The sequence below is a fragment of the Pseudomonas sp. FYR_5 genome (genome assembly GCF_043106315.1).
In the GTDB taxonomy this organism is placed as follows: domain Bacteria; phylum Pseudomonadota; class Gammaproteobacteria; order Pseudomonadales; family Pseudomonadaceae; genus Aquipseudomonas; species Aquipseudomonas putida_Y.
Map to the genome: position 1 here is coordinate 1 of NZ_JBICMK010000050.1, position 53,520 is coordinate 53,520.

At 62.7% G+C, this 53,520-nt stretch carries 47 protein-coding genes; 25 read left to right on the plus strand and 22 right to left on the minus strand.

The genetic code is table 11. The annotated features are described in order from the left end of the window. Nucleotides 1-130: 130 nt before the first annotated feature. Nucleotides 131-1,063 carry an OmpA family protein gene (locus ACF8RA_RS07290; RefSeq protein WP_176683650.1) on the minus strand — a complete coding sequence of 311 codons (933 nt, stop codon included), beginning with the start codon at nt 1,061-1,063 and terminating at the stop codon, nt 131-133. A gap of 130 nt (nt 1,064-1,193) precedes the next feature. On the opposite strand from ACF8RA_RS07290, the gene pyrC reads away from it, so the two are divergent. Together pyrC and rnt are read left to right on the plus strand one after the other, a co-directional pair. Continuing rightward, nucleotides 1,194-2,240: a dihydroorotase gene (pyrC, locus tag ACF8RA_RS07295; RefSeq protein ID WP_176683651.1), complete on the plus strand. Its 1,047-nt coding sequence runs from the start codon at nt 1,194-1,196 to the stop codon at nt 2,238-2,240. Nucleotides 2,241-2,299: 59 nt separating this feature from the next. Continuing rightward, on the plus strand, nt 2,300-2,911 hold the full coding sequence (gene rnt / locus ACF8RA_RS07300; protein WP_010952252.1) for a ribonuclease T: 612 nt from the start codon (nt 2,300-2,302) through the stop codon (nt 2,909-2,911). Nucleotides 2,912-3,070: 159 nt separating this feature from the next. On the opposite strand, the gene ACF8RA_RS07305 is transcribed toward rnt, so the two are convergent. Beyond that, nucleotides 3,071-3,673: a peroxiredoxin gene (locus ACF8RA_RS07305; RefSeq protein WP_003254945.1), complete on the minus strand. Its 603-nt coding sequence runs from the start codon at nt 3,671-3,673 to the stop codon at nt 3,071-3,073. Between the two features lie 224 nt (nt 3,674-3,897). On the opposite strand from ACF8RA_RS07305, the gene ACF8RA_RS07310 reads away from it, so the two are divergent. After that, entirely contained in the window at nt 3,898-4,116 is a 219-nt protein-coding gene (locus tag ACF8RA_RS07310) for a bacterioferritin-associated ferredoxin (protein ID WP_003254947.1), read from the plus strand. Between the two features lie 199 nt (nt 4,117-4,315). Beyond that, on the plus strand, nt 4,316-4,789 hold the full coding sequence (gene bfr, locus ACF8RA_RS07315) for a bacterioferritin (protein WP_003254948.1): 474 nt from the start codon (nt 4,316-4,318) through the stop codon (nt 4,787-4,789). A gap of 57 nt (nt 4,790-4,846) precedes the next feature. Here the strand turns inward: bfr and grxD are convergent, their stop codons facing one another. Together grxD and ACF8RA_RS07325 are read right to left on the minus strand one after the other, a co-directional pair. Beyond that, the gene (gene grxD, locus ACF8RA_RS07320) at nt 4,847-5,182 is read right to left on the minus strand and encodes a Grx4 family monothiol glutaredoxin (RefSeq protein ID WP_021781969.1); all 336 of its coding nucleotides are present in this window, start codon (nt 5,180-5,182) and stop codon (nt 4,847-4,849) included. A 91-nt stretch (nt 5,183-5,273) separates the two neighbouring features. Continuing rightward, the gene (locus tag ACF8RA_RS07325; protein ID WP_392488541.1) at nt 5,274-7,382 is read right to left on the minus strand and encodes a molybdopterin-dependent oxidoreductase; all 2,109 of its coding nucleotides are present in this window, start codon (nt 7,380-7,382) and stop codon (nt 5,274-5,276) included. 373 nt (nt 7,383-7,755) lie between these two features. Between ACF8RA_RS07325 and argF the strand changes: the two genes are divergently transcribed. Beyond that, on the plus strand, nt 7,756-8,676 hold the full coding sequence (gene argF, locus ACF8RA_RS07330; RefSeq protein ID WP_176683653.1) for an ornithine carbamoyltransferase: 921 nt from the start codon (nt 7,756-7,758) through the stop codon (nt 8,674-8,676). After that, nucleotides 8,673-9,782, plus strand: a complete 1,110-nt coding sequence (locus ACF8RA_RS07335) for an ABC transporter ATP-binding protein (RefSeq protein WP_209967717.1) — start codon at nt 8,673-8,675, stop codon at nt 9,780-9,782. Before argF ends, ACF8RA_RS07335 begins: the two co-directional genes overlap by 4 nt. Before the next feature lie 37 nt (nt 9,783-9,819). On the opposite strand, the gene ybaK is transcribed toward ACF8RA_RS07335, so the two are convergent. Further along, nucleotides 9,820-10,290: a Cys-tRNA(Pro) deacylase gene (ybaK, locus tag ACF8RA_RS07340; RefSeq protein ID WP_176683655.1), complete on the minus strand. Its 471-nt coding sequence runs from the start codon at nt 10,288-10,290 to the stop codon at nt 9,820-9,822. Nucleotides 10,291-10,592: 302 nt separating this feature from the next. On the opposite strand from ybaK, the gene ACF8RA_RS07345 reads away from it, so the two are divergent. From ACF8RA_RS07345 to glpD, 4 genes are all read left to right on the plus strand, one after another. Beyond that, nucleotides 10,593-11,444, plus strand: a complete 852-nt coding sequence (locus ACF8RA_RS07345; protein WP_176683656.1) for an MIP/aquaporin family protein — start codon at nt 10,593-10,595, stop codon at nt 11,442-11,444. 51 nt (nt 11,445-11,495) lie between these two features. Next, nucleotides 11,496-12,995, plus strand: coding sequence for a glycerol kinase GlpK (gene glpK, locus ACF8RA_RS07350; RefSeq protein WP_060495345.1), 1,500 nt, complete (start codon nt 11,496-11,498; stop codon nt 12,993-12,995). Nucleotides 12,996-13,096: 101 nt separating this feature from the next. Continuing rightward, complete coding sequence (gene glpR / locus ACF8RA_RS07355; RefSeq protein WP_176683657.1) at nt 13,097-13,852, plus strand: DNA-binding transcriptional repressor GlpR; 756 nt, start codon at nt 13,097-13,099, stop codon at nt 13,850-13,852. A 303-nt stretch (nt 13,853-14,155) separates the two neighbouring features. Then, on the plus strand, nt 14,156-15,694 hold the full coding sequence (glpD, locus tag ACF8RA_RS07360) for a glycerol-3-phosphate dehydrogenase (RefSeq protein ID WP_176683658.1): 1,539 nt from the start codon (nt 14,156-14,158) through the stop codon (nt 15,692-15,694). 27 nt (nt 15,695-15,721) lie between these two features. Here the strand turns inward: glpD and ACF8RA_RS07365 are convergent, their stop codons facing one another. Continuing rightward, the gene (locus tag ACF8RA_RS07365; protein WP_392518988.1) at nt 15,722-20,044 is read right to left on the minus strand and encodes an NEL-type E3 ubiquitin ligase domain-containing protein; all 4,323 of its coding nucleotides are present in this window, start codon (nt 20,042-20,044) and stop codon (nt 15,722-15,724) included. 343 nt (nt 20,045-20,387) lie between these two features. On the opposite strand from ACF8RA_RS07365, the gene ACF8RA_RS07370 reads away from it, so the two are divergent. The 6 genes from ACF8RA_RS07370 (at nt 20,388) to ACF8RA_RS07395 (ending at nt 26,897) form a co-directional block, all read left to right on the plus strand. Then, nucleotides 20,388-21,305 (plus strand): glutamate/aspartate ABC transporter substrate-binding protein, encoded by a 918-nt coding sequence (locus tag ACF8RA_RS07370; RefSeq protein WP_176683660.1) that lies wholly within the window; start codon nt 20,388-20,390, stop codon nt 21,303-21,305. A 145-nt stretch (nt 21,306-21,450) separates the two neighbouring features. Further along, nucleotides 21,451-22,197: an amino acid ABC transporter permease gene (locus ACF8RA_RS07375; RefSeq protein WP_392488543.1), complete on the plus strand. Its 747-nt coding sequence runs from the start codon at nt 21,451-21,453 to the stop codon at nt 22,195-22,197. Beyond that, nucleotides 22,198-22,869 carry an amino acid ABC transporter permease gene (locus ACF8RA_RS07380; protein ID WP_176683662.1) on the plus strand — a complete coding sequence of 224 codons (672 nt, stop codon included), beginning with the start codon at nt 22,198-22,200 and terminating at the stop codon, nt 22,867-22,869. It begins immediately after the preceding gene. Further along, on the plus strand, nt 22,866-23,600 hold the full coding sequence (locus ACF8RA_RS07385) for an amino acid ABC transporter ATP-binding protein (RefSeq protein WP_012273899.1): 735 nt from the start codon (nt 22,866-22,868) through the stop codon (nt 23,598-23,600). The genes ACF8RA_RS07380 and ACF8RA_RS07385 overlap by 4 nt, the downstream gene beginning before the upstream one ends. Nucleotides 23,601-23,667: 67 nt before the next feature. Next, nucleotides 23,668-25,572 (plus strand): ATP-binding protein, encoded by a 1,905-nt coding sequence (locus ACF8RA_RS07390; protein ID WP_339443738.1) that lies wholly within the window; start codon nt 23,668-23,670, stop codon nt 25,570-25,572. Next, nucleotides 25,569-26,897 carry a sigma-54-dependent transcriptional regulator gene (locus tag ACF8RA_RS07395; protein WP_392518989.1) on the plus strand — a complete coding sequence of 443 codons (1,329 nt, stop codon included), beginning with the start codon at nt 25,569-25,571 and terminating at the stop codon, nt 26,895-26,897. Before ACF8RA_RS07390 ends, ACF8RA_RS07395 begins: the two co-directional genes overlap by 4 nt. A gap of 80 nt (nt 26,898-26,977) precedes the next feature. Here ACF8RA_RS07395 and ACF8RA_RS07400 read toward each other — a convergent pair whose 3' ends face one another. After that, nucleotides 26,978-27,973: an alpha/beta fold hydrolase gene (locus ACF8RA_RS07400; RefSeq protein WP_176683664.1), complete on the minus strand. Its 996-nt coding sequence runs from the start codon at nt 27,971-27,973 to the stop codon at nt 26,978-26,980. 195 nt (nt 27,974-28,168) lie between these two features. On the opposite strand from ACF8RA_RS07400, the gene metR reads away from it, so the two are divergent. Further along, on the plus strand, nt 28,169-29,086 hold the full coding sequence (metR, locus tag ACF8RA_RS07405) for a transcriptional regulator MetR (protein WP_003254981.1): 918 nt from the start codon (nt 28,169-28,171) through the stop codon (nt 29,084-29,086). Here metR and ACF8RA_RS07410 read toward each other — a convergent pair. Further along, nucleotides 29,070-29,483, minus strand: coding sequence for an NUDIX domain-containing protein (locus ACF8RA_RS07410; RefSeq protein WP_176683665.1), 414 nt, complete (start codon nt 29,481-29,483; stop codon nt 29,070-29,072). The genes metR and ACF8RA_RS07410 overlap by 17 nt on opposite strands. A gap of 389 nt (nt 29,484-29,872) precedes the next feature. On the opposite strand from ACF8RA_RS07410, the gene ACF8RA_RS07415 reads away from it, so the two are divergent. Further along, complete coding sequence (locus tag ACF8RA_RS07415) at nt 29,873-31,492, plus strand: FMN-binding glutamate synthase family protein (protein ID WP_176683666.1); 1,620 nt, start codon at nt 29,873-29,875, stop codon at nt 31,490-31,492. A gap of 36 nt (nt 31,493-31,528) precedes the next feature. Here the strand turns inward: ACF8RA_RS07415 and ACF8RA_RS07420 are convergent, their stop codons facing one another. Continuing rightward, nucleotides 31,529-32,947, minus strand: a complete 1,419-nt coding sequence (locus ACF8RA_RS07420; protein ID WP_176683667.1) for an amino acid permease — start codon at nt 32,945-32,947, stop codon at nt 31,529-31,531. A 391-nt stretch (nt 32,948-33,338) separates the two neighbouring features. On the opposite strand from ACF8RA_RS07420, the gene ACF8RA_RS07425 reads away from it, so the two are divergent. The 3 genes from ACF8RA_RS07425 to ACF8RA_RS07435 all read left to right on the plus strand — a co-directional run bounded on the left by ACF8RA_RS07425 (nt 33,339) and on the right by ACF8RA_RS07435 (nt 37,877). Next, nucleotides 33,339-36,488 (plus strand): transglycosylase domain-containing protein, encoded by a 3,150-nt coding sequence (locus ACF8RA_RS07425; protein WP_392518990.1) that lies wholly within the window; start codon nt 33,339-33,341, stop codon nt 36,486-36,488. Nucleotides 36,489-36,577: 89 nt separating this feature from the next. Continuing rightward, entirely contained in the window at nt 36,578-37,123 is a 546-nt protein-coding gene (locus tag ACF8RA_RS07430; RefSeq protein WP_176683669.1) for a PadR family transcriptional regulator, read from the plus strand. After that, complete coding sequence (locus ACF8RA_RS07435) at nt 37,116-37,877, plus strand: siderophore-interacting protein (protein ID WP_209967736.1); 762 nt, start codon at nt 37,116-37,118, stop codon at nt 37,875-37,877. The genes ACF8RA_RS07430 and ACF8RA_RS07435 overlap by 8 nt, the downstream gene beginning before the upstream one ends. A gap of 365 nt (nt 37,878-38,242) precedes the next feature. Here the strand turns inward: ACF8RA_RS07435 and ACF8RA_RS07440 are convergent, their stop codons facing one another. From ACF8RA_RS07440 to ACF8RA_RS07495, 12 genes are read right to left on the minus strand one after another with little or no spacing between them, the layout of a single operon-like run. Next, nucleotides 38,243-38,905: a general secretion pathway protein GspN gene (locus tag ACF8RA_RS07440; RefSeq protein ID WP_176683671.1), complete on the minus strand. Its 663-nt coding sequence runs from the start codon at nt 38,903-38,905 to the stop codon at nt 38,243-38,245. Beyond that, the gene (gspM, locus tag ACF8RA_RS07445) at nt 38,902-39,288 is read right to left on the minus strand and encodes a type II secretion system protein GspM (protein ID WP_392460668.1); all 387 of its coding nucleotides are present in this window, start codon (nt 39,286-39,288) and stop codon (nt 38,902-38,904) included. Before gspM ends, ACF8RA_RS07440 begins: the two co-directional genes overlap by 4 nt. After that, nucleotides 39,285-40,361 (minus strand): type II secretion system protein GspL, encoded by a 1,077-nt coding sequence (locus ACF8RA_RS07450; protein ID WP_392518991.1) that lies wholly within the window; start codon nt 40,359-40,361, stop codon nt 39,285-39,287. Before ACF8RA_RS07450 ends, gspM begins: the two co-directional genes overlap by 4 nt. After that, complete coding sequence (locus ACF8RA_RS07455) at nt 40,358-40,948, minus strand: type II secretion system protein J (protein ID WP_176683674.1); 591 nt, start codon at nt 40,946-40,948, stop codon at nt 40,358-40,360. Before ACF8RA_RS07455 ends, ACF8RA_RS07450 begins: the two co-directional genes overlap by 4 nt. Continuing rightward, complete coding sequence (locus tag ACF8RA_RS07460) at nt 40,945-41,313, minus strand: type II secretion system protein GspI (RefSeq protein WP_209967746.1); 369 nt, start codon at nt 41,311-41,313, stop codon at nt 40,945-40,947. The genes ACF8RA_RS07455 and ACF8RA_RS07460 overlap by 4 nt, the downstream gene beginning before the upstream one ends. After that, nucleotides 41,310-41,747 (minus strand): type II secretion system minor pseudopilin GspH, encoded by a 438-nt coding sequence (gene gspH / locus ACF8RA_RS07465; RefSeq protein ID WP_209967748.1) that lies wholly within the window; start codon nt 41,745-41,747, stop codon nt 41,310-41,312. Before gspH ends, ACF8RA_RS07460 begins: the two co-directional genes overlap by 4 nt. A gap of 3 nt (nt 41,748-41,750) precedes the next feature. Continuing rightward, nucleotides 41,751-42,185, minus strand: a complete 435-nt coding sequence (gene gspG, locus ACF8RA_RS07470) for a type II secretion system major pseudopilin GspG (protein WP_176683677.1) — start codon at nt 42,183-42,185, stop codon at nt 41,751-41,753. 17 nt (nt 42,186-42,202) lie between these two features. After that, nucleotides 42,203-43,405: a type II secretion system inner membrane protein GspF gene (gene gspF / locus ACF8RA_RS07475; RefSeq protein WP_209967751.1), complete on the minus strand. Its 1,203-nt coding sequence runs from the start codon at nt 43,403-43,405 to the stop codon at nt 42,203-42,205. Between the two features lie 3 nt (nt 43,406-43,408). Further along, nucleotides 43,409-44,857: a GspE/PulE family protein gene (locus ACF8RA_RS07480; RefSeq protein ID WP_176683824.1), complete on the minus strand. Its 1,449-nt coding sequence runs from the start codon at nt 44,855-44,857 to the stop codon at nt 43,409-43,411. After that, nucleotides 44,857-46,593, minus strand: coding sequence for a type II secretion system secretin GspD (gene gspD, locus ACF8RA_RS07485; RefSeq protein ID WP_392518993.1), 1,737 nt, complete (start codon nt 46,591-46,593; stop codon nt 44,857-44,859). The genes ACF8RA_RS07480 and gspD overlap by 1 nt, the downstream gene beginning before the upstream one ends. A gap of 21 nt (nt 46,594-46,614) precedes the next feature. After that, on the minus strand, nt 46,615-47,037 hold the full coding sequence (locus tag ACF8RA_RS07490) for a pilus assembly protein PilZ (protein ID WP_392460671.1): 423 nt from the start codon (nt 47,035-47,037) through the stop codon (nt 46,615-46,617). Then, nucleotides 47,037-48,677, minus strand: coding sequence for a lipoprotein UxpA (locus ACF8RA_RS07495; protein ID WP_176683825.1), 1,641 nt, complete (start codon nt 48,675-48,677; stop codon nt 47,037-47,039). The genes ACF8RA_RS07490 and ACF8RA_RS07495 overlap by 1 nt, the downstream gene beginning before the upstream one ends. Before the next feature lie 223 nt (nt 48,678-48,900). Here ACF8RA_RS07495 and ACF8RA_RS07500 point away from each other — a divergent pair, with 223 nt between their 5' ends. After that, nucleotides 48,901-50,976: a PhoX family phosphatase gene (locus ACF8RA_RS07500; protein WP_176683680.1), complete on the plus strand. Its 2,076-nt coding sequence runs from the start codon at nt 48,901-48,903 to the stop codon at nt 50,974-50,976. A 129-nt stretch (nt 50,977-51,105) separates the two neighbouring features. On the opposite strand, the gene gspK is transcribed toward ACF8RA_RS07500, so the two are convergent. Next, on the minus strand, nt 51,106-52,071 hold the full coding sequence (gspK, locus tag ACF8RA_RS07505) for a type II secretion system minor pseudopilin GspK (protein WP_176683681.1): 966 nt from the start codon (nt 52,069-52,071) through the stop codon (nt 51,106-51,108). A gap of 145 nt (nt 52,072-52,216) precedes the next feature. Here gspK and tatA point away from each other — a divergent pair, with 145 nt between their 5' ends. The 3 genes from tatA to tatC are packed head-to-tail and all read left to right on the plus strand — an operon-like array spanning nt 52,217 to nt 53,498. After that, on the plus strand, nt 52,217-52,450 hold the full coding sequence (gene tatA, locus ACF8RA_RS07510) for a twin-arginine translocase TatA/TatE family subunit (protein WP_176683682.1): 234 nt from the start codon (nt 52,217-52,219) through the stop codon (nt 52,448-52,450). Next, nucleotides 52,450-52,740 carry a Sec-independent protein translocase protein TatB gene (gene tatB, locus ACF8RA_RS07515; RefSeq protein ID WP_176683683.1) on the plus strand — a complete coding sequence of 97 codons (291 nt, stop codon included), beginning with the start codon at nt 52,450-52,452 and terminating at the stop codon, nt 52,738-52,740. The genes tatA and tatB overlap by 1 nt, the downstream gene beginning before the upstream one ends. Next, nucleotides 52,737-53,498, plus strand: a complete 762-nt coding sequence (tatC, locus tag ACF8RA_RS07520) for a twin-arginine translocase subunit TatC (protein ID WP_176683684.1) — start codon at nt 52,737-52,739, stop codon at nt 53,496-53,498. Before tatB ends, tatC begins: the two co-directional genes overlap by 4 nt. Nucleotides 53,499-53,520 lie beyond the last annotated feature (22 nt).

Here is a 53,520-nt window from a genome sequence, read left to right on the forward strand (position 1 = left end):
CGCTCGATCTCACAGGCGCAGAATGTGTCGAGGCGGACACCTGGCGGCGCTCGATCTCACAGGCGCTGAAAATGTTGTGACGACCCCCTGGCGGCCTTGATGCGAGCCCATGACACACACCGACCAGATCTCAGGGCGCCTTCGCCCCTGATACCGGTGCAACAGCCGGCGCCGCTTGCTCAACCGGCTTTTCCACCGGCTTCTCAACCACCGCCACCCGATCCAGCTCGATATTCACCCGCCGATTACGCGCCCGGTTCGACGCACTGTTGTTTTTCGCCAGCGGATAACGCTCACCATGGAAGCGCACAGTAATCTGCTCTTGTGGCACACCGTGAGCCTTGAAGTAATCGGCCACGGCCAATGCGCGACGGCGCGACAGGTCGCGGTTGGTCAGGCGGTTGCCACTGTTGTCGGAGTGGCCGTTGAGCTCGATATGGTTAACCGTGGGGTCGGCCTTCAGGTAGTCGAGAATCACCTCCAGCCGCGCCTTGGCTGCTGCATCCAGCTCGAAACCGCCCCCAGGGAAGCCCACTTGAGTCTGGCGCACCTGATCGTAGTTCATCGGCAACAGCTTGCCCGCACAGACCTGATAGTCATTGTAGGCCTTGGCGAAGCTGACCGGCAGCACACGCACCTCCATCGGCCTGCCCGCCTCACCGGTGTAGTTGCGCACGACTGTGCTACGCCCGTCGAGCAAACCGTTGATCAGCCGGCTGGCCTGCCCTTGGGAGGAGCTGAACAGCACACCGCTGCGGGCCATACGCACATGGCCCAGGTTGATATCGCCACGCCCAGGTTGCCATGGCGCTGCCGCGGCCAGCAGGCTGGCGGTGCCGGCACCCAGTACATTGCTGTCCGAACGCAGCTGGAACACCGGCTGCTCGCCTGCCCGGCGCACGAACGTACCGCTGCCGAAACCTTCGATCGGCTGGCTCAGACGGCACTCGAACTGGTCACCCTCGACCTTCCAGGCAATGTTCTCCATGCGCGTCTGGAAAGTCAGTGCGCCGGCCGGCAGGCTGGCGAACAGGGTCAACAGGGCTAGGTAACGCTGGCGCACGGGCGGCTCCACAATTTCTGACGGCTTACCAGCAGGCTATCGGACGCCGCGCGGAAAACTTGATAGCCGTGCTCGCCCCGGGGTTTTCCGGTAGGATTGGGGCTTGAGTTCGACCCGCCTGGAATCCCCAATGTCCGATCGCCTGACCCTCCTGCGCCCCGACGACTGGCACATCCATCTGCGCGATGGTGCCGTCCTGCCCCACACCGTTGGCGACGTGGCGCGTACCTTCGCCCGTGCCATCATCATGCCCAACCTGGTTCCGCCGGTGCGCAATGCCGCCGAGGCCGGCGCCTACCGTGAGCGCATTCTGGCTGCCCGCCCGGCCGGCAGCCGCTTCGAGCCGCTGATGGTGCTGTACCTCACCGACAACATCAGCCCCGAGGACGTCCGCGCGGCCAAGGCCAGCGGTTTCGTGTACGCCGCCAAGTTGTACCCGGCCGGTGCCACCACCAACTCCGATTCCGGCGTGACCAGCATCGACAACATCTTCCCGGCCCTGGAGGCACTGGCGGAAGTGGGCATGCCGCTGCTGGTGCATGGCGAAGTGACCCGCAGCGAGATCGACGTGTTCGACCGCGAGAAGCGCTTCATCGACGAGCACATGCGCCGTGTGGTCGAGCGCTTCCCGACGCTGAAAGTGGTGTTCGAACACATCACCACCAGCGACGCCGCGCAGTTCGTCACCGAGGCCCCGGCCAACGTGGGTGCGACCATCACCGCCCAGCACCTGCTGTACAACCGCAACCACATGCTGGTTGGCGGCATTCGCCCGCACTTCTACTGCCTGCCGATCCTCAAGCGCAACACGCACCAGGTGGCCTTGCTGGACGCCGCCACCAGCGGCAACCCGAAGTTCTTCCTCGGCACCGACTCGGCACCTCATGCCCGTCACGCCAAGGAAGCAGCCTGCGGTTGCGCGGGTTGCTACACCGCCTATGCGGCCATCGAGATGTACGCCGAAGCGTTCGAACAACGTAACGCGCTGGACAAGCTGGAAGGCTTCGCCAGCCTGCACGGCCCGGCCTTCTATGGCCTGCCGGCGAACACCGACACCATTACCCTGGTCCGCGAAGAATGGACCGCTCCGGAAAGCCTGCCATTTGGCGAGCAAACCGTAGTCCCGCTGCGCGCTGGCGAAAAACTGCGCTGGCGCCTGCTGGAGGCAAACGCGTGAGCGAAGACCTTTACGAAGACGACCTGGAAACCCAAGGCAGCAGCGGTCCTCGCCACCCGATGGCCGAACGCTTCCGCGGCTATCTGCCGGTCGTGGTGGATGTTGAAACCGGCGGTTTCAACAGCGCCACCGATGCATTGCTGGAGATTGCCGCTGTCACCATCGGCATGGACGAGAAAGGCTTCCTGTTCCCCGAACATACCTACTTCCACCGAGTGGAGCCGTTCGAGGGCGCCAACATCGAGCCGGCCGCGCTTGAGTTCACCGGGATCAAGCTGGACCACCCGCTGCGCATGGCGGTCAGCGAGGAAAGCGCGATGACCGACATCTTCCGCGGCGTGCGCAAGGCACTCAAGGCCAACGGCTGCAAGCGGGCGATTCTGGTCGGCCACAACAGCAGCTTCGACCTGGGCTTCCTCAATGCGGCAGTGGCGCGTAATGACCTGAAGCGCAACCCGTTCCACCCGTTCTCCAGCTTCGACACCGCCACCCTGGCGGGCCTGGCGTATGGCCAGACCGTGCTGGCGCGGGCCTGTCAGAGCGCCGACATCGACTTCGACGGGCGTGAGGCGCACTCGGCACGTTACGACACCGAGAAAACCGCTGAGCTGTTCTGTGGCATCGTCAACCGCTGGAAAGAAATGGGCGGCTGGCGCGATTTCAACGATTGATCTGCCAAAGGCATTCGCGGGCACGCCCGCCCCCACAGGTTCACCTTTGCCTTCAGGCATGCAGAGAATCGGTGGGAGCGGGCGCGCCCGCGAAGAGGCCGGCACAGGAAGGCATAAAAAAACCGGCCACGAAGGCCGGTTTTTTCATGCGCGCAGCAATTACAGCTTGCCAGCGTTCTCGCTCAGGTAGGCAGCAACGCCTTCAGGCGAAGCGTTCATGCCCTTGTCGCCTTTTTTCCAGTTGGCAGGGCAGACTTCGCCGTGCTCTTCGTGGAACTGCAGGGCGTCGACCAGACGCAGCAGCTCGTCCATGTTACGGCCCAGTGGCAGGTCGTTGACGATCTGCGAACGGACAACACCGTTGGTATCGATCAGGAAGGCGCCACGGAAGGCCACGCCACCTTCGGACTCGACGTCGTAGGCTTTGCAGATTTCGTGGGTCATGTCGGCAGCCAGGGTGTACTTCACCTGACCGATGCCGCCGTTGTTGACCGGGGTGTTACGCCAGGCGTTGTGGGTGAAGTGCGAGTCGATCGACACGCCGATCACTTCCACGTTGCGCGCCTGGAAGTCAGGGATGCGGTTGTCCAGGGCGATCAGCTCGGACGGGCAGACGAAGGTGAAGTCCAGCGGGTAGAAGAACACCAGGCCGTACTTGCCCTTGATGGCCGAGGCCAGGTTGAAGCTATCGACGATCTCGCCATTGCCCAGCACGGCCGGAACGGTGAAATCGGGGGCTTTCTTACCAACGAGTACGCTCATTGTAATCTCCTGATGAGGGTGAAAAACCGTTTGCCGGGCCAGACGGGCTTGCCCGACATCCAACAAAGGCCGACCATCATACACGGCTTCTCATGACAGGCCGACTCCGTCGACAAAGCGACCACCGGTCGCTCAAGCACAGCCCTCTCAGAAAGATCTTTGACAAGCATTCTCATTACCATTAAGCTCCAACCCATCGACCCAACCAGCGATGGTCAGCCCTTATGTATGTGTGTCTTTGTGTCGGCGTTACCGACGGACAGATCCGCGATGCGATCTATGAAGGATGCTGCAGTTACAAGGAAGTGCGAGCCGCCACCAATGTCGCCAGCCAGTGTGGGAAATGCGCCTGCGTGGCCAAGCAGGTGGTCCGCGAGACCCTGACCGAGCTTCAGGTCAGCCAGGCAGCCCTGCCCTACCCCGTCGAATTTACCGCTGCCTGAACCCAGAATTTCAAGAACCGGACCTGGTGTCCGGTTTTTTTATGCCTGAAATTCAATAAGTTAGCGGTGCAACGCGGTTCACAAACATTCTTATTCCTATTAATTTTCACTTAGTATTCAAGAACTTAGGTTTGACACACCTAAGTATCGGGCTCAAACTTCAGTGGATTGACACACTTCTACAGGGCAGGAACCCGACATGAAAGGCGACGTAAGCGTCATCCAGCATCTCAACAAGATCCTCGGAAACGAGCTGGTCGCGATCAACCAGTACTTCCTGCACGCACGCATGTACGAAGATTGGGGGCTGAACAAACTCGGCAAGCACGAGTACAAAGAATCCATCGATGAAATGAAGCACGCTGACAAACTGATCAAGCGTATTTTGTTCCTCGAAGGTATTCCTAACGTTCAGGACCTGGGCAAACTGTTGATCGGCGAGCACACCAAGGAAATGCTTGAGTGCGATCTGAAGATCGAACAGCAAGGCCTGGTCGACCTGAAGGCAGCCATCGCCCATTGTGAAACCGCTGGCGACTTCGGCTCCCGTGACGTGCTCGAAGATATCCTCGAGTCCGAGGAAGAACACATCGACTGGCTGGAAACCCAACTGGGTCTGATCGACAAGATCGGTATCGAGAACTACCTGCAGTCGCAGATGGGCGAAGAATAAATATTCGCCCCATGAAAAAACCCGCGATCAGCGGGTTTTTTCATGCTTGCCGGAAGATCAGGCTTCAGAAGCCTTGGCCTTGGCAGCCGCTTCCTTGATCAGGGTTTGCAGCTCACCGTTCTCGAACATTTCCAGCATGATGTCGCTGCCGCCAACCAGCTCACCGGCTACCCACAATTGCGGGAAGGTCGGCCAGTTGGCGTATTTTGGCAGGTTGGCGCGAATTTCCGGGTTCTGCAGGATGTCGACGTAGGCGAACTTTTCGCCACAACCCATCACGGCCTGCGATGCACGCGCAGAGAAGCCGCATTGCGGGGCATTCGGCGAGCCTTTCATGTAAAGCAGAATGGTGTTGTTGGCAATCTGCTCTTTGATCGTTTCGATGATATCCATGTAGCACCTCGGCTGAACTATCCGACACAGTCGTCGGCACGGTGTCGCATTGTAACGGAAAGCCGAGCGCAGTGCTCGGCCTTGCCGTTCCTCAAGCGGCCTCGACCTGCACAGGTACGCCATTGAGCGCAGCGTTTCCGGATACCTGGTCCCGAAAGCGCTCATCGGTCAGGTCATTGGCACTCACGCCAGGTTGCGCCTGCGCGATTTGCATGCGCACACCCTGACGACCATGACCAAAGCCATGGGGCAAGCTGACCACACCGGGCATCATGTCCTCGCAGGCCTGCACCTCGACCTCCAGTGAGCCAGTACGTGAACGGATGCGCACGCGCTGGCCATCCTGCAGTTGCCGCTGCTGCAAGTCTTGCGGGTGCATCAACAACTGATGCCGTGGCTTGCCTTTCACCAGGCGATGGAAGTTGTGCATCCACGAGTTGTTGCTGCGCACATGGCGGCGCCCGATCAGCAGCAGTTCGCCCGGCGCCGGGGGCGTCATTTGCGCCAGGCGGTGCAGGTCGTCGAGCAAAACCTGCGGGGCTGCTTCGACAGCCTTGCTGGCAGTCGCCAGCCGCCCAGCGAGGTTGCTGCGTAACGCCCCCAGGTCAAGCCCGTGCGGGTGATCGTCCAGTGTTGCCAGGGAAAGCTGCCAACGCGTTGCTTCACCGTAGCGCCCTTTGCGCAGGGCTTGATCAATCATCTGCGCAGGCGACCAGGTCGGCTTCAACTCCAACTCGGCACGCTTGGCAAACGCCTGCGCCAGACCGACGAAAATCTCCCAGTCATGCAGTGCCCCCTCCGGCTTGGCCAGGATCGCCCGGTTGAAGCGCGTGACGTTGCGCACCGCCAGCAGGTTGAAGGTGCTGTCGTAATGATCGTTTTCCAGCGCGGTGGTAGAGGGCAGGATCAGGTCGGCATGGCGGGTGGTTTCGTTGATGTAGAGATCGATACTGAGCATGAACTCCAACCCCTCCAGCGCCGCATCCAGCTGGCGACCGTTAGGTGTGGACAACACAGGGTTGCCGGCGACTGTCACCAGGGCGCGCACCTGCCCTTCGCCCGGTGTTTGCATTTCCTCCGCCAGGGCCGCCACAGGCAGCTCGCCGCCGTACTCGGGCAAGCCCGAGACACGGCTCTGCCAGGCATTGAAATGGCCACCCGAGGTGGTTGCCACCAAGTCGACGGCAGGTTCCGTGCACAACGCGCCGCCACTGCGATCGAGGTTGCCGGTCACCAGGTTCACAAGTTGCACCAGCCAATGGCAGAGAGTGCCAAATGCTTGGGTCGAGACGCCCATGCGGCCGTAGCACACGGCCTGCCCGGCAGCGGCGAAGTCGCGTGCCAGCTGGCGGATGTCCGCTGCAGCAATACCACATTGGGCGCTCATGGCCTCGGCACTGAACGGCGCAATGGCCTCGCGCACCTGCTGCAGGCCGCTGACCGGCAAGTGTGAGCCCCGAGCCAGGCCTTCTTCGAACAATGTGTTGAGCAAGCCGCACAACAGGGCTGCATCCCCACCAGGGCGAATGAACAAGTGGCGGTCAGCCATTGCCGCCGTTTCGCTACGCCGAGGGTCAACCACCACCAGGCGCCCACCACGCGCCCGCAGGGCCTTCAGGCGCTTCTCCACGTCCGGAACGGTCATGATGCTGCCATTGGAGGCCAGCGGGTTGCCGCCAAGAATCAGCATGAACCCGGTGTGGTCGATGTCCGGAATCGGCAGCAGCAGCCCATGCCCATACATCAAGTGGCTGACCAGGTGTTGGGGCAACTGGTCCACTGAAGTGGCAGAGAAACGGTTACGGGTCTTGAGCAGGCCCAGAAAGTAGTTGCTGTGGGTCATCAAGCCGTAATTGTGCACACTCGGATTACCTTGGTAGACCGCCACGGCATTGCGCCCATGGGCCTGCTGGACCGCCCACAGTTTTTCGGCAGCCAGTGCGAAGGCCTCATCCCAGCCAATGGCGTGCCAATGCTCGCCTACTCGCTTGTGTGGCTGACGCAGGCGATCCGGGTCGTTCTGAATGTCCTGCAACGCCACGGCCTTGGGACAGACATGGCCACGGCTGAACGGGTCAAGTGGGTCGCCCTTGATCGAGCTGATCAGGGCCCGCCCGTCCTGCTCATGGCTGACTTCGATGTTGAGCCCGCAGATCGCTTCGCACAGGTGACAGGCACGGTGATGCAGGGTCTTGGTCATGGCCGCCTCTGCCTTGTTGTTGTCGAACAGTGACTATGCGCCCGCCCCCTGCCTGCGGCCAGTGCGCTTCGCCGTGTGAATCCACCGACATCAGGCGCACGATTTACGACAGCCATTTGCCAAATTGCCGGCAAGCCGTGTACAACCTTGTGTAGCAAATAAAGAACAGCACGGGCCAACGGGCAAAGACACCCTTTGCAACACCCTTTGCGATCAGGCCGCTTTTCCCCCCTTGGCTTCAGGCGACATTTACTTATAGTATTGCGCCTTTCCCTATTTCGTCCGCCCCGTGCGGCTTACGCCGCAGGTCACTCCCGTTGTCAAAAAAACCATACGGTCGACCTGCATACCGTTGCAGATAAGGTAGTCAATCATGAACGCTAGGCACTTTCTCTCCCTGCTGGACTTCACCTCCGACGAATTGCTCGGGGTGATCCGCCGCGGCATCGAGCTGAAGGACCTGCGTAAGCGAGGCGTGCTGTTCGAACCGCTGAAGAACCGTGTACTGGGCATGATCTTCGAGAAGTCCTCGACCCGTACCCGTGTGTCCTTCGAGGCCGGCATGATCCAGCTCGGCGGCCAGGCCATCTTCCTGTCGCCTCGCGACACACAGCTGGGCCGCGGCGAGCCGATTGGTGACAGCGCCATCGTGCTGTCGAGCATGGTTGATGTGGTGATGATCCGTACCCACGCCCACAGCACCCTGACCGAGTTCGCCGCCAAGTCGCGCGTGCCAGTGATCAACGGCCTGTCCGACGAATCGCACCCGTGCCAACTGCTGGCCGACATGCAGACCTTTGTTGAACACCGCGGCTCGATTCAAGGCAAGACCGTGACCTGGATCGGCGATGGCTTCAACATGTGCAACTCCTACATCGAAGCCGCCAGGCAGTTCGATTTCAAGTTGCGCATCGCTTGCCCCGAAGGCTATGAGCCGGATCAACGTTTCATGGCACTGGGCGGTGACCGCGTGCAGATCATCCGTGATGCCAGGGAAGCCGTGCGTGATGCACACCTGGTGGTCACCGATGTCTGGACTTCCATGGGTCAGGAGGAGGAAACTGCACGGCGCCTGGCGCATTTCGCGCCTTACCAGGTCACCCGCGAACTGCTCGACCTGGCGGCACCCGATGTCCTCTTCATGCACTGCCTGCCCGCCCACCGTGGCGAGGAAATCAGCCAGGACCTGCTCGACGACCCACGTTCGGTCGCCTGGGACGAGGCTGAAAACCGCCTGCATGCACAGAAGGCGCTTCTCGAATTCCTTGTAGAACCGGCTTACCACCACGCATGAGTCAACCCCTACTGCTCAACCTGCGCAACCTCGCCTGTGGCTATGGCGACCAGCGCATCGTCCAGAACCTCAACCTGCACCTGAACGCAGGCGACATCGGTTGCCTGCTGGGTTCATCCGGTTGTGGCAAGACCACCACCCTGCGCGCCATCGCCGGTTTCGAGCCGGTGCACGAAGGCGAGATCCACTTGGCCGGCGAGGTCATTTCCCGGGCCGGCTTCACCCTGGCCCCGGAAAAGCGCCGCATCGGCATGGTATTTCAGGACTACGCGCTGTTCCCGCACCTGACCGTTGCGCAGAACATTGCCTTTGGTATCGCCAAACACCCACGCCAGGCCGCCGTCATCGAAGAGATGCTGGAACTGGTCAAACTCGGCGGGCTGGGTGGGCGTTACCCCCATGAGCTGTCTGGCGGCCAGCAGCAACGTGTCGCCCTGGCCCGGGCGCTGGCACCCGAGCCGCAACTGCTGCTGCTTGACGAGCCGTTCTCCAACCTCGACGTGGAACTGCGCCGGCGCCTGAGCCATGAGGTTCGCGACATTCTCAAAAGCCGCGGTACCAGCGCCATTCTGGTCACCCATGACCAGGAAGAGGCCTTTGCCGTCAGCGACCAGGTTGGCGTCTTCAAGGAAGGTCGTCTGGAACAGTGGGACACGCCCTACAACCTTTACCACGAACCGCAGACGCCATTCGTGGCGAGTTTCATCGGCCAGGGATACTTCATCCGTGGGCAAATGAGCAGCCACGAGGCGGTCAATACCGAAGTGGGTGAACTGCGTGGTAACCGCGCCTACATCATGGCGCCGGGCAGCTCGGTGGATGTACTGCTGCGCCCGGATGATATCGTGCATGCGCCAGGCAGCGCGCTACTGGCGAACATCATTGGCAAGAGCTTCCTCGGCGCATCGACGCTCTATCGCTTGCAGTTGCCCACCGGTAGCCAGCTGGAAGCGATCTTCCCTAGCCACAACGACCACGAGGTCGGTGAGAACGTGGAGATTGCAGTGAAGGCCGATCACCTCGTGCTATTCCCTGTACCGGGTAGCGTTGCGGCACAGTTGCCACGCCAGGAGAATGGCGTGCGTCGTTACAGTTCGGCGACTTGACTTCAGCGCCATGGGGCCGCTTGGCGGCCCCATGCTCTCAGCCTCGACCGATCCCGGCAAACGTGCCCTGCGTATGCTCCGCCAGCACCGCCGCTGCCAACTCCACTTCCAGGCCACGCCTACCGGCGCTGACATGGATAGTTGCAAAACTCTGCGCCGAGTCATCGATAAAGGTTCGCAGGCGCTTCTTCTGCCCCAGCGGGCTGATGCCACCCACCAGGTAACCGGTCGCCCGCTGCGCCGCCGCCGGGTCGGCCATCTCGCACTTCTTCACCCCGGCAGCATGGGCCAGCGCCTTCAGGTCCAAGGTACCCACCACAGGCACAACCGCTACCAGCAATTCCCCTTTCTCGCTGCTTGCCAGCAACGTCTTGAACACCTGCTGCGGGTCGAGCCCGAGCTTTTCCGCCGCCTCCAGGCCATACGACGCCGATTTCGGGTCATGTTCATAGCTGTGCACGCGATGCTCGGCACGGTGCTTCTTCAACAGGTCTAGGGCGGGGGTCATGCAAGGGCTCCAGTCAGGGATGACTCGGCGGCTACTTTAGGACAATTCCTACATCCCAGCCAGCGGACAGCAATAGCGCACCTCTAGTACGAGGATCCGCAGCTGATTCTAGCGGCCATATCGTGACTGACCGTTCACTTTCGACCTTTGACATCAGCGTTTCTTGTCTATATTTTTTCGTTTCTGAATAAGCGATGCACATTTAAGGTGCATTTCCTACATCACCCGGGGTCAATGGGGATAGACACCGGGTTTTGCTGTCGAGCGCCACGCGCCTCACAACAAAAAAAACGAGGTCATACATGACGACTGCTCTGCGCCAACCCACACTGTCCAGCCAATGCCTGGCCGAATTTCTCGGCACCGCCCTGCTCATCTTCTTCGGTACCGGCTGCGTCGCCGCCCTCAAGGTCGCGGGCGCCAGCTTCGGGCTTTGGGAAATCAGCATCATATGGGGCGTGGGCGTCAGCATGGCCATCTACCTCACCGCCGGTATTTCCGGTGCGCACCTGAACCCAGCCGTGAGTATCGCCCTCACACTGTTCGCAGGGTTCGACAAGCGCAAGCTGCCCTTCTACATGCTGGCCCAGGTATGCGGCGCATTCTGTGGCGCCGCACTGGTCTACACGCTGTACAGCAACCTGTTCTTCGATTTCGAACAAGCCCACGCCATGCTGCGCGGTAGCGAAGGCAGCCTGGAGCTGGCCTCGGTGTTCTCCACCTACCCGCACCCGTCGCTGTCCACCAGCCAGGCATTTCTGGTCGAAGTGGTGATAACTGCCATCCTGATGGCCGTGATCATGGCCTTGACCGACGACAACAACGGCCTGCCGCGCGGCGCCATGGCCCCGCTGCTGATCGGCCTGCTGATTGCGGTGATTGGCAGCGCCATGGGCCCATTGACGGGGTTTGCGATGAACCCGGCCCGCGATTTCGGGCCAAAACTCATGACATTCCTGGCCGGCTGGGGCGAAATCGCCTTCACTGGCGGGCGGGATATTCCTTATTTCCTGGTTCCGGTATTTGCACCGATCCTGGGCGCCTGTCTGGGTGCAGCTGGCTATCGCGGCCTTATTGCACGCAACCTGCCATTAGCGCCCGCCGCGATCCCTGAGACAAATGACATTCGCCAGGGCGATACTCAAGCCAATTGATGCTGCCACCACGCACAGCCCTGACCCTCTATTCTTGCAAGGCCTACGACCATGACAGACACCCAGGATAAGAACTACATCATCGCCCTGGACCAGGGCACCACCAGTTCGCGGGCGATCATTTTCGACCGTGACGCCAATGTTGTGGGTACCTCCCAGCGCGAGTTCGCACAGCATTACCCGCAGGCGGGCTGGGTCGAGCATGACCCGATGGAGATTTTCGCCACACAAAGCGCGACCATGGTCGAGGCTCTGGCCCAGGCAGGTATCAGCCACGCCCAGGTCGCCGCGCTGGGTATTACCAACCAGCGCGAAACCACTGTGGTGTGGGACAAGGAAACCGGGCGCCCGGTGTACAACGCCATTGTCTGGCAGTGCCGCCGCAGCACCGAGATCTGTGCCCAGCTCAAGCGTGACGGCCATGAAGACTACATTCGTGAAACCACCGGCCTGGTCACCGACCCGTATTTCTCCGGCACCAAGCTGAAGTGGATCCTCGACAATGTCGACGGCGCCCGTGAACGCGCCGAGCGTGGCGAACTGCTGTTCGGCACCATCGACACCTGGCTGATCTGGAAATTTACCGGCGGCAAGGTGCATGTCACCGACTACACCAACGCCTCGCGCACGCTGATGTTCAACATCCACAGCCTGCAGTGGGACGACAAGCTGCTGGAAATCCTGGGCATCCCGCGGCAAATGCTGCCTGAGGTGCGCCCCTCTTCTGAAGTGTATGGCCACACCAAGAGCGGCATAGCCATCGCCGGTATCGCCGGCGACCAGCAATCGGCACTGTTCGGCCAGATGTGCGTGGAGCCGGGCCAGGCCAAGAATACCTACGGCACTGGCTGCTTCCTGTTGATGAACACGGGTGACCAGGCGGTGAAGTCGTCCCACGGCCTGCTCACTACCATTGCCTGCGGCCCGCGTGGTGAGGTGGCCTATGCACTGGAAGGCGCGGTATTCAATGGTGGCTCTACCGTGCAATGGCTGCGTGACGAACTGAAGATCGTCAACGATGCCCTGGATACCGAGTACTTCGCCAGCAAGGTCAAGGACAGCAACGGCGTGTATCTGGTGCCAGCCTTTACCGGCCTGGGTGCCCCGTACTGGGACCCGTATGCCCGTGGTGCGCTGTTCGGCCTGACACGTGGCGTGAAGGTGGACCACATCATCCGCGCCGCACTGGAGTCCATCGCCTATCAGACCCGCGATGTCCTCGACGCCATGCAGCAGGACTGCGGCCAGCGCTTGTCCGAGCTGCGCGTGGACGGCGGTGCAGTGGCCAACAATTTCCTCATGCAGTTCCAGGCCGACATCCTCGGCACCTGCGTGGAGCGGCCACAGATGCGCGAAACCACGGCACTGGGCGCCGCCTATCTGGCAGGCCTGGCCTGTGGCTTCTGGAGCGGCCTGGACGAGCTGCGCGACAAGGCGATCATCGAGCGCGAGTTCAGCCCGCAGCTGGATGAAACGCAGAAAGAAAAGCTGTATGCCGGCTGGAAGAAGGCAGTCGAGCGTACCCGTGACTGGGAAGATCACGAGGCATAATACCTGTTGGGGCCGCCATGCGGCCCCAAACGTCCACTGGCCGTCATCCCTTTCCTACGGCATCATTGCAGAATTTGTCCGGCAGCCCCAAAGGACCGCCCATGAATCTGCCCCCCCGCCAACAACAAATCCTCGAACTGGTGCGCGAACGCGGCTATGTCAGTATCGAGGAAATGGCGCAGCTATTCGTTGTCACTCCCCAGACCATCCGGCGCGACATCAACCAGCTTGCCGAGCTCAACCTGCTGCGCCGTTACCACGGCGGTGCGGCTTACGATTCGAGCATCGAAAATACCGCCTACGCCATGCGTGCCGACCAGATGCGCGACGAAAAACAGCGCATTGCCGACGCCGTGGCCCGGCAGATTCCCGACCATGCCTCGCTGTTCATCAACATCGGCACCACCACCGAGTCGATTGCACGGGCGCTGCTCAACCACAGCCACCTGAAAGTCATCACCAACAACTTGCATGTGGCTGCGATCCTGGCCGCCAAGGACGATTTCGAAGTGCTGGTGGCGGGTGGCACGGTGCGCCGAGATGGTGGTGTAGTCGGCCAGGCCAGTGTCGATTTCATCAACCAGTTCAAAGTCGACTTCGCTCTGGTGGGCATCAGCGGTATCGACGAGGATGGCAGCCTGCTCGATTTCGACTATCAGGAAGTGCGCGTGTCGCAAGCCATCATTGCCAATGCCCGACAAGTGATTCTCGCGGCTGACTCCAGCAAGTTCGGGCGCAATGCCATGGTACGTCTGGGCTCAATCGACCTGGTCGACTGCCTGGTGACCGACCAGGCTCCTACCCCACCCCTTACCCAATTGTTGAACCAGAACAAGATCAGGCTTGAGGTGGTTTAAGGCTTGTGGGCGCATGCCGCCAGGTTCGTGGCGGCTGTGAAACCATGCGCCGCCCGCGCGGCGCATCGCCAGCGAAGCTAACGCCTGCACCTGTTTCGGGCCAGTTATTCCTGAGGTAGAGGCGCGTCCTAACCAAAACCCAAGCCGTACCCTCCTGAATTTTCATAAATGTTCACTTTATTGTCATTTGATCAGTTTTTTCTATAGAGACTGGCTAGCGACTGGCTTTCTATTGCGCTAGTATTTTCGCAAACGAACATTAATGTTCATATTCGATATGAACAGCACCAGGAGGCCTTGCCCGTGTCCCAGCCAGTTTCGTCCCAGCCCCCAACAGCCGACTGCTATGACCTTGCCGTGATCGGCGGCGGCATCAATGGCGTGGGCATTGCTGCCGACGCCGCTGGACGCGGCTTGAAGGTCTTCCTTTGCGAAAAGGACGACCTGGCCCAACACACGTCATCAGCCAGCAGCAAACTGATTCACGGTGGCCTGCGCTACCTGGAGCACTACGAATTTCGCCTCGTCCGCGAGGCCCTGGCTGAACGTGAAGTGCTGCTGGCCAAGGCGCCGCACATCGTCAAACCTATGCGCTTCGTGCTTCCGCACCGCCCCCACCTGCGCCCTGCCTGGATGATCCGCGCCGGCTTGTTCCTCTACGACCACCTGGGCAAGCGCAAGCGCCTGGGCGCCTCGCGTAGCTTGCGCTTCGGCCCGGGCTACCCCCTGAAACCGGCAATCACCCGGGGCTTCGAATACGCCGACTGCGCTGTCGATGACGCCCGCCTGGTGGTGCTCAACGCCATGGCTGCCCGTGAGCTAGGCGCACATATCCACACCCGCACACGCTGCTTGCGCGCCGAACGTGTAGAAGGCTTGTGGCAGGTAGAACTGCAGCACGCCGATGGCAGCCTCCAGACAATCCATGCCCGCGCACTGGTCAACGCCGCTGGCCCCTGGGTGGCCAGCTTCATCAAGGACGACCTCAAGCTCGATGCGCCTTACGGCATCCGCCTGATCCAGGGCAGCCACATAATCGTGCCGCGCCTGTATGAAGGCGAACATGCCTACATTCTGCAGAACGAAGACCAGCGCATCGTTTTCTGCATCCCGTACCTGGACCGCTTTACCCTGATCGGCACCACTGACCGGGAATACAGCGGCGACCCGGCCATGGTCGCCATTACCGAGCAGGAAACACATTACCTGTTGAAGGTGGTCAACGAGCACTTCAACCATCAACTGAGCCCAGCCGACATCCTGCATACCTACTCCGGCGTTCGGCCATTGTGCAACGATGAGTCGGACAACCCTTCGGCGGTGACCCGGGACTACACACTCGCGCTTTCGGCAGAGGAAGGCCAGGCACCGCTACTGTCTGTGTTCGGCGGCAAGCTCACCACCTACCGCAAGCTGGCCGAATCGGCCATGGTTGAACTCAAGCCCTTCTTCACCCAGATGCGCGGCGCCTGGACTGCCAGTGCGCCACTGCCGGGCGCAGAGGGCATGACAACGGTACAGGCGCTGATCGATGCCGTGCTGGCACGTTGCGGCTGGTTGCCTGTTGACCTGGCCAAACGCTGGGTGCTCACCTACGGCAGCCGCGTGTGGCGGCTGCTCGATGGCGTTCACGGCCCCGAGGACCTCGGGCAGGCTATCGGGGCCGGGCTGTTCACCCGCGAGGTGGACTACCTGCTGGAGGAGGAATGGGCAGAGCAAACCGCTGACATTATCTGGCGTCGCACCAAGCTGGGCCTGTCGCTGACCGCGCAGGAGCAGAGGGCTCTGGAGGCGTATCTGCAGCAAGCCCGCAAGGTGCGCGCGAATAGTCGCGCAGCCTGATATCGACGGTGAAGCCCTCTTGACTCATCAAGGGGGCGTATTCGCCCAGCGCTCATAGGCTTCACGGGCCAAACGCGCCAGCAGCGCCCGCTCGCTGCGATCGTAATCAGTCTTCAGTGCTTCACAGCGTTGCAGAAACTCGTTTTCGCTAATCACTTGCTCATCTACCTGAGCCTGTAGGGCCTCCATGCGCTGGTGCAGTGGCTGTGCCAGTTCTTCAAATCGCTGCGCATGAAACTCTCGCGCGTATTGCTCCCAGAAAGGCCGCTGTGCCAACGAGGCTATCAGGGCATCCGTCGACTCATTTTGCAAAACCGCGTCCTGGACTCGCAGCACGTCGCTGGTGGTTACGTTTGCAAAACCCGGGTAATGCATTTCGTCGAGCTCGATCGGCAAGCCCAAGGGACGCGCAAGCCGCTGTCGGTAAAAAAGCCGTGTCTCGATTTCATCGATATGTGGAGCGTGCTCGGCATGCATGCGTTGCACGTGCAACGTCGCGTGACGGTCGACCTCGTCCAGGCGAAACAAACCACGCGCCAGGCTTAACAAACGAGCTTCCATCCGACTGCCATGAGCATCTTCGACGGCGCGCAGCACCAGAACCCCAAGTTCCATCTGCTCCAGCAACAGCAGCAGGCGGTCTTCACAACTGCGCCGGCCAGATGCCTCGAGAAACAACTGATGACGCAACTGCTCGTGCTGCTCACACGTTTCCAGAATCCGCCAGATACGGCTGCGGTAATGCCCTGGATGTTGTTCAAAGTCCTCGCCGTGGACGAAGTCTGCCAGAAAGCGAAACATTCCATCTGACTGCGGTTCCTCAAGCAGCGCTGTCCATATGGCCTGCTGGCGATCACGCTCGGCGTCGGCTGTACTGTTGGCCCAGGTGTTGAAAAGATCACTGTCAATGGCGCGATGGCGTGCGGACGCAGACCCCCACTGCCCCGGGGTTACACCTCGAGCCTCATCGAGCAGCAATGCGTCAGCTTCGCCTAGTGGATTATCGTGCAAGGACAACTGGTGCACCTGCAGGCGCAGCTGCTGCACCTCTCGGCGCAGTGTGCGGATGTTGTTGTTACGCAAGTCTATGTGGGCACGAAATGAAATCCGCTCAGGCAACGCCTCAAGGCCGGCAGAGCGCAGGTTGACTTCACGCAAATTGCCCAGGCGCGTCAGTACCGGCGCCCTTCCCAGCGGGTTGTGGCTGAGGTCGAGGTACCGCAGCGCGCTCATTCCGGCAAGACGCAACTCACCGGCCTCATCCATGATCACGCTGTTGCGGCGCAGGTTTAGCTGCCGCAGGCGGGGCATATGTTCAATGCCGTGAGGGATCGCAGTCAGGCGATTGCCGGACAGGTCGAGCTCAATCAGGTTGGGAAAACGTCGAAGAAAGTCCCCATTGATTTCACCAAGGCGCAGGTCACTGAGGATCAGCCGTCGCACATGATCAAAGCTCACCCCCTCCGGTAATTCGGGCAGACTTCCGATACGCTCTCCGCTGATGATCAGCGCGTAGTCCCCAGCCTCGTCGGTTATCTTGCGCCGCCAGCTTCGCCGAACGGCAGTAGCGACCCGACGGCGGCGCAGCGCGTCCAGTGGGTTACTGGCATCCCTGCGCCACTGGCGCAGGCTCTGACGCAGGCGTGCCAACTGCCCCGTGAGCTGGCTGTAGTGCTCCCACAACCCTACTCGCCGCTCCATGAGGTCAAGCAGATAGGCTTGTAGCTCCCCGTCTGTCATTGTCGGAAACACTTGGTGAATACCACGCCCTATGGCACGCCGACTGCTCTCCCCTCGCCCACTCAAGGCATACCCGATACGCCCATCCCCCAACCGGGTCGGGGGTCGCAGGCCAACGCCCATACGGGGCATGCCACAGAGCTCAGCCGCTTGGGTACGATCACCGGCAGCGGCCTCGATCAGCAACGAGCCCAAGGCGCCTGGACTGACAGCAGCATCGCCGAGATCGGCTGTGTGCGTCTCGTCCAGCGCAGACAGCAGTGCCGCCAGGTAGGGGCCGGATGCGCCTTGACCGGCATAGCGGTAGCCGTCGCCGCGGCGCACGATACACCGTACATCCTGCGCAGACTCAGCGCCGATACCGGCCAGATACCGCCCACTCTGGCTACCTTCGCGCAGTTCGATGCGCAGGGCGTCCGGCCATTTCAGCTGGCGCTTGAGCAAGCCCAACGCCAGGCGTTCGGTGTCGGGATTGACGCAACGCGGCAGGCGCAGACCCGCGCATGCCCTGTCCAGACGGCTTTCGCGCAGCGACCATCGTGCGCGCTCGGCCACTGCCAGAGGGACCCGCTGTGCAGCGCTGAGCGTATCAAGCTGCGCACCACTGCATTGCTGAAGCAGCTCACGCGTACAGCGAGCCGACAGGCCCGGGAAAGTGCGCTGCAATATCCGCTCGATGCCATTGGGCTGCACTTGCCGGGCAGCAACGTACTGCGCCAGTTGCGGCGCGCTGAAATCCGGGTGTAATGCATGTGCCTGATAAAGCTCCAGGGCATCGAGCAACCGTGCAGGTGCACCCATGTGTTCGACGTGCAAACGGCGAATCTGCGCCTCACTCAGCCCTGTCACCTGGAGCAGATAGTCGCATGTCGCTTCCGGTAGCTCTGCCAGGGGCGTACTCAGGCGGCGTACCAGATTGGCCCGCCCTTCCCAGTATTGGGGAGCTTCGAGTTCATGGCGCCAGCCGCCGGCGCCATTCTGCTCGATCACAGGCCGATAGGCACTGGGACGACCAGGGTGCAGGATCCTGGAGCGACCATCCTGCGGGTCCTCCATCACCCGATAGCGGCCGCTATCGAGGTGCCATAACCATTCCTGTGCGCCGACACCACGCAAAGGTTGGGCATCGTAACCCGGTAGATCCATGGCCATGAGCTTGACCTTGCCTGCGGAGGTGCACACCGGTGCCAAGTCATCCACAAAGGCCAGACGCTCAAGGGCACGCACGGCCACTTGGCTGCCGGCTGCGATCATCCCGCCGACCACCACGTTTTCGGCAACGTTGAACAGGTGGTTCAACGCCCCTTCGCGATCACCTATGCGCCAATCTGCATATCCTTCATAAACCTCGTCAGCGATCTGAACCGCGTTTGCCACCAGCAGCACCTCGCCAAGTACCGGCACGAAGGCCCCCGCCACGCTCAGCAAATTCATACCCAGCTCTTTGTAGCCCTGCATGCGCGCTTCGCGGTCTTCGTCATCTTCGACATCGGTGGGCACCGCGAGCACCTTGGCGTCATCCTTGATCTTGGCGAGGTATTGCCGGCGCAGGTGTACGAATGGCGCGTCAGCGATCGGTGCAGAACGGGCGTCGAGTTCCACCCCGGCTGTCGATGCCTGCGCGACCCGTTCGTTCAATACCCGATAGAAATTGATGCGCTCACGCTCGGTAATGAAGCGCGCGAAAAAGCGCCGATAGGCCGGCGCACGGAAGCGCTTACCGAGGTACTTGTCGAGTGCATCCCAGCTGGCATGACGGGAGACGGGCTGATGAGGGTCATCGGGTATCCAGAGCACCACCGACGCCACTGCGCCATCAGCTGAGGGACGCACTTCCAGCGCCAGCACGCCTTGAACCGGGCGGCCCAGCAGGTACAACTGCCGGGGGACCACAGTGCCAACCAGCGCAGGCACCACCGGTTTTTCGGCAATATGTGGCAACAGAAGAAAATACGTGCGTTCGTCAATGTCCTGTTTCAACGCAGCGATCCGCATCGCCACCTCGAAATGGGCCTTGAAACTCGCTTCGAACAGCCCGTGCAAGCGGGAAATGGCCTGGCCCGGTTCATCCTCCGGGCCGTCTTCAGGCTGCAGATGGTGCGTGAGCAACGCTTGGTACTTGCCACCTGCATCGACCTCGCGACACGCGGAGGCAAACGCGTGGAAGCTCATCGGCAGGCGGTTACCATTGCCATCGACCAGTTCCCCTCTGCGCATCAGCCCGGGGCGTGTCTCCCTGCGATGATAGTTATGCAGCGCCGCCTCCAGCAACGACCGCCTGGAGCGGCGAACATAGGTAGGCCGCAGCAGCGCAGGCGAAGCGCTGGGCAGCAACAGACGCTGCGAGACCCGTACCTTCCAGCCCGTCACGTCCGGGTTGCTGAGGCCGCTCTTGCGCAGTTTCGTTTTGAGCAACTCTGCTGCGTAGGCCTGCAAAGAAGGGATGGCCTGGAGGATCGGGCCAAGCCGCGCATTGCAGTGCGCCTGGCGACGCAGGGCGTTACGTAACGCATCGAGCCTTTCCGGTTGCACGTGGTCGACTAGCCATCCAGGCAAGTTTTGGGCAATCAGGCTATCGATGGAATCGCTCGGGGGCTGGTGCGGTGACATCTGTGAAGCTCTCCAGACAAAGAGGAGAGCACACTACGTCTGCGCCCTTGCCGCGCACTGCATAGTTACCACAAGCGATACCGGGACGCGCGGCAGCCCATGCGCTCGGATAACGTTCGGATTACCGAACGAGTAAGCCCTGTTTATTCGGCCTGACGAACCCCAGAGAGAGGTCGAGACTGTCAAGCACGAGCAATACCAGTGGTTTAAGGTCGACAGCAGGGCTTGGCACGAGTCATGCTCTACACTTGGTAGCCGAATGCACCCGCTTCTTGCTGTATTCGTTGAACGAAGAGTCCGCCAACGGCTCCATAAAAAAAACAAACACGTCGAGGAAAATTTGATGCGTATCGTTCGTCAATTGCTGGGCGCAGCCATCGCGGCTGCAGTCATCGCTTCGCCGGCCATGGCCGAGGAGCTCACCGGCACCCTGAAGAAGATCAAGGAATCGGGCACCATCACGCTGGGGCACCGCGACTCCTCCATTCCATTTTCCTACCTGGCCGGCAAACCCGAGCCCGTCGGTTATTCGCATGACATCCAGCTGGCTGTCGTCGACGCGCTGAAGAAGCAACTGGGCACGGACATCAAGGTCCGTTACAACCTGGTCACCTCGCAAACCCGTATTCCGCTGGTGCAGAACGGCACCGTCGACCTGGAGTGCGGCTCCACCACCAACAACGTCGAGCGCCAACAACAGGTCGGCTTCTCGGTCGGCATCTTCGAAGTCGGTACCCGCCTGTTGACCAAGGTCAAGGACGGTCAGCCTGCATACAAAGACTTCCCGGACCTGGCCGGCAAGAACGTGGTGACCACCGCCGGTACCACCTCCGAGCGCATCCTCAAGGCGATGAACGCCGACAAGCAGATGAAGATGAACGTGATTTCCGCCAAGGACCACGGTGAAGCCTTCAACATGCTCGAAAGCGGCCGCGCCGTGGCCTTCATGATGGATGACGCCCTGCTCGCCGGTGAAATGGCCAAGGCGCGCAAGCCAAAAGACTGGGTCATCACCGGTACGCCACAGTCGTATGAAATCTACGGCTGCATGGTGCGCAAGGAAGACGCTGCGTTCAAGAAAGCGGTCGACGACGCCATCGTTGCCTACTTCAAGTCGGGCGAAGTCAACAAGAGCTATGACAAGTGGTTCATGCAGCCGATCCCGCCTAAAGGTCTGAACCTCAACTTCGAGATGAGCGACGAGCTGAAAAAACTGATCGCCGAGCCGACCGACAAGGCTGCGGACGAGAAGAAGTCCTGATCCTCAGTAAATAGTGGCCTGGTGCTCACAAGCACGAATCAATTCTGCAGGCCACTCATTAGTGTCTAACCTTTCATCCGAGGGCGCCTTGCGCCCCCGGATGCTCGAAGGTGCCCGTGAAACAACCGTCTGAGGGGAAATCCCGATGAATTACAACTGGGACTGGGGCGTGTTCTTCAAGTCCACCGGCGTGGGCAGCGAAACCTATCTGGACTGGTACTTCACCGGCCTGGGCTGGACCATCGCCATCGCCATCACCGCCTGGATCATCGCGCTGCTGCTGGGGTCACTCCTCGGCGTCATGCGTACCGTGCCGAACCGCCTGGTATCGGGTATCGCCACCGCCTACGTGGAACTGTTCCGCAACGTGCCACTGCTGGTGCAACTGTTCATCTGGTACTTCCTGGTACCGGACCTGCTGCCAGAAGGCTTGCAGGAATGGTTCAAGCAGGACCTCAACCCGACCACTTCGGCGCTGATCAGCGTGGTCATCTGCCTGGGCCTGTTCACCGCCGCACGCGTCTGTGAGCAAGTACGTACCGGTATCCAGGCGCTGCCCAAGGGCCAGGAAGCTGCCGCCCGTGCCATGGGCTTCAGCCTCCCGCAGATCTACAACAATGTGCTGCTGCCGCAGGCCTACCGGATCATCATTCCGCCGCTCACCTCCGAGTTCCTCAACGTGTTCAAGAACTCCTCGGTGGCGTCGCTTATCGGCCTGATGGAGCTGCTGGCGCAGACCAAACAGACCGCTGAGTTTTCCGCCAACCTGTTCGAGGCGTTCACCCTGGCCACGCTGATCTACTTCACCCTGAACATGGGCCTGATGCTGCTCATGCGCATGGTCGAGAAGAAAGTCGCCGTGCCTGGCCTGATCTCCGTGGGGGGCAAGTAAATGGAAATGGATTTCAGCGAAATCATCCCCGCCCTGCCTGCCCTCTGGGACGGTATGGTCATGACCCTCAAACTGATGGTCATGGGAGTCATCGGCGGTATCGTGCTGGGCACCATCCTGGCCCTGATGCGCCTGTCGTCGAGCAAACTGCTGTCGAACCTGGCCGGTGCCTACGTCAACTACTTCCGCTCGATCCCGCTGCTGCTGGTGATCACCTGGTTCTACCTGGCGGTGCCGTTCGTGCTGCGCTGGATCACCGGCGAAGATACCCCGGTGGGTGCCTTCACCTCCTGCGTGGTCGCCTTCATGATGTTCGAGGCCGCGTACTTCTGCGAAATCGTCCGCGCCGGCGTGCAGTCGATCTCCAAGGGCCAGATGGGCGCCGCACAAGCACTGGGCATGAACTACGCGCAGACCATGCGCCTGATCATCCTGCCCCAGGCCTTCCGCAAGATGACCCCGCTGCTGCTGCAGCAGAGCATCATCCTGTTCCAGGACACCTCGCTGGTGTACACCGTGGGCCTGGTCGACTTCCTCAACTCGGCTCGCTCCAACGGCGACATCATCGGGCGCTCCCATGAGTTCCTGATCTTCGCCGGCGTTGTCTACTTCATCATCAGCTTCACCGCTTCGTGGCTGGTCAAGCGCCTGCAAAAAAGGATCACCGTATGATTTCCATCAAGAACGTCAACAAGTGGTACGGCGACTTCCAGGTACTGACCGATTGCAGCACCGAGGTCAAGAAAGGTGAGGTAGTGGTGGTTTGTGGCCCGTCGGGCTCGGGCAAGTCCACCCTGATCAAGTGCGTCAATGCACTGGAGCCGTTCCAGAAGGGCGACATCGTGGTCGATGGCACCTCGATTGCCGACCCGAAGACCAACCTGCCCAAGCTGCGCTCGCGAGTGGGCATGGTGTTCCAGCACTTCGAGCTGTTTCCGCACCTGACCATCACCGAGAACCTGACCATTGCCCAGCGCAAGGTCCTGGGCCGCAGCGAGGCAGAAGCCACCAAGAAAGGCCTGGCCCTGCTTGACCGTGTAGGCCTCAGTGCCCATGCCAAGAAACACCCTGGCCAGCTCTCTGGTGGCCAGCAGCAGCGCGTGGCAATCGCCCGCGCCCTGGCGATGGACCCGATCGTCATGCTGTTCGACGAACCCACCTCGGCACTGGACCCGGAAATGGTCAGCGAGGTACTGGACGTGATGGTGCAACTGGCCCACGAAGGCATGACCATGATGTGCGTAACCCACGAAATGGGCTTTGCCCGCAAAGTCGCCAACCGGGTCATCTTCATGGACAAGGGCAGTATCATCGAAGACTGCACCAAGGAAGAGTTCTTCGGTGACCAGAGCGCCCGCGACCAGCGCACCCAGCACTTCCTCAGCAAGATCCTGCAGCACTGACCCGGCCACAGCTTCCGCTGCCAGGGACCACCAGGCAGCGGAAGCTGGTCGTTACAAGGCCACTGTGATGAAATGCGACCCCTCGCTACTTCGCCCTGCCAAGCCTGCCGTGAATTCCCGCCTGATCCGTCAATTGCTGTTACCGCCGCTGATCATCCTGCTGATGGTCGGCCTGGGAATGGCTGGCTACCTGATCAGCGAGAGCAACGGCATCCGCACCCTCAGCGAAAACGGTGAACGCCAGCTGGAGCTGCACGCACGCACGGTCGAAAGCGAAATCAGCAAGTACACCTACTTGCCGAGCCTGCTGGAGCTGGAAGACAGCGTCTCGCACCTGCTCACCGACCCGGACGGCGGCTCACGCCAGACGGTCAATGAATACCTTGAAGGCCTGAATCGTCGCAGTCGCAGTCGGGCCATCTTCGTCCTCGACACCAATGGCCGGGTGCAGGCCACCAGCAACTGGCGCGATGCCGACTCGTTCCTGGGTGAAGACCTGTCGTTCCGCGCCTACTTCCAGACTGCCGTGCGCGGCGAACCCGGGCGTTTCTACGGCATCGGCAGTACCACGGGCGAGGCCGGCTATTACCTGGCCCATGGGCTTGAGGAGCACGGCAAGATCATAGGCGTTGCGGTGATCAAGGTGCGCCTGGACACCCTCGAGGAGCGCTGGCAGCGTGCCCGCCTGGAGGCGTTCGTCAGCGACGAGAATGGCATCATCATCCTCTCCAGCGACCCGGCCCGGCGCCTTAAGTCGGTGCGCCCGCTGACCCCGCAAATCAAGGAGCGCCTGGCGCGAAGCCTGCAGTACTACTGGTGGCCGCTGAACGAATTGCAGCCTCTGGCCCGGGAGACCCTGGCCGATGGCGTGGAAAAACTGACCTTCCCGGCCAACACCGAAACCGCTCATGGCAAGCCGCACGAAGTGGCCTACCTGGCGCAAACCAGGCGCCTGGTCGACACGCCCTGGCATTTCACCCTGCTGACCCCCCTGCAAGACCTGCGTCGCGAGTCCATGGTGCAGGGCATTCTGGTGGGCGTGGCCTTTGCCTTGCTGGCGATCCTCGGCATTGCCTGGAACGAGCGGCGCAAAGTGATCGCCACCCGCCTGGCAGCCCGCGAAGCCCTTGAAGAAGCCAACAGCCAGCTGGAGCGGCGGATTGCCGAACGCACCGCCGACCTGCGCGCCAGCAACGAACGCCTGAAGGGCCAGATTCGCGAGCGCCGGCACGCCGAGCAGACCTTGCGCCACGCCCAGGATGAGCTGGTGCAGGCGGGCAAGCTGGCCGCCATCGGGCAGATGTCCACCAGCATTGCCCACGAGCTGAACCAGCCACTGGCTGCGCTGCGCACCTTGTCTGGTAATACTGTGCGTTTCCTTGAGCGCGGGGCGCTGGAAACCGCCAGTACCAACCTGCGCACCATGAATGACCTGATCGACCGTATGGGCCGCATCACCGCCAGCCTGCGCTCGTTCGCCCGGCGCGGCGATGACAGCGGCCAGGCTTCACTGGCCAAGGCGGTAGAGGCCACCCTGCAGGTGCTGGCCAACCGCATCAGTGCCTGTCACTTGAAATTGCACCACCAGTTCGAGGACCAGCAACTGGCCATCGACCAGACCCGCCTCGAGCAGATTTTGGTCAACCTGATCGGGAATGCCCTTGACGCCATGGCCGCGCAACCGCAGCCTGAGCTGTGGCTGGAAGGCGAGGTGCAGGGTGACAAGTACCGTTTGCAGGTGCGCGACAACGGCCACGGTATCGACGCCGAGGCGCGCAAGCACCTGTTCGAACCCTTCTTTACCACCAAACCGGGCGAGCATGGCCTGGGCCTGGGCCTGACCCTGTCGGCGAGCCTTGCCGCCGCCGCCAAGGGAAGCCTCAACGTCGAGCATCCCGCCACCGGCGGCACGGCCTTCGTCCTGGCCCTGCCTCTGGTTTTCCCCCCTAGCGAATCGGCAGAGCATCCATGAACCAAGCGCCTCTTACCGTCCTGATCGTCGAAGACGACCCGCATGTGCTGCTCGGCTGCCAGCAGGCGCTGGCCCTGGAGGATATCGCCTGCGAGGGCGTAGGCAGTGCCGAACAGGCGCTGGAACGCATCGGCGACGACTTCGCCGGCATTGTCGTCAGCGATATCCGCCTGCCGGGTATTGATGGCCTGGAGCTGCTCAATCGCCTCAAGGCCCGTGACCGCAGCCTGCCGGTGGTGCTGATCACTGGCCATGGCGATATCGACATGGCCGTTGGCGCCATGCGTAACGGCGCCTACGACTTCATGGAAAAACCGTTCTCCCCCGAGCGCCTGGTCGACGTGGTACGCCGCGCGCTGGAACAGCGCGGGCTGTCACGCGAAGTGGTGGCCCTGCGCCGCCAGCTGGCCGAACAGAGCAGCCTGGAGGGACGCATCATTGGTCGCTCGCCGGCCATGGAGCACTTGCGCGAACTGATCGTCAACGTCGCCGACACCTCAGCCAACGTGCTGATCGAAGGCGAGACCGGCACCGGCAAAGAGCTGGTCGCACGCTGCCTGCACGACTTCAGCCGCCGCCAGGGCCACCCATTCGTGGCGCTGAACTGCGGAGGCCTGCCGGAAAACCTGTTTGAAAGCGAGATATTCGGCCACGAGGCCAACGCCTTCACCGGTGCCGGCAAACGCCGTATCGGCAAGATCGAGCACGCCAATGGCGGCACGCTGTTCCTCGATGAAGTGGAGAGCATGCCGATCAACCTGCAGATCAAGCTGCTGCGCGTACTGCAGGAGCGCACCCTGGAGCGACTGGGCTCGAACCAGAGCATCCCGGTGGATTGTCGGGTGATCGCCGCGACAAAGGCTGACCTCGATGCGTTGGGCCAGAGCGGCCAGTTCCGTAGCGACCTGTATTACCGGCTGAACGTGGTCACCCTGGAGCTGCCGCCGCTGCGTGAGCGCCGTGAAGACATCCTGCAGTTGTTCGAGCATTTCCTGCAGCAGTCGGCCCTGCGCTTCGACCGGGAAACACCGACACTGGACAGCCAGACCCTGTCGCGCCTGATGGCCCATGACTGGCCGGGCAACGTGCGCGAGTTGCGCAACGTGGCCGAACGCTATGCCCTCGGCCTGCCAGCGTTCAAGAAAGGCCCCAGCGGTGGTGCCAACCAAGGCCTGCTTTTTGCCGAGGCGGTGGAAGCATTCGAACGCAACCTGCTCACTGATGCCCTGCAACGCACTGGCGGCAACCTGAGCCAGGCCAGCCAGGAACTGGGCATGGCCAAGACCACGCTGTTCGACAAAGTGAAAAAATACGGCCTCGGCTGACCTGAACCCAAACTGGAAAGCCTGAGATCGGTGCAGCACCGGTGGGAGCGGGCAAGCCCGCGAAGAAGCCAGCGCGGATTTCAGAGCCCTGCGATGTGCGTGACCGCTTGCCTATGCGCCTGCAAATAAGGCAACACCGCCCCCAGCAGCGGCGCCTTGAACGGCTCCTGGAACCGATGCGCCAGCCCCGGGATCAAGCGCAACTGGCTGCCCTGGATATGCGCCGCCAGGTGCACGCCATGCATCACCGGCAATAACGGGTCAGCCGTACCGTGTACCACCAGGGTCGGCACTCGCAACTGGTTGAGCAACTCCACGCGACTCGGCTCGGCCAGTATCGCCATGATCTGGCGCTTGGCCCCGTCAGGGTTGAACGCCCGGTCATAGGCCTGCGCCGCCTGTTGCAGCAACACGTCACGGTCGTCGTGTACTTCCGGGCTGCCCAAGGCCGCCAGCAGGTCGGCCTGCTGCTCGATAGCCACTTCGCGGTTCGGTGCGCTGCGCCGGGCCAGCAGCTGCACCAACGCCGGGTCCGGTGCCGGCAGCCCCGCCGCCCCTGAACTGGACATGACCAGCGTCAGGCTGCGCACACGCTCGGGCGCCATCGCCGCCAGATGCTGGGCAATCATGCCGCCCATGCTCACCCCCAAGACATGAAACTGGCGCACGCCCAACGCGTCCATCAGGCGCACGCCGTCATCTGCCATATCAGTCAGCGTATAGGGCGCCGACACTGGCAGGCCCAGCTTGTAACGCAACAGCTCAAGCGTCAGGTTGGCGTGCGGTGGCACCTGGTTCCAGCGTGACAGGCCGACATCGCGGTTGTCATAGCGGATCACCCGAAAACCCTGGCGGCACAATGCCTCGACCACGTCGTCCGGCCAATGAATCAGCTGCCCGCCCAGGCCCATGACCAGCAGCAAGGCCGGGTCGCGTGGCGCACCGACGCTCTGGTACACCAGGCTGACGGCCCCCAGTTCGGCACGCTGCACCGGCACATGGGCGTCACAGCGCTGTTCGGCGAAACTCGCAGGTGCGCTGAACAGGAAGAAAAGAAAAAGCCAAAAAGCCCGCATGAAAGAAACACCAGAATGCAGATCCCCAGTAGAGCGCGAGTCTGATGAATTCTGTTCGGGCGCGCTGCCACAGTTCGGTGACAGTTTCATGACTCCCGCCAGGCGGTGCGACGATCGCCCAGTCGACAGATGTAGCATCATGAGAGAAACTCAACTCATTACCTGGTTCCTCTATTCCATACCCCGGAGTCATCTGTGCTGGAGATCCGTCACCTGAAAACCCTTCATGCCCTGCGCGAAGCCGACAGCCTGGTGGAGGCCGCCGAACGCCTGCACCTGACCCAGTCGGCGTTGTCGCACCAGTTCAAGGAGCTTGAAGAGCGCCTGGGCCTCCCGATTTTCGTGCGCAAGACCAAGCCGATCCGCTTCACCAGCGCCGGGCTGCGTCTACTGCAACTGGCCGATGCCACCCTGCCGTTGCTGCGCAGTGCCGAACGTGACATTGCACGTCTGGCCGGAGGCACTGCCGGACGCCTTCACATGGCTATCGAATGCCACAGCTGCTTCCAGTGGCTGATGCCGACCATCGACCAGTTCCGTGATGCCTGGCCGGAAGTGGAACTGGACCTGGCCTCCGGCTTTGCCTTCGCCCCGCTGCCGGCCTTGGCCCGTGGCGACCTTGACCTGGTGGTGACCTCCGACCCGGTGGACCTGGCAGGCATCACTTATGTGCCGCTGTTCACCTACGAGGCGATGCTGGCAGTGGCCAACCAGCACCCGCTGGCCAGCAAGCCTTACATCGTGCCGCAAGACTTGCTCGACCAGACGCTGATCACCTATCCGGTGGAACGCGATCGCCTGGACATCTTCACCCGCTTCCTGGAGCCGGCCGATATCGAGCCAGCCGCCGTGCGCACCTCGGAGCTGACGGTGATGATGATGCAGCTGGTGGCCAGCGGCCGTGGCGTATGCGGCATGCCGCATTGGGCGCTGCACGAGTACAGCTCGCGCGGCTATGTGAAGGGCAAACGCCTGGGCGAGAAAGGCCTGTTTGCCACGCTTTATGCCGCCGTACGCACCGACATGCTCGATGCCCCATATATGCGCGACTTTTTGCTGACGGCCAAGGACACCTCGTTCGCCACCCTCGACGGTGTCAGCGCGGTGCGTTGAGCGCCTGGCGATACAGCGGCAGGATCAAGTCGCGGGTCAGGGGGGCCAGTTGCATGACGGGCGCCTGATCTGCTGCCAGCCAGACCACCTCCTCGATCTCTGCGGCCGGCACCACAGCAGCGGCGCTGTCGACACGGAACAGCTCAGCTTGCACTTCGAAGCCCGGCTCGTTGGCGGCGGGGGCACTGAACTGGCCCAGGTGCACGGCCTGAGCCGGGTCGATACGCAGGCCCAGTTCCTCGTGCAACTCGCGCACCAGCGCCTGTACCGGCGTTTCACCGGCATCGATCTTGCCGCCTGGCTGCATGAAAGCCTCGGTGCCACGCTTGCGCACCAGCAGGGTGCGGCCCTGAGGGTCGATCAGCAGGGCAGCGGCGATGCGGATGATGTTGGGCATGGGGGTGGGCTCGCTGAAAAATGACCCGCGAGGATCCCATGGGGTCATTGGCCTGACAAGGCCGGTCATTCCTGTGCCGGCCTGACAGGCCAACTGGGCGTTACACGTATCTGGTCGAGGCGGCACGCTATTGAGCAGGATCGAAAATCTTGATCACAGCACGTCCCCCCTGTAGGAGCGGGTTCACCCGCGAATGCGATGGTGAGGCTCCCGACGCATTCGCGGGTAAACCCGCTCCTACAGCGGTATGCGTTGCACCCAGGCAATTCGGCTCGGGTCGAGAATGATTTTCGCTACCCCGATTTTAATTTGCAGCGCCCGGCAACTTGGCTATGGTCGGGGTTTGCCCCCAGGCCCTGAGCCTGACCGCGCCATCGCAAGGACCCTGTATGAGCCTGTCACTTCTCAGTCGCTATGCCTTCTTCGCCGCCTGCGTGCTGTTCACCCTGGCGAGCATCCCCTTCAGCCACCACGAATGGTTGTGGCCGTTCACCCTGACCACTGGCATCCTCAGCCTGGTCGGCCTGTTCGATTTACTGCAGCAGCGCCACGCCGTACGCCGTAACTACCCGGTTCTTGGCAACATCCGCTATCTGGTCGAGGCCATTCGCCCGGAAATCCGCCAGTACCTGCTGGAGTCCGACAGCGATGCCCTGCCCTTCTCCCGCGCCCAGCGCTCGCTGGTGTATGCCCGGGCGAAGAACGAAGCCTCGGACAAACCTTTCGGCACCCTGATCGACGTATATGAATCCGGTTTCGAGTTCATCGGCCACTCCATGCGCCCGGCACCGCTGGCCGACCCGGCCAGCTTCCGCGTTATCGTTGGTGGGCCGCAGTGCAGCCAGCCGTATTCGGCCTCGATCTTCAACATTTCGGCCATGAGTTTCGGCTCGCTCAGTGCCAATGCCATCCGTGCGCTCAACCAGGGCGCCAAGCTGGGCAACTTCCACCACGACACCGGCGAGGGCAGCATCAGCCCCTACCATCGCGAACACGGTGGCGACCTGGTGTGGGAACTGGGCAGCGGCTACTTCGGGTGCCGCACGCCGGATGGGCGCTTCGATCCCGAACGCTTCGCCGCCCAGGCGCGCAGCCCTCAGGTGCGCATGATCGAGATCAAGATGAGCCAAGGTGCCAAGCCCGGCCACGGCGGCATACTGCCCAAACACAAGGTCACACAGGAAATTGCCGAAACCCGTGGCGTGCTGATGGGCGAGGATTGCATCTCCCCGTCGCGCCACAGCGCCTTCTCGACACCGATCGAAATGATGCACTTCATCGCCCAGTTGCGTGAGCTGTCCGGCGGCAAGCCGGTGGGGTTCAAGTTCTGCCTGGGCCACCCGTGGGAATTCATGGGCATCGCCAAGGCCATGCTGGAAACCGGCATCCTGCCCGACTTCATCGTCGTCGATGGCAAGGAAGGTGGCACTGGCGCAGCGCCCGTGGAGTTCACCGACCATATCGGCGTACCCCTGCGTGAAGGCCTGCTGTTCGTGCACAACACCTTGGTCGGCCTGAACCTGCGCGACAAGATCAAGCTGGGCGCCAGCGGCAAGATAGTCAGCGCCTTCGACATCGCCAGCGTGCTGGCCATTGGTGCCGACTGGGCCAACTCTGCACGCGGCTTCATGTTCGCCATCGGCTGTATCCAGTCGCAAAGCTGCCACACCAACAAGTGCCCGACCGGCGTGGCCACACAAGATCCGTTGCGCCAGCGTGCGCTGGTGGTGCCCGACAAAGCCCAGCGGGTGCTGAACTTCCACCACAACACCTTGCGTGCCTTGGCAGAAATGCTGGCGGCGGCAGGCCTGGAGCACCCGGCTCAACTGGAGGCCAAGCACCTGGTGCGGCGCATTTCGGCCACCGAGATCAAGCTGTTCTCGCAGATGCATGTGTTCTTGAAGCCAGGTGAGTTGCTGACCGGCGAGGTGAACGGGCAGTTCTATTCGCGGATGTGGCAACTGGCTCGGGCGGACAGTTTCGAGCCGCACAGCGAAGTGGCGGCCTGACGGAACGCTGGGGCCGCAAAGCGGCCCCACGTCAGATCAGGAGGCGGTACTCGTCACACCTTGTGCGTCTTTCGGCGCCAGGCGGAGCGTGTAGTACAGCACCGTCAGCAGCACCAGGAACGCCGGGCCGATGTACAGGGCCACACGCGTATCCTCGAAGTACGCCATCAGCCCGACCACCAGCACCAGGAAGGCCAGCGCCAGATACGAACTCAGCGGCCACAGCCACATGCGGTACTTCAGTGCCTTGCGCTCGGCAGTGGTAAGGCCGGCGCGGAACTTCAGCTGTGCCAGCAAGATCATCACCCAGGTCCAGATCGCACCGAAGGTGGCGATCGAGGTTACCCAGACGAAGACCTTTTCAGGCACCAGGTAGTTGGCCAGTACGCCCAACAGCAACGCGCCGATCGACAGCAGCAGCGCATTGCGTGGCACGCCGTTCTTCGAGGTACGGGCGAAGGCCGCCGGCGCCTGGCCGTTCTGTGCCAGGCTATAGAGCATGCGCCCGGTACTGAAGATGCCGCCATTGCACGACGACAGCGCCGCCGTGATGACCACGAAGTTGATGATGCCGGCGGCGGTCTTGATGCCGAGGCGCTCGAAAGTCATGACGAACGGGCTGCCCTGGCTGCCGATTTCGTTCCAAGGGTAAATCGACAGGATCACGAACAACGCCCCGACGTAGAACAGCAGGATGCGCCAGAACACCGAGCCGATGGCCTGCGGAATGGTCTTTTGCGGGTTGCGTGCTTCACCTGCGGTGAGGCCGATCATTTCCACGCCCAGGTAGGCGAACATCACCATCTGCAGCGACATCAGCACGCCAGTCACACCATTGGGCATGAACCCGCCATAACTCCACAGGTTGGAGATACCGACTGCGACACCGTCATTGCCAAAGCCGAAGGCAATGATGCCGATGCCGCCGAGGACCATGGCGATGATGGTGACGATCTTGATCAGCGCGAACCAGAACTCGAATTCACCAAAAGCCTTCACCGCCACCAGGTTGATCGCGCCCATGCTGCCCAGTGCCGCCAGGGCCCAGATCCAGCGCGGTACGTCGGGGAACCAGATGCCCATGTAGATGGCCACTGCAGTAATTTCGGCAACACAGGTCACCAGCCACAGGAACCAGTAGTTCCAGCCGGTCAGGAAGCCCGCCAATGGGCCGAGGTAATCCTGGGCATAACGGCTGAAAGAGCCGGCGACAGGGTTATGCACGGCCATTTCACCGAGCGCGCGCATGATCACCAGGATGGCCAGGCCACCGATGATGTAAGACAACATGATGGCTGGGCCGGCCATTTCGATCGCCTTGGCCGAACCGAGGAAAAGACCGACACCGATACAGGCGCCCAGCGCCATCAAGCGGATGTGCCGTTCGCCCAGTTCACGCTTGAGCGGGCCGCCTTCAGTGGCCTGGCCGTGGGCAGAGTGGTTGCCGACTGGCATAGCAATACAACCTCATTTTGTTATTGGATTTGACCTTCGTGCAGCCGCGACCATGCCGATAGGCGTGGCGTTGGCTTGCCAGGCCGGCCTTGTGGGCCTGCCCATGTGCCGGACTAGAGCGCCCGGCAGGGCGAAGGGGGCCAGCAGTATAGGAAGACCGTTGTAGGTGTTTTCACTGTATATATGCAGAAATTTGGCTAGAACTCTGGGGCCGCTTCGCGCCCAAAGAATTGCCAAGGCACCATAGCAACATCGTCCGTTGAAGAAACCCACACCAAAGCCGTATAGCCCCACACCACTTTTTCCAACTTCCTACAAATTTTTCACCCTATCCACTCAACGTCTAAGCTTCAGACAAGCAAGACGAAAACACTTGGCCGGATAGAAGACTATGGGCGCACTGTGGCAATCGGAACCCAGCAGAACGGAAGCTCCCGAGATACCTCAGGCCGAGACGCCACAATCCAAGTCCCCCCGTCAGCGTCGGCTATGGTGGTGGCTGATCATCCTCATCCTGCTGGTGGCACTGGTAGCCATCGCTGTTGCCGCGTATAACGAATTCCGTACCTCCGAACTACAATCGCGCGAGTTCAGCAGACTGGCCGCTACACTGACCTACTCGCTGCAACCCGGTCCCAGCGATGCCATCGTCTACCCCGGTGATGGGCCGTTCGACAAACGCCTGGGCTATAGCGCCCTGGGTGAATTCCTGCCACGCCTGCTCAAGCGCGACTACCTCATCAGCGAACAGGTGAAGTTTTCACCCGCATTGATGAACTACGTCGATCATGGGCTGTTCGCGCCCTATATCGAGAAGATCCAGGCCGGCCTGTCGATCACCGATTGCCGCGGCGACACGCTGTACCAGTACAACTACCCCCAGCACCTGTACCCGGACTTTGCGGCGATACCTCCCGTAATAGTCAACAGCTTGCTGTTCATCGAAAACCGCGACCTGCTGGATACCGACGACCCACGTAACAACCCGGCTGTGGACTGGCCACGCTTTGCCAAGGCCGCCTACAGCCAGGTCGCCAAGTACCTGGCCCTGCCCGGTCAGTCTGCCGGCGGCAGCACCCTGGCCACCCAGCTGGAAAAATATCGCCACTCACCGGATGGCCTGACGGTGTCGGGCGCGGAGAAGATCCGGCAGATGATTTCTGCCAGCGTGCGTGCCTACCAGGGCGGCCCCGACACCACCGAGGCACGCCAGCGTATCGTGCGCGACTACCTCAACAGCGTACCGCTGTCGGCCGTGCCTGGGCATGGTGAGGTACATGGCATGGCCGAGGGCCTGCGGGTGTGGTACGGCGCCGACTTCGACCAGGTCAACCAGGCCCTGAACGCCACCGCCACCGACTCAGAGAGCATGGCCGCGCGTGGCCTGGCCCTGCGCCAGGTGCTGTCGCTGATGATTGCCCAGCGCCGTCCCTCGTATTACTTGTCCAAGGGCCGGGTCGAGTTGGCCGAACTCACCGACTCGCACATTCGCGTGCTTGCCGCCAACAAGGTCATCGATCAGCCGCTGGCCGATGCCGCGCTGGTCAGCAAGGCGGTGTACCGCGACTGGGTAGCGCAGCCGACCATCGTACCGATCATCACCAACAAGGGCATCAGCCTTGCGCGCAACCGTCTGTCGGCCATGCTCAACCGCCCACTGTACGACCTCGACCGCCTTGACCTGTCAGCCACCAGTACCTTGCAGGCCGACCTGCAACTGCAGGTCAGCCAGTACCTGAAAAACCTCGCCGACCCGGCGTTTGCCGCACAGATCGGCCTGATCGGCGAGCGACTGCTCACCGCCAAGACCACCGACCAGGTGAGCTACAGCTTCACCTTGTTCGAGCGCACCGCCGATGGTTCGCGGGTGCGGGTGCAGACCGACAGCACCAACCAGCCCTTCGACATCAACGAAGGCAGCAAGCTGGAGCTGGGCTCAACCGCCAAGCTACGGGTACTGACCACCTACCTGGAGATTATCGCCGAGCTGCACGACAAGTACGCCGGCAAACCTGCCGCCGAGCTGAAGAAGGTCGAAGTGGCCGAACTCGACCGCATCACGCAATGGTCGCTGGAATGGCTGGCGCAGAACAGCAAGAACCAGAGCCTGGACGCCATGCTCGACGCCGCGCTGGAACGCAAGTACTCGGCCAACACCGGCGAAGGGTTCTTCACTGGCGGCGGGATGCATGTGTTCAACAACTTCCGCAAGGAAGACAACAACCGCAACCCGACACTCAAAGATGCACTGCGCGAGTCGATCAACCTGCCGTTCATCCGCCTGATGCGCGACCTCGTGCGCTACGTGACTTACCAGCAACCATACAACCGCGTGGCGCTGCTCAAGGACGACGCCGACCCGCGCCGCCAGGAGTACCTTGCGCGCTTCGCCGACAAGGAGGGCACCAAATACCTGATGCGCTTCTGGAAAAAGTACCAGCGTAGAACCTCGCAACAACGCCTGGACACCTTTATCGACAGCATGCGCGTGACCCCACAGCGGTTGGCGGCAGTACACCGCTACCTGTTTCCCGAGGCAGGCCAGGAAACCTTCAACGCATTCGTGCGTGCCCACCTCAAGGATGACAAGAAGGTGCTGGGCAAACTGACCGATGGCCGTCTGTCAGAGATGTACGCTGCTTATGGCCCGGGCAAGTACGACCTGCCCGACCAGGGTTACATCGCCAAGGTCCACCCGTTGGACCTGTGGCTACTTGGCTACCTGCTGAAGCACCCAGGCTCGACACTGACCGAAATGATCAATGCCAGCCGTTTCGAACGCCAGGAGGTATATGGCTGGCTGTTCAAGAGCCGCCACCAGAGCGCCCGTGACAGCCGCATCCGCACCATGGTCGAGATCGAAGCCTTCCTCGACATCCACCAGCGCTGGAAACGCGTGGGCTATCCATTCAACCACCTGGTGCCTTCATTGGCCACGGCCATCGGCAGCTCCGGCGACCGCCCCGCTGCCCTCTCCGAACTGGTCGGGATCATCCAGAACGACGGTATTCGCCTGCCAACCTTGCGCATCGACACCTTGCACTTTGCAGCCAACACACCCTACGAGACCAAGTTGATCACAGACCCGGACCGCGGCGTGCGCATTCTGCCGGTCGAAGTGGCGCGTGCGCTCAAAGGCGCCATGTCGCAAGTGGTCGACGCAGGTACCGCGCGGCGTATTTCCGGCAGCTTCAAGCTGCAGGACGGCACGCCACTGGTGATGGGCGGCAAGACCGGTACCGGTGACAACCGAATCGAAAGCTTCGGCGCCGGCGGCCGGCTGATCGGCTCGCGCTCGCTGAACCGCACCGCCACCTTCGTGTTCTTCCTCGGCGACAACCATTTCGGCACGCTGACCGCCTTCGTGCCGGGTCGCACGGCAGAAGCGTTCAAATTTACCTCGGCGCTGCCGGTGCAGGTGCTCAAGGGCATGGCACCGATCCTCATGCCATACCTGCAGCCAGGCAACCCGAATGAGTGCAAGCCGCCACAGGTTGCCGTGCACACACCGCCGCCGACAGGTAACACATCGACTGAGTAGATGATAATCATCAGCATTAAATGGCTTGTCTTTAGATATATCTTGAGTAATATCTTACGATATATCGCAAACGACGGAGCCCTTTCCTTATGCGCGAACATACCCCTCATGATCCCTTCGAGCGGCGCCCCGGCCGTGGCGAGCGCGGCCCGCGTGTCTTCGCCCCTGGTGACCTCAAGCTGCTGATGCTGGACTTGCTGGCCGAGCAACCCGGCCACGGTTACGACCTGATCCGCCAGATCGAGAACTTGTTCGAAGGCAGCTACAGCCCAAGCCCCGGGGTGATCTACCCCACGCTGAACTTTCTTGAAGAAGCCGAACTGATCAGCGGCCAGGTGCAGGGCAGCAAACGCCTGTATGCCATCACCGATGCCGGCCGCAGCGCCTTGGCGGATCAGGCGGTAGCCCTGGATGGCGTGCGCATGCGCATCGAGGTCAGCAAACGCGCCCTGCGCGGCCACGACCGCCCGCCAGAGATTCATGAAGCGGTCGGTAACCTGCGTCATGCACTACACATGCACAGCGGCCGCTGGACCGCGGAAGAAATCGAACGGGTCCGTGACCTGCTCAACCATGCCGCCACGGCCATCGCCTCCGGGCCAACCGAACCTTTCAGGGAGACGCCCCATGAGTGACACCATTCACCGCGTAAACCACGAGATCCGCCAGCGCCGTCTGCAGGTGCTGCGGGTCACCGAGCTGACCCCGCGCATGCGCCGGATCACCTTGGGGGGTGCCGAGCTGCAAGGCTTTACCAGCATGGGCAGCGACGACCATATCAAGCTGCTGTTTGCCGAAACGCCGGAGCAACAACAGGCCATCGAGGCCCGTAATATGGGTAAGGACGGTGGCGCGCGGCCCACCATGCGCGAGTACACACCGCGGCGCATCGACCTGGTGGCAAATGAGCTGGACATCGACTTCGTGCTGCACGGCGACGGCCCTGCCTCTACCTGGGCCGCGCAAGCCGCGCCCGGGCAAACCCTGGACATCGCAGGGCCAAGGGCCTCGCTGGTGGTGCCGGATATTTTCGACAGCTACCTGCTGATCGGTGATGAAACTGCTATCCCGGCCATTGGCCGTCGGCTGGAGGAGTTGCCGGCGGGCCGCCAGGTGCTGGCAGTGATCCAGATCGAAGACGAGCACGAGCGCCAGCCGCTGCCAAGCAAGGCCCAGGTGGAAGTGATCTGGGTACGTCGCCAGGAGGAAGACTTGTTGGCACTGGTGCGGAACCTGAGCTTGCCGCAAGGCCGGCTGTATGCCTGGGTGGCGCTGGAAAAAGCCCTGACTCGCCAGGCCAAGGCGCTATTGCTGGAGAAAGGGGTGCCGGAAGATGCGCTAAAGGCTGCGGCCTACTGGCGGGCCAACGGGACTGCGGACGACGAGTGATCGTGATTGCCTGATCTGCCGTCTTCGCGGGCAAGCCCGCTCCTACACTGATCGGGGATGGACACAAATCGGTGGGTGGGCACATATCGGCGGTTGGACACAAATCGGCGGTTGGACACAAATCGGTGGTTGGACACAAATCGGCGGTTTGACACAAATCGGTGGGTGGGCACATATCGGCGGTTGGGCACAGGCCGTTGTAGGAGCGGGTTCACCCGCGAACACCGGCGCAGCCGGTGCCACGCAAAGCGCCGCCTGCTTCGCGGTTTGAACCATTTGATAAGACCAAGCGGTTCAGCCCCGACCACCTCAGAAAAGCTCGACCGCCCACAGCGTATCTACAGGGCGCCACGCCACGTAGTTGCTCACCAACGAAGGTCTCGCTGCCCCGCCAGGGCCTGCGGCCCGAGCCATTGAGCCCCACGCAACAATGGCGTCAACTGCGCTTCAGGCTGCAACTGGAACACCACCTGCGCCCGGCGCCCTGGCAGGTCGGCATCCACGGCCAGTTGATGTTGCCCTGGCTGCGCCAACTGCCCGCGCAGGTGCCAGCCACTGCGGCAATCCATTTCCAGCCAACCGTGCCCAAGGCCAAGGGACCAAGGGTCGCTCAGAGCCAGGTCGGTTACGATCACGCGGCCTTCACTGGCCTGGCATTGGCGCCCTGCCCCCTGCATCCTCACCCCCCCCTGCCACTGGCCGGCCAGGCGGTAATCCGTCGAGACCGTCGCCAAAGCCCCCTTGGCTGATGCCTCCAGCCGCCACTGCCAAGGCCAGCCTTCTGCGCGCAACTGCCAGGCCTGGCCCTGGAACCCCACTTGCGCATTCACCTGCAAGCGCCAGGGCTGCAGCGTCCAGCGCAAAGGCCCGACCGGCCCCCATTGTTGTGCCTGCCCTTGCCAAAGGCTTCCGCCGACATCACGTACCGGCAGGCCGAACGCACGCACCACCCAATTGGCCGGAAGCTCGATAAACAGCGTGAGCACGAATACCAATAGCACCCAGGCCATTGCTGCACTGCGGCTCATGGCTGCACCACCAGGTCGAATCGCAAAGCCTTGCCCTGTTGCTCCAGCCCCCATTGCAACGGCAATGCGCCTTCTGCACGCAGGCTCTGCACCCAGCCTTGCAGCATGCGCTCATCGGCCACCTGCCCCCGCAGTTGCCAGGCCTTGCCTTGCGTATCGACTTCGATCAGTTCGACCCCACGGGCCTGGGCCGACTGACGTAGCCGCTCCAGGTTCAAACCGGGCCCGCCTTGCAGGCTGGCCGCCTGTTCGGCCAGCACACGCCACTGGCCAAGCACGCGCCATTGCGCAATGCCTTCGCGCAGGGCCAGGAAGGCCAGCAGCAGCGCGATCAGTCCCCAGGCGAACGTGAAGCGATGACGCTGTAGCCAGTCGCGGTTCATGAGGCTGCTCCCAGGTCGAAGATCACTTGGCCATCTTGAACCTGCACTGTGGCGCCAGCGGCAGCCGCCATATCACGCCATGGCGGCGCACTGCCCTCGCCCTGCAGGTGTAGGTGCCAACGCTGGCCATCGAAGCGCACCGCTTGCAGGCGCAAGCCGGGATTGTCACGCAGCCAGGCCTGCAAGCGAGCCTGCAGGTCGTCTAGCTGGCGTGTACGCAGTTGCTGCTGCAGTACGCTCTCGCGCAGGCGCTTGAGGACTTGTGCCGCGTGTCGAGGGCTGGCCTGCTCGCCGGTCACGGTAAAGACCTGACTGCGCCAGAGTTGCGCCTGGCGCCATTGCTGGCTCAACCACAGGCCACCCCAAACGGTGGCCAGCACCAGGCAAGCTGCCAGCAGCCGCTGCTGCTGTCGGGACGCCGCCGGCAACGAGCGCACCTTGCGGATGCGTTCGAACAGACCGGGTAATGTGTCGAGCGGCGTAAATACGGCTGGCCAATTGCCGCTCAGCGACGTCTTGTGCAGCCCTGCCCACGGTGGCTGCCGCACTCCCCCCAAGGCATCAGGCCAGGCCAGCCAGTGTTCCTGTCCGTCTTCGGCCAGCCCTTTGTAATAGGACATGCCGGGGGTACGCTGCCATTGCCAGGCGCATCCTGGCTCGGGCGATGGCAGCAACTGTAGCTCCGCCCAGCAGCGCACTACCTGCAAGCCCCAGGCGGCACATTGGCCACGCCATTCATCCAACTGCTGGCGCGCCACTACCAGCAGGCGAAGGTGCCCGGGTTCACGGGCCAGGCAGGCACAGGCCACCTCATGCGGGGCCTGCAGCAAGCGATCCTCAAGCAACAAAGGCCATTCTTCGCGCTTGAGCCCGGGCGGGGCCGGCACGCGAAAATGGCTGCAGGCCTCGGCAGGCAGAACCAGCGCAACATGGGCCTGCGGGTTTGCCGGTGGCTCACCCTGCCCCTGGCTTTGCAAAATACCCTCATGGACCAGCGCCCAGTGCCAGACAACACCCGGGCGCAGCAATAGCCACGCCTGCGCCGGCGTACGCCGCCGCCATTCAAGTTTCATGAGCGCCCCCATGGGAGGGCGAAGGTGCAGACATAGGGGGCTCCATCACGCAGCAGTTCCAGACGCACACCACGGCCTGGGTGTACCGGTTGGTCAGAAGGCCAGGCCAGCCAGCGGCCGCCCTGGTAGTACAGAACGTTCATGGCGCTGACCTGGTCGAGTCGTTCGCGCTCTACCCAGCGCGGGGCGACGGCGGCGTACAAATCGGCCGAGCTTTCCAGCAGCAGGCGCTGCTCACGGACCTCGAAGCGCAGTCGCTGGCGTTGCAGGCGCGAGCCACCTTCGGCCGCCGGCAGGCCGGTGCTGGCGACCCACAGCAACTGGTTGCTGGCGGGTTGCCAGTCCAGCCATCGGCTGGCCAGCGGCAAACGCTGGTCGTAGACACGGCGCAGCACCGGGCTGTCAAAGCGCCGCTCCAGTGCCAGACAAAAGTCCAGCACCGAGGTTTGCTGATTGGTGTGCTGCAGGCGTTCGCGCACCTTCAGCCAGCCGTTGACCAGCGCGGCGAGCATGATGCCGAGTATGGCGGTCAGGGCCAGGGCGACCATCAGTTCGATCAGGGTCAGACCTGCCTGATGGCGTTTCATGGGCGCTCCAGAAACACGGTGTACTGGCCCAGTGGCAGACGCTGATCGTGGTCGGCGAACAATTGCAGTTCGCCACGGCGCAGGTCACGCACGCCGGTGCGGCGCAGTTGCAATTGCCAGTGACACAGTTGGCCACCTTGGCCAAGCTTGCCGGCCACCTGGTTTTCGGCAGGCCAGTACTGCTCGACAGCAAAGCGGGCTTGCAGCTCACGCGCGCACAACAGGCCAAGGCGGTGCTGTTGCAGGTTGTCCTGAACGGCCAGCCGCTGGCGCAGTACCTGGCTGGTGATGACTGCCAGCACGGCGGCAATCGCCAGGGCCACGGTCACTTCCAGCAAGGTGAAACCACGCTGACGCTGCTTCATGGCGCCACCGCCACCCGCAAGTGACCATTGCGGCGCCAAGCCCATTGCTGGCCGCCATCAGCCCAACGCCAACGCACACTGCCCGACTGTGCCCAGCCATGCGGCGTGAACAGCAGGCGCGGCTGCGGGCTCGGGGGCCAGTCCGGGTGAAGGCCCTTGGGCCAGTCGCCGAGCGCGACCTTTTCAACGATCCAGTCATTGCCTTGGCGGCGGACGAACTCCGGGCGCTGGCCATTCCAACGCAGCCCGCGCAGTTGCCCGGCATGCCGGGCCAGCGCGGCCTGGCCGCGGACCTCGGCCGCCAGCCGTTGCAGGGCCTGCTCGACACGGGCCTGGCCGTTGCCGAGGCCAGCCACCGCCAGCCCGGTCATCAGCCCAGCGATGGCCAACACCACCAGCAGCTCGATCAGACTGAACCCATGCTGACCGCGCACCGGTTACAGCGCCCAGTTACCCAGGTCGGCATCCTGGCCTTCGCCACCCGGCATGCCATCGGCGCCCAGCGAGTACACATCGACCCGGCCATGTTCGCCGGGCATGCGGTACTGGTACGGGGTGCCCCATGGGTCTTCCGGCAGGCGACGCACGTAGCCATCACTGCGCCAGGCCCGAGGCAGCGGCTCCTGAGCCGGCTTTTTCACCAGCGCGACCAGGCCCTGTTCGTTGCTGGGGAAGCGCAAATTGTCCAGACGATACATGTCCAGCGCCTGCTCCAGGGTGGCCAGGTCGGCCATCACCTTCTGCTTCATGGCCTTGTCCTGGTTGCCCAGCACGCTGGGCGCCACCACGGCAATCAGCAGGCCGATGATGAAGATCACCACCATGATTTCCATGAGGGTGAAGCCGCGTTGGCGGTTACGTCGATGCTGCATGGCAATACTCCTTGTCGTCACAATTGCAGGCCCTGGTTGAGTTGCATGATCGGCAGCAGCACCGCCAGCACGATGAACAGCACCACGGCGCCCATCACCAGGATCATCAGGGGTTCGAACAGCGCCATGGCGGTATCGACCTGGCGGGCAAAGCCGCGCTCCTGGTCGTCGGCCACGCGCTCGAGCATGTCCGCCAGGGTGCCACTGGCCTCGCCGCTGCCGACCATGTTCACCAGCAGCGGCGGGAATTGCTGGCTGGCATCCAGCGCACGGTGCAGGCTTGTGCCGCCCTGCACGTGCTGGCGCACCTGCTCCATGGCCAGGCGGATACGCCGGTTACCAATGGTTTCAGTGGCCACCTGCAAGGCTTCGAGCAGGGCCACGCCACTGCCACTGAGAATCGCCAGGCTGCGCGCCAGGCGCGCGCTTTCCAGCACCTGCAGCAGGTGGCCAATACGCGGCAGGCGCAGCAGCAGTTGGTCGCGACGCAGGCACCAGTGCGGTTTGCGAAGCAGCCAGCCGCCCAGCACCCCGAGCAACAGCGCCCCCCCTAACAGCCAGGGCCCGGCTTGCACCAGCCCCTGGCTCAGGCCGATCAGCAACGAGGTGATCAGCGGCAGGCTTTGCCCGGCGTGGGCGAATTGCTCGGTGAGTTTGGGCACGACGAACGTCATCAGGCCAATCACCACTGCCAGCGATACCCCCATCAGCACAGCGGGGTAGATCAGCGCAGTACGGGCCTTGTGTTGCTGGCGTTGCACCTGCTCCAGGTGGTCGGCCAAGCGGGTCAGCACCTGGGCCAGGTGCCCGGAACGTTCGCCGGCCTCGACCAGCGCGCAGTACAGGCCGGTAAACGGTGCGCCCTGCCGGGCCAGGCTGCGGGCCAGGCCCAGGCCTTCGGCCAGCGAGCCGCGCAAGGCCACCAGCACACTGTGCAGGGCGGGCTGACGCAGTTGCCGTTCAAGGGTGGCAAGGGCATCGACCAAGGGAATACCGGCCCCGGTCAAGGTGGCCAGCTGACGGGTCAGCTCACACAGCTGGGCGCGGCTCAGGCGCTGGCGACGGGGTTGTCGGCTGCCGGCTTCATGACGCTGCAACTGGCGGGCGAACAGGCCCTGCTCGCGCAACAGCTGGCGAGCGTGGCGTTCACTGTCAGCCTGCAGGCTGGCCTTGTGCGATTTGCCGGCGAGGTCAACGGCCTGGTAGCGATAGGTCGGCATGTCTTAGCCCTGTACCACGCGCAGCACTTCGGCCAGGCTGGTCTCACCGCGCGCCAGGCAATCGCTGGCCATCGCCACCAGGCTTTGGCGCCGTTCAGCCAGGTAATCCTGCATGGCCAGCTCACTGGCGCCGTCGTACAACAGGCCGATGAGCCCAGCGTCCAGTTCGATAAATTCGTACAGCCCCAGTCGCCCGATATAACCGCTGCCCTGGCACTGCTCGCAACCCACCGCGTGATAAGTGCTGCCCAGCGCCGCCAGCTCGGGCCACAGCTCGCGCTCGGCAGCCTGCAGCGGGTGCGCCACGGCACAGTTGCACAAACGCCGCACCAGGCGCTGGGCCAGGACGCCGCGCAGGCAAGAGGCGATCAGGAAGGGCTCGATGCCCATGTCGCGCAGGCGGGTCACTGCGCCTACCGCGCTGTTGGTATGCAAGGTCGACAGCACCAGGTGGCCGGTGAGGCTGGCCTGCACGGCGATCTGTGCAGTCTCCTGATCGCGGATTTCGCCGAGCATGATCACGTCAGGGTCCTGACGCAGGATGGCGCGCAAGCCACTGGCAAACGTCAGCCCCGCACGCGGGTTGATGGCGGTTTGGCCAATGCCGGCGATGGCGTACTCCACCGGGTCCTCGACGGTGAGGATGTTGCGGCTGCCATCGTTGAGGCTGTTCAGGCTGGCGTACAGGGTCGTGGTCTTGCCCGAACCGGTCGGCCCGGTGGACAGCACAATGCCATTGGGACGCGCCAGGCAACCGCGCAGGCCCTGCAGTACCGCTGCCGGCATGCCCAGGTTATCCAGCGCCAGCAGGCTGGCCTGCTTGTCGAGCACGCGCATCACCACCCGCTCGCCATGGATGCCGGGCAAGGTCGAGACCCGCACGTCCACTTCGCGCCCTGCTGCACGCAAGGTGATGCGGCCGTCCTGGGGCTGACGCTTTTCAGCGATGTCCAGGCGGGCCATGACCTTGATCCGTGATACCAGCATGGCCGACAACGCACGCGGAGGACGCAGCACCTCACGCAGGTGGCCATCGACCCGCAGACGCACCACCAGGCTCTGCTCGAAGGTCTCGATATGGATATCCGAGGCGCGCAGCCGCAGCGCCTGGCCGAACAGGCCGTTGATCAGGCGGATCACCGGGGCTTCGTCGTCGCTTTCAAGCAGGTCTTCGATGCGCGGCATCTCGCTCATCAGGCTATCCAGGTCGACCTGGTCGCCGATGCCTTCGATCAGCGCTTCGGTGGCGGCATCGCCGGCCTGGTACAGCTGGCCAAGGCGCTCGTCGAACAGCGCAGGTTCCAGGTATTCGAGCAGGCTTGGCTGGCCATGCACACGCAGCAACTCCTGCAACTGGGCATTGTCGGCGTCGGGCCGCAGCCATAGCTGCCAGCCCTGCTCCGCCGGGGCCATGGCCACTCCGCTCTGCCGTGCCTGGCGATAGGGCAGCATCACCAGTCACCGCCTTCCAGGCGTGCGCGGCTGGCGGGGAAGACCTGCAACAGCCGCGTGCCCTCTGCAAGGTCCGGCAACTGCAGCGGTGTGGTCTGCTGCAGGGTGCGGTACTTGGCTTCACTGAGGCCCGCCAGGCTCGGCCCGTCGCGCAGGATACGCGGGCGGATGAACACCATCAGGTTCTGCTTGGTGTTGCGGGTGGCATCGGAGCGGAACAACCGGCCAAGGTAAGGAATGTCGCCGAGCAGTGGCACACGCTGGTTGCTGGTACTCAATTCGTCGCTGATCAGGCCGCCAAGTATCACCAGGCCGTTGTCCTCGACCATGACCTTGGTCTTGATCTCGCGCTTGTTGGTGATCACGTCGCTGGCCGAGCTGGTGTCGGCAATCGACGACACCTCCTGGACGATGTCCAGGCGCACGCTGTTGTCGATATTGATCTGCGGCTTGATGCGCAGCTTCACCCCGACTTCCTTACGCTCGATGGTCTGGTACGGGTTGGCGTTGTTCTGGGTCACGGAGCCGGTGACGAAGGGCACTTCCTGGCCGACCAGGATCGACGCTTCGGCGTTGTCCAGGGTCAGCAAGGTGGGCGTGGACAGCAGGTTGAAGCCGCTCTTGCCCTTCAGCGCGTTGACCAGCATGGCGAAGTTGAAGCCACCACCGAAATGGCCGATGCCCGCCGTGGCACCGGTGGTGGTGGACAACAAATCGCCCAGGGCCTCGTTGTCGCCACTGGCGGCGGCGCCGGCAATGCTGGCGATATTCACCCCGTTACTGCCGAAGTTGACGATACCGGCACCGAACTTCTCGTCGGCAAACAGCCACTGCACGCCCAACTCCTGGGCGCTGCTGTCGGACACCTCGGCGATGATCGCTTCGACCACCACCTGGGCACGGCGAATGTCCAGTTGCTCGACAATGGCCCGGTACGCCGCCAGCTCGCTGTCGGGGCCAACCATGACCACGGCATTGGTACCTTCTTCGTATTCCAGGCGAATGCCCGGGCCACCGGAAGCTGCCATCACCGGCCGATCCTTGCTCTCTGCTTCACCCGCGCCTTCAGCCGGCACCGCACCTTCCTGGCTGAGCCCTCGCAGCACCTTGACCACTTCACCGGCATTGGCATGACGCAGGTAGATCACCTGGGTGCTGCTGCTGCCCGGTGCCTCTTGAGGGCGGTCGAGCTGGCGCAGCAGGCTGGCGATGCGTTCGAGGTTGCTGCGCCAGTCAGTCACCACCAACTGGTGCGCCGCCGGGTACGGTGTAATAACTCCAACCCGTGGGTCGATCAGCGGCTTGAGGATACCCAGTACCTGTTCGCTGGCGGCGTTGCGCACGCTGAATACGCGGGTGGCCACGCTGTCGCTGCCCTCGCCCTGCTGCCCGCCCGCCTCGACTGGCACCGGCTCCAGGCGCGCGGCCTGGTCGGGCACGATCTTCACGCTGCCATTGGGCAGGTCGACGGTGGCATAGCCCTGGGCGCGCAGTTGGGCCAGGAAGATGTCGTAGATGGCGTCGGCGTCGTGCAGGTCGACAGTGCGCACGGTGACCTTGCCCTTGACCCGAGGGTCGACGATGAAGGTGGTACCGGTGATGCGCGACACGCTGTCGATGAACTCGCCGAGTTCAGTATCGACGAAATTCACCTCGTACATCGGCGTACCGTTATCATCGAACACCGGCTCTTGGGCATAAGCGACGGACAAGGCCAGGCTCAGCGCAACCGCCATGCAGTGTCTAACAGGCATCGTTCATCCTTGCCGCTTGAAGCCGGTCACGGCAGGGCGTGGCGGCCAGGGCAGGCGCTCACGCCGCCCTTGGTTGTTGAAAATCAGGCCATCGCTGTCGATGTCCTGCAGCACGATCCCAGGCGCCAGGCGCTGACCGCGGGCCAGGGTGCGTACTTGCTCGCCGTAGCGCAGCACCACCACACTGGAGGCCAATGGCTGGGCCTTGAGCCCGCCGAGGTATTGCAGCGGCAGACGGGTGATGGCAATGGCGCCGTCGTCGGGCGGCGCTTGCCAGTGACCGACCATCAGCCCGGGCAGCGGGCTGCCGGCCGCCGCAGGCGCCATGGCCGGTTGTGGCTGCCGGCTCATCTGCAGCACACACTGCGCAGACAGCCAGCCGGCCAGGGTCAGGCCAGCGCCGGTGAGCAGACGCGAGGTGGGCATCACGAGGCCAACTGCCGTGGATGCCAGCCTGGGTGCCCCTGCACGTAACGCACTTCGGGCAATTGCAGCGGCGCCAGTTGCCAACCGTCAGGCTGGCGGGCGAGCCAGGCCTCGACCCGCTGCCACAGAGGCTCGCCGGCCTGGCTTTCGAATTGCAAGCCAAAGGTGCGGCACAGGCCCTGCACCGGCTCCAACCCAGTGATGCGCTTGCCTTGCGGGCTGTAGCTGACGCTCCAGGCCTGGCCCTGCCAGCGCGGCAGGTCCTGGCTGTTGTCCAGCAGCAGCGGGTCACCGAACAATTGCTCCGCGGCGTTTTCCAGCACTTGCTCGACCTGCCGGGCCGGTGCTTCGACCACTGGCGCCGGGTAGCCACCGGTAAGGCTTATCAGGTGTTCGCGGGTAATGGGCGCCCCCGCTGCCAGCGGGTAGTCATAACGCAGGCCCGGCAGCAACACGGGTACGCTGTTAGCGTCGGCCAAGGCTTGATGCAACAGGCGGTCCCAACTGCCGCCACGGGTATCGCGGCGCCACAAGGCCTGGGGCGCGCGGGCCAGCGGTTGGTCGAGCCAGGCCGCGTGGCCGGCCCGTTGCTGGCGCAGTTGCGCCTGCAATTGCGCGACACGCAGCTGCGCGGCAGGCGCCAGTTGCTGTTCAAAGGCCGGGAAAAAACGCCCATCGAACTGCCACTGGCCGGCCACACGCTGGCAGCGCAGGCGGAAGGCACCGCTGCCCCGGCAGCCGGCAAACAACACCGGCACGCGGCGACCGCTGGCCTGGGTGACCTCGACCGGTGCCGGCCACAGGTCCTGACCACGGGCACACAACAGCACGTCGATTTGCGGCACCCGTTCAGCCAGCCACAGGCCGGGGCCCGTGCCTGCATCGGCCATGGCCACCACCAGGTCAGCCTCGCGCCGGGCTTGCTCGAATACCGGCAGCAGTGACTGGTACCACTGTTTAAGAGAGGCTTTCTGGTCCTGTGCGTACGGGTCGGTCACGCCAACCACTGCAATACGGGCACCACCGCGCTCGAAAATATGCAGGGCTTGCACGCCCAGTGCCTGGCGTTGTGCGTCAGCCAGCCCGGCGCCGAGGGTAATGGCGCTGGCCTGGCGATACAGGCCCGTGCTGCGTTGTGGCCACAGCACACGCTCGTCGCTGCTGACCCGCGCTTCGATGCCCAACAGCTGGCTGCCTTGCACACCACTTTCGCCTTGGGTCAGGTAGGCCAGGCCACTGCCATTCCAGCCCTGGCCGTTTTCCAGGGTCAGGCTGTTACCCGCACCGGCCTCGCCACGCAGTTGCTCCAGCAACGCCGCGAGCACCGCATAACCGCCCAGCTGGGCTGTCGTTGCCTGGCGGGCATCGAGCAGCGGCGCCAGTTGCGGGTAGGCGATACTGGCGCTGCTGCCGGTCATCCATGGCGCACGGCCCAAGTGGCTGACCGGCCCCAACCGGGTTGCCGGTACCACCGCCTGGCCAGGCTGGCGGGCATCGAGGGTATCGGCGACGTACAGCAAGTCGAGCTGGGCGTTGCCACCCTGCTGCCCTGGGAAGGCTGTGCAGGCGCCGAGCAGCGGTGCCAAGGCACCGATACCCATCCAGCCGATCACTTCGCGCCTGTGCACACTGCTCGCCATCGCATCGCCATCCTTATCCACGTCCATTCAGGGCCCCGGATGTTGCGGCGTTGGCATTACAGTTTGATGGCAGAAATCCGACAGCAATTCCAATTCGATCTTTAGAAGAGCAATCCAAGAACCGGAAGTTTTAAAAGCTCGTTAACATTTCTGCCAAGGAATCATCACACTTGCGCCTTACAGTCGCGGTTTCTTCCAACTCAGCCAACATAAGGACAACCTGATGAGTCGAGATACCGGCGACAACCTGGACCGGAACCAAAGCGGCAACCTGCCGATGGCCAACGTCATGGACGCCTACCTGAGCCGCCGCAGCGTGATGCGCGGCAGCCTGGGCGCCGCCATCGCCATGATCGCCGGTACCGGCCTGACAGGCTGCTTCGACGGTGGTGGTTCCGATCATGATGATCCGGTCACCGAGCCACCGGTGACCGAACCGCCAGTCACCGAGCCGGAAGTGCCGAAACTGGCGCTGGGCTTCCAGTCCATCCCAGGCTCGCGCACCGACGCCTGTGTGGTCGCCGCCGGCTATAGCGCCTATGTGCTGGCGCCTTGGGGTACGCCGCTGAACAGCAATGGCAACCCGTGGAAGTCCGACGGCAGCAACACCTCGACCGACCAGGCCAACGCCATGGGCATGCACCACGACGGCATGCACTTCTTCCCCATCAACGGCAGCTCGGAAGACGGCCTGCTGGCGATCAATTTCGAGTACATCGACACTGCCGCCCTGCACCCGGCCGGCCCCACGACCGATGTCAACGGCAAGCGCCCGGTTGAAGAAGTGCGCAAGGAGATCAACGCACACGGTGCTGGCGTAGTACGCCTGCAGAAAATCAACGGCCGCTGGCAGGTGGTCGACAACGACCCGCTGAACCGACGCTTCACCACTGCTTCACGCATGGAAATCACCGGCCCGCTGCGTGGCACCGACCACGTCAAGACCAAATACTCCACTGCTGGCACCCACTGCCGTGGCACCAACAACAACTGCGGCAACGGCTATACCCCGTGGGGCACCTACCTGACCTGCGAAGAGAACTGGCCGGGCATCTTCGTCAACAAGGGCACCCGCCCCGAGGACCAGCGCCGCATTGGCGTGGGCACCTCCAGCGGCCAATACAAGTGGGAAAGCGCTGCCGGTGACGCCAGCGAAGTGGACGACGAATTCGCCCGTTTCGACGTTACCGTCAAAGGCGCCAGCGCCACCGACGACTACCGCAATGAAGCCAGCACCTACGGCTACATTGTCGAGATCGACCCGTACAACAGCAGCACCCTGGCCACCAAGCGCACCGCGCTGGGCCGCTTCCGCCACGAGGGCTGCGCACCCGGCCTGCCCGTCGCCGGCAAGCCGCTGGTGTGGTACATGGGTGACGACTCGAACAACGAGTACCTGTACAAGTGGGTGTCCACCGCCGTGTGGGACCCCGCCGACGCCACCCCGGCCGACCGCCTGGCCACCGGCGCCAAGTACCTCGACCAAGGCAAGCTCTACGTGGCCCGCTTCAATGCCGACGGCACCGGCGTATGGCTGCTGCTGGACGTGGGCACCGCCACCACAGGTGGCAGCACCCTGGGCGCGCTGTATGGTGACCTGCCGGGCATCATCCTCAACACCCGTGGTGCTGGCGATGCCGTGGGTGCAACGCCGATGGACCGCCCTGAATGGACGACAGTCAACCCGCTGAACGGCGATGTGTACCTGACCCTGACCAACAACAGTGCACGCACCCCGGACAAGGTCGATGCAGCGAACCCGCGCGGCCCGAACCGCCACGGCCACATCATTCGCTGGCACGACAGCGACGACCAGCTGAGCTTTAACTGGGACATCTTCGTGTTCGGCGCCAACGCTGCCGGTACTGCCGACATCAACCGCTCCGGCCTGACCGAACTGAACCAGTTCGCCAGCCCCGACGGCATGAGCTTCGATAGCCGCGGCGTGCTGTGGTTCGAGACCGACAACGGCGAAAGCACCTTGACCGACTACACCAACGACCAGTTGCTGGCAGTGATCCCTACCGACCTGGTGGATGCCAGCGGCAAGCAGGTGCCGGTGAATGCACAGAACCAGGTGGACTTGCGGCGCTTCTTTGTCGGGCCAAATGGTTGCGAAGTGACGGGGATTACCTTTACCCCGGACAACAAGACGCTGTTCGTCAACATTCAACACCCGGGGAACTGGCCGTATACCGACAAGGCGACCGATGCGACGCCGGCTGGGGCTACCGTACGGCCCCGGGCTTCGACGGTGGTGATCCAGCGTATTGATGGCGGGGAGATCGGGACCGTTTGATCCTGTGCCGGTCAGCCAACTTTTGCTGGCTGTACCGGCCTCTTCGCGGGCAAGCCTGCTCCTACAGGGATCCCACGGGTTTCAAAACCGGCGTAGGGGCGGGCTTGGCCGCGAAGGCACCCGTGAACGTTACCAGGCTATCGGCTCCCGGCTACGCACCCGCACTTGCTGCGCGGGTACTCGGGCATGCCATTGCACCACCCCCAGCGCTTCCACCTGGAATTCGCTGCGCAGCACCCGCCCCTCTTCCTCGAACGACAGCTGCAACAGAAAATGACCGCTGTTGAGCAGCAGCCCTTCGCTCAACCGCTCGAACGTTTCGTCATCCACCGCCCCCAGCGCCTGGCGCAGCGCCGCGGCATCCACGTACCCCGAAGCCGGCCGACCGCTGATGATGCGGCTGAGCAGCGAGCGCGAATAGCGTCCTTCGTAGAGCGCTTCCAGCAACGGAAGGTGCTCCAACCCCAGTGCATTGGCGTTCAGGCGCCAACCGGTGACCTGAGGCAAGGCGCACAGCATCGGGTAACGCGCTTGGCGGTTGGCATCCGGCTCCAGCAACAGGTTCAGCTCGCTGGTGTCGAGCATCGGCTGGTTGGCTGCCAGCCGTGGCGGTTGCTGGCGCAGGTACTGGGCGCTCTCGGCGCCCTGCAGGCGGGCATCACTGTCGGCATCGAGCCAGTCGGCCAGGGCATCGACCAGGCGCTCGGCCGCCATGTCATTGCCCAGCAAGTAACGCAGCTGGCGCTCGGCGCGTTCGCCGTCGGCGCCGAGCAATGCGTTTACATTGAAGCAGGTGTGCTGGTCGCGCACCTGCAACTGAGCCTGACCAGCGCCAAAATCGTATTTCAGCGGCTGCCCACGCAAGGCTTGCCAGAACAGCGGGCTGAGCCGCCAGGCGGGGTCACGCAGGGCTTGCCCGGCATAGGCCAGGCCGGCCTGCTCCATGGCCCGCACCTGCACCCGCTGGTGTAGCAGGCGCACTTCGTCGACCTGACGTCGGCCATCCTCCACCAGCCAGGCCATGCCCGCCGCCAGCATTGCCAGCACCACCATCACCATCAGCAGGGCCGCACCCCGCTGTTGCCTTCCACCCATCCGTGCGTGCCTCGCTCGCGGAATAAAGACGCCAGTCAACACGCGGGGTGTTTCAGCTAGATGGCAATGCCTGTTCGTCATGTGCACGTCATCTAGGCAAGGCAGGATTGCCCTTCCTTTTCATGACCTTACAGGAGTGGTCGCTATGGGTGGCATTGGAATCTGGCAACTGGTGATCGTACTGCTGATCGTGTTCTTGCTGTTTGGTACCAAACGCCTGAAGGGTCTGGGTAGCGATGTGGGCGAGGCGATCCAGGGTTTTCGCAAGTCCATGGGCGGTGACAATGACGCCAACGCCGCTGGCCAGGCGCAAGTGCAGCAACAGTGCCCGCTGAACGGCCAGGCTGCTCAGCAACCTCAAGCGGACCGCCAGGCCTGATGTTCGAGGTAGGCTTCAGCGAGTTGCTGCTGATCGGCGTCGTCGCGCTGTTGGTGCTGGGCCCCGAGCGCCTGCCGGTGGCAGCCCGTACCCTCGGGCGCGGCCTGGGCCAGGCGCGCCGGGCCATGCACGCCTTGCGCACGCAGGTGGAGCGCGAAATCGAGATGCCCAACCTCGACAAGGCACCTTTGCAGCGCCTGGAACAGGAGATCCGCCAGGGCATCAGCCTGAACGCGGCGCCGGCCAATGATGCGGTCACGGCCGCGCTGCCCAAGGAAAATGCTTCATGAGTATTGCCATGGACCCTGCGGCGAGCATGCCGCTGACCGAACACCTGCGCGACCTGCGCAAACGCCTGGTGCGTTGCCTGGCGCTGGTGGCATTGGTGTTTGCCGGCCTGTTCCCCTTCGCCCAGACGTTGTACACGCTCATATCCGAGCCGCTAAGGCGCTTTTTGCCGGAAGGCGCGAGCATGATCGCCACCAGTGTCACCTCGCCCTTTCTGACACCGTTCAAGCTGACCGCGATGTGCGCACTGTTCCTGGCCATGCCGCTGCTGCTGCATCAGGCCTGGGGCTTTCTGGCGCCGGGGCTGTACCGCCGTGAACGGCGCATTGCCCTGCCGCTGCTGGTATCGAGCATCGTGCTGTTCTATGCCGGCATGGCATTCGCGTTCTTTCTGGTGTTCCCGATGATGTTCGGCTTCTTTGCCAGCGTGACGCCGGACGGCGTGGCGATGATGACCGATATCAGCCAGTACCTGGACTTTATCCTGGCGCTGTTTCTGGCGTTCGGGCTGGCGTTCGAGATCCCGGTGGCGACGTTCATCGTGGTCTGGGCGGGGTTGGCCGATGTGGCCACATTGCGGCGCAGCAGGCCCTACGTGGTCGTCGGGTGCTTTGCGGTGGGGATGATTCTGACACCGCCGGATGTGTTTTCACAGACGATGCTGGCAGTGCCGATGTGGGTGCTGTTCGAGGTGGGGTTGCTGGCTTGTGGAATGTTGAAGCGGCCGGAGCCAGGCAAGGAGATTGTGGCTGGATTGTAGGGCCCTTTCGCGGGCACGCCCG

Coding starts and splice junctions, on each gene's coding strand:
- ACF8RA_RS07385 (WP_012273899.1), top strand. CDS start 22,866: ATGATTTCCATCAAGAACGTCAACAAGTGGTACGGCGACTTCCAGGTA.
- tatB (WP_176683683.1), top strand. CDS start 52,450: ATGTTCGAGGTAGGCTTCAGCGAGTTGCTGCTGATCGGCGTCGTCGCG.
- glpK (WP_060495345.1), top strand. CDS start 11,496: ATGACAGACACCCAGGATAAGAACTACATCATCGCCCTGGACCAGGGC.
- glpR (WP_176683657.1), top strand. CDS start 13,097: ATGAATCTGCCCCCCCGCCAACAACAAATCCTCGAACTGGTGCGCGAA.
- ACF8RA_RS07425 (WP_392518990.1), top strand. CDS start 33,339: ATGGGCGCACTGTGGCAATCGGAACCCAGCAGAACGGAAGCTCCCGAG.
- ACF8RA_RS07310 (WP_003254947.1), top strand. CDS start 3,898: ATGTATGTGTGTCTTTGTGTCGGCGTTACCGACGGACAGATCCGCGAT.
- ACF8RA_RS07325 (WP_392488541.1), bottom strand. CDS start 7,382: ATGACCAAGACCCTGCATCACCGTGCCTGTCACCTGTGCGAAGCGATC.
- ACF8RA_RS07345 (WP_176683656.1), top strand. CDS start 10,593: ATGACGACTGCTCTGCGCCAACCCACACTGTCCAGCCAATGCCTGGCC.
- ACF8RA_RS07390 (WP_339443738.1), top strand. CDS start 23,668: ATGAAATGCGACCCCTCGCTACTTCGCCCTGCCAAGCCTGCCGTGAAT.
- ACF8RA_RS07480 (WP_176683824.1), bottom strand. CDS start 44,857: ATGCTGCCCTATCGCCAGGCACGGCAGAGCGGAGTGGCCATGGCCCCG.
- ACF8RA_RS07335 (WP_209967717.1), top strand. CDS start 8,673: ATGAGTCAACCCCTACTGCTCAACCTGCGCAACCTCGCCTGTGGCTAT.
- ACF8RA_RS07400 (WP_176683664.1), bottom strand. CDS start 27,973: ATGCGGGCTTTTTGGCTTTTTCTTTTCTTCCTGTTCAGCGCACCTGCG.
- tatA (WP_176683682.1), top strand. CDS start 52,217: ATGGGTGGCATTGGAATCTGGCAACTGGTGATCGTACTGCTGATCGTG.
- ACF8RA_RS07305 (WP_003254945.1), bottom strand. CDS start 3,673: ATGAGCGTACTCGTTGGTAAGAAAGCCCCCGATTTCACCGTTCCGGCC.
- ACF8RA_RS07430 (WP_176683669.1), top strand. CDS start 36,578: ATGCGCGAACATACCCCTCATGATCCCTTCGAGCGGCGCCCCGGCCGT.
- argF (WP_176683653.1), top strand. CDS start 7,756: ATGAACGCTAGGCACTTTCTCTCCCTGCTGGACTTCACCTCCGACGAA.
- gspG (WP_176683677.1), bottom strand. CDS start 42,185: ATGCAGCATCGACGTAACCGCCAACGCGGCTTCACCCTCATGGAAATC.
- ACF8RA_RS07455 (WP_176683674.1), bottom strand. CDS start 40,948: ATGAAACGCCATCAGGCAGGTCTGACCCTGATCGAACTGATGGTCGCC.
- gspK (WP_176683681.1), bottom strand. CDS start 52,071: ATGGGTGGAAGGCAACAGCGGGGTGCGGCCCTGCTGATGGTGATGGTG.
- pyrC (WP_176683651.1), top strand. CDS start 1,194: ATGTCCGATCGCCTGACCCTCCTGCGCCCCGACGACTGGCACATCCAT.
- grxD (WP_021781969.1), bottom strand. CDS start 5,182: ATGGATATCATCGAAACGATCAAAGAGCAGATTGCCAACAACACCATT.
- ACF8RA_RS07415 (WP_176683666.1), top strand. CDS start 29,873: ATGAGCCTGTCACTTCTCAGTCGCTATGCCTTCTTCGCCGCCTGCGTG.
- ACF8RA_RS07410 (WP_176683665.1), bottom strand. CDS start 29,483: ATGCCCAACATCATCCGCATCGCCGCTGCCCTGCTGATCGACCCTCAG.
- ybaK (WP_176683655.1), bottom strand. CDS start 10,290: ATGACCCCCGCCCTAGACCTGTTGAAGAAGCACCGTGCCGAGCATCGC.
- ACF8RA_RS07440 (WP_176683671.1), bottom strand. CDS start 38,905: ATGAGCCGCAGTGCAGCAATGGCCTGGGTGCTATTGGTATTCGTGCTC.
- ACF8RA_RS07450 (WP_392518991.1), bottom strand. CDS start 40,361: ATGAAACTTGAATGGCGGCGGCGTACGCCGGCGCAGGCGTGGCTATTG.
- ACF8RA_RS07380 (WP_176683662.1), top strand. CDS start 22,198: ATGGAAATGGATTTCAGCGAAATCATCCCCGCCCTGCCTGCCCTCTGG.
- ACF8RA_RS07500 (WP_176683680.1), top strand. CDS start 48,901: ATGAGTCGAGATACCGGCGACAACCTGGACCGGAACCAAAGCGGCAAC.
- gspM (WP_392460668.1), bottom strand. CDS start 39,288: ATGAACCGCGACTGGCTACAGCGTCATCGCTTCACGTTCGCCTGGGGA.
- ACF8RA_RS07420 (WP_176683667.1), bottom strand. CDS start 32,947: ATGCCAGTCGGCAACCACTCTGCCCACGGCCAGGCCACTGAAGGCGGC.
- rnt (WP_010952252.1), top strand. CDS start 2,300: ATGGCCGAACGCTTCCGCGGCTATCTGCCGGTCGTGGTGGATGTTGAA.
- ACF8RA_RS07460 (WP_209967746.1), bottom strand. CDS start 41,313: ATGAAGCAGCGTCAGCGTGGTTTCACCTTGCTGGAAGTGACCGTGGCC.
- ACF8RA_RS07375 (WP_392488543.1), top strand. CDS start 21,451: ATGAATTACAACTGGGACTGGGGCGTGTTCTTCAAGTCCACCGGCGTG.
- bfr (WP_003254948.1), top strand. CDS start 4,316: ATGAAAGGCGACGTAAGCGTCATCCAGCATCTCAACAAGATCCTCGGA.
- tatC (WP_176683684.1), top strand. CDS start 52,737: ATGAGTATTGCCATGGACCCTGCGGCGAGCATGCCGCTGACCGAACAC.
- ACF8RA_RS07365 (WP_392518988.1), bottom strand. CDS start 20,044: ATGTCACCGCACCAGCCCCCGAGCGATTCCATCGATAGCCTGATTGCC.
- ACF8RA_RS07490 (WP_392460671.1), bottom strand. CDS start 47,037: ATGCCCACCTCGCGTCTGCTCACCGGCGCTGGCCTGACCCTGGCCGGC.
- ACF8RA_RS07495 (WP_176683825.1), bottom strand. CDS start 48,677: ATGGCGAGCAGTGTGCACAGGCGCGAAGTGATCGGCTGGATGGGTATC.
- ACF8RA_RS07395 (WP_392518989.1), top strand. CDS start 25,569: ATGAACCAAGCGCCTCTTACCGTCCTGATCGTCGAAGACGACCCGCAT.
- gspD (WP_392518993.1), bottom strand. CDS start 46,593: ATGGCGGTTGCGCTGAGCCTGGCCTTGTCCGTCGCTTATGCCCAAGAG.
- ACF8RA_RS07370 (WP_176683660.1), top strand. CDS start 20,388: ATGCGTATCGTTCGTCAATTGCTGGGCGCAGCCATCGCGGCTGCAGTC.
- gspF (WP_209967751.1), bottom strand. CDS start 43,405: ATGCCGACCTATCGCTACCAGGCCGTTGACCTCGCCGGCAAATCGCAC.
- ACF8RA_RS07435 (WP_209967736.1), top strand. CDS start 37,116: ATGAGTGACACCATTCACCGCGTAAACCACGAGATCCGCCAGCGCCGT.